This is a genomic window from Leptospira jelokensis, assembly GCF_004769635.1.
Taxonomy (GTDB): Bacteria; Spirochaetota; Leptospiria; order Leptospirales; family Leptospiraceae; genus Leptospira_A; species Leptospira_A jelokensis.
This window is the reverse complement of record NZ_RQGH01000026.1, coordinates 230686-288356: the sequence shown is the minus strand read 5'-3', so window position 1 is coordinate 288356 and position 57671 is coordinate 230686. Positions and strand designations below refer to the sequence as shown.

The 57671-nt window shown below is 37.0% G+C and carries 57 protein-coding genes (2 of these 57 only partly in view); 30 read left to right on the top strand and 27 right to left on the bottom strand.

Translation table 11 applies throughout. From position 1 onward, the window contains the following. Together EHQ62_RS11285 and EHQ62_RS11280 are read left to right on the top strand one after the other, a co-directional pair. On the top strand, positions 1-675 hold the 3' portion of the coding sequence (locus EHQ62_RS11285; RefSeq protein ID WP_135642869.1) for an alpha/beta fold hydrolase. It extends 123 nt beyond the left edge of the window; the window shows 675 of its 798 coding nt (coding positions 124-798); its start codon lies off the left edge, out of view; its stop codon occupies positions 673-675. 123 nt (positions 676-798) lie between these two features. After that, positions 799-1203, top strand: a complete 405-nt coding sequence (locus EHQ62_RS11280) for an MAPEG family protein (protein WP_135642867.1) — start codon at positions 799-801, stop codon at positions 1201-1203. On the opposite strand, the gene EHQ62_RS11275 is transcribed toward EHQ62_RS11280, so the two are convergent. Further along, a complete protein-coding gene (locus tag EHQ62_RS11275; protein ID WP_135642865.1) occupies positions 1200-2201 on the bottom strand; it encodes an NAD(P)H-dependent glycerol-3-phosphate dehydrogenase in 1002 nt (333 codons plus the stop codon). The genes EHQ62_RS11280 and EHQ62_RS11275 overlap by 4 nt on opposite strands. A 56-nt stretch (positions 2202-2257) precedes the next feature. On the opposite strand from EHQ62_RS11275, the gene EHQ62_RS11270 reads away from it, so the two are divergent. From EHQ62_RS11270 to EHQ62_RS11250, 5 genes are read left to right on the top strand one after another with little or no spacing between them, the layout of a single operon-like run. Further along, positions 2258-2938, top strand: coding sequence for a hypothetical protein (locus EHQ62_RS11270; protein WP_135642863.1), 681 nt, complete (start codon positions 2258-2260; stop codon positions 2936-2938). Further along, positions 2939-3943, top strand: coding sequence for a metallophosphoesterase family protein (locus EHQ62_RS11265; protein WP_135642861.1), 1005 nt, complete (start codon positions 2939-2941; stop codon positions 3941-3943). It begins immediately after the preceding gene. Then, positions 3944-4345, top strand: a complete 402-nt coding sequence (locus EHQ62_RS11260; RefSeq protein WP_135642859.1) for a hypothetical protein — start codon at positions 3944-3946, stop codon at positions 4343-4345. Between the two features lie 5 nt (positions 4346-4350). Next, complete coding sequence (gene recG / locus EHQ62_RS11255; RefSeq protein WP_167482871.1) at positions 4351-6411, top strand: ATP-dependent DNA helicase RecG; 2061 nt, start codon at positions 4351-4353, stop codon at positions 6409-6411. A 26-nt stretch (positions 6412-6437) separates the two neighbouring features. Beyond that, the gene (locus EHQ62_RS11250) at positions 6438-7226 is read left to right on the top strand and encodes a M15 family metallopeptidase (RefSeq protein ID WP_244934834.1); all 789 of its coding nucleotides are present in this window, start codon (positions 6438-6440) and stop codon (positions 7224-7226) included. On the opposite strand, the gene galE is transcribed toward EHQ62_RS11250, so the two are convergent. Continuing rightward, complete coding sequence (gene galE, locus EHQ62_RS11245) at positions 7221-8189, bottom strand: UDP-glucose 4-epimerase GalE (protein WP_135642853.1); 969 nt, start codon at positions 8187-8189, stop codon at positions 7221-7223. The genes EHQ62_RS11250 and galE overlap by 6 nt on opposite strands. Beyond that, positions 8186-8992, bottom strand: a complete 807-nt coding sequence (gene lpxA / locus EHQ62_RS11240; protein ID WP_135642851.1) for an acyl-ACP--UDP-N-acetylglucosamine O-acyltransferase — start codon at positions 8990-8992, stop codon at positions 8186-8188. The genes galE and lpxA overlap by 4 nt, the downstream gene beginning before the upstream one ends. Positions 8993-9136: 144 nt before the next feature. On the opposite strand from lpxA, the gene EHQ62_RS11235 reads away from it, so the two are divergent. Next, positions 9137-9445, top strand: a complete 309-nt coding sequence (locus EHQ62_RS11235) for an Hpt domain-containing protein (protein ID WP_135643736.1) — start codon at positions 9137-9139, stop codon at positions 9443-9445. A gap of 4 nt (positions 9446-9449) precedes the next feature. Here EHQ62_RS11235 and EHQ62_RS11230 read toward each other — a convergent pair whose 3' ends face one another. After that, positions 9450-10847 carry a DUF6938 domain-containing protein gene (locus EHQ62_RS11230; RefSeq protein WP_135642849.1) on the bottom strand — a complete coding sequence of 466 codons (1398 nt, stop codon included), beginning with the start codon at positions 10845-10847 and terminating at the stop codon, positions 9450-9452. Positions 10848-10936: 89 nt separating this feature from the next. Between EHQ62_RS11230 and EHQ62_RS11225 the strand changes: the two genes are divergently transcribed. The 6 genes from EHQ62_RS11225 (at position 10937) to EHQ62_RS11200 (ending at position 22392) form a co-directional block, all read left to right on the top strand. After that, positions 10937-12118, top strand: coding sequence for an acetyl-CoA C-acetyltransferase (locus EHQ62_RS11225; RefSeq protein ID WP_135642847.1), 1182 nt, complete (start codon positions 10937-10939; stop codon positions 12116-12118). 6 nt (positions 12119-12124) lie between these two features. Beyond that, positions 12125-13795 (top strand): nucleotidyl transferase family protein, encoded by a 1671-nt coding sequence (locus tag EHQ62_RS11220; protein ID WP_135642845.1) that lies wholly within the window; start codon positions 12125-12127, stop codon positions 13793-13795. After that, positions 13796-16861 carry a peptidase domain-containing ABC transporter gene (locus EHQ62_RS11215; protein ID WP_135642843.1) on the top strand — a complete coding sequence of 1022 codons (3066 nt, stop codon included), beginning with the start codon at positions 13796-13798 and terminating at the stop codon, positions 16859-16861. Further along, positions 16854-17957, top strand: coding sequence for a beta-barrel domain-containing protein (locus tag EHQ62_RS11210; protein ID WP_135642842.1), 1104 nt, complete (start codon positions 16854-16856; stop codon positions 17955-17957). Before EHQ62_RS11215 ends, EHQ62_RS11210 begins: the two co-directional genes overlap by 8 nt. Positions 17958-17959: 2 nt before the next feature. Then, a complete protein-coding gene (locus tag EHQ62_RS11205) occupies positions 17960-21025 on the top strand; it encodes an ATP-binding cassette domain-containing protein (RefSeq protein ID WP_135642840.1) in 3066 nt (1021 codons plus the stop codon). 62 nt (positions 21026-21087) lie between these two features. Continuing rightward, a complete protein-coding gene (locus EHQ62_RS11200) occupies positions 21088-22392 on the top strand; it encodes a TolC family protein (RefSeq protein ID WP_425269537.1) in 1305 nt (434 codons plus the stop codon). Here the strand turns inward: EHQ62_RS11200 and EHQ62_RS11195 are convergent. The 11 genes from EHQ62_RS11195 to EHQ62_RS11145 form a co-directional block, all read right to left on the bottom strand. After that, positions 22389-22751 (bottom strand): hypothetical protein, encoded by a 363-nt coding sequence (locus EHQ62_RS11195; protein ID WP_135642836.1) that lies wholly within the window; start codon positions 22749-22751, stop codon positions 22389-22391. The genes EHQ62_RS11200 and EHQ62_RS11195 overlap by 4 nt on opposite strands. Further along, the gene (locus tag EHQ62_RS11190) at positions 22721-23296 is read right to left on the bottom strand and encodes an LBF_2127 family putative lipoprotein (RefSeq protein WP_135642834.1); all 576 of its coding nucleotides are present in this window, start codon (positions 23294-23296) and stop codon (positions 22721-22723) included. The genes EHQ62_RS11195 and EHQ62_RS11190 overlap by 31 nt, the downstream gene beginning before the upstream one ends. 36 nt (positions 23297-23332) lie before the next feature. Continuing rightward, complete coding sequence (locus EHQ62_RS11185; RefSeq protein WP_135642832.1) at positions 23333-24631, bottom strand: DUF2079 domain-containing protein; 1299 nt, start codon at positions 24629-24631, stop codon at positions 23333-23335. 1 nt (position 24632) lies between these two features. Next, the gene (locus EHQ62_RS11180) at positions 24633-26195 is read right to left on the bottom strand and encodes an NAD(P)/FAD-dependent oxidoreductase (protein WP_135642830.1); all 1563 of its coding nucleotides are present in this window, start codon (positions 26193-26195) and stop codon (positions 24633-24635) included. Between the two features lie 55 nt (positions 26196-26250). Then, the gene (locus EHQ62_RS11175) at positions 26251-26862 is read right to left on the bottom strand and encodes an FMN-binding negative transcriptional regulator (RefSeq protein WP_135642828.1); all 612 of its coding nucleotides are present in this window, start codon (positions 26860-26862) and stop codon (positions 26251-26253) included. 24 nt (positions 26863-26886) lie between these two features. After that, on the bottom strand, positions 26887-27336 hold the full coding sequence (locus EHQ62_RS11170) for a GNAT family N-acetyltransferase (protein ID WP_135642826.1): 450 nt from the start codon (positions 27334-27336) through the stop codon (positions 26887-26889). Then, the gene (locus EHQ62_RS11165) at positions 27311-27733 is read right to left on the bottom strand and encodes a hypothetical protein (protein ID WP_135642824.1); all 423 of its coding nucleotides are present in this window, start codon (positions 27731-27733) and stop codon (positions 27311-27313) included. The genes EHQ62_RS11170 and EHQ62_RS11165 overlap by 26 nt, the downstream gene beginning before the upstream one ends. 1 nt (position 27734) lies before the next feature. Then, positions 27735-28232: a DinB family protein gene (locus tag EHQ62_RS11160; protein ID WP_135642823.1), complete on the bottom strand. Its 498-nt coding sequence runs from the start codon at positions 28230-28232 to the stop codon at positions 27735-27737. A gap of 84 nt (positions 28233-28316) precedes the next feature. Continuing rightward, positions 28317-29489: a chromate efflux transporter gene (gene chrA / locus EHQ62_RS11155; RefSeq protein WP_135642821.1), complete on the bottom strand. Its 1173-nt coding sequence runs from the start codon at positions 29487-29489 to the stop codon at positions 28317-28319. A gap of 69 nt (positions 29490-29558) precedes the next feature. Continuing rightward, positions 29559-29858 carry a PadR family transcriptional regulator gene (locus tag EHQ62_RS11150; RefSeq protein WP_135642819.1) on the bottom strand — a complete coding sequence of 100 codons (300 nt, stop codon included), beginning with the start codon at positions 29856-29858 and terminating at the stop codon, positions 29559-29561. A 314-nt stretch (positions 29859-30172) separates the two neighbouring features. Beyond that, positions 30173-30796: a GNAT family N-acetyltransferase gene (locus EHQ62_RS11145; protein ID WP_135643734.1), complete on the bottom strand. Its 624-nt coding sequence runs from the start codon at positions 30794-30796 to the stop codon at positions 30173-30175. 348 nt (positions 30797-31144) lie between these two features. On the opposite strand from EHQ62_RS11145, the gene EHQ62_RS11140 reads away from it, so the two are divergent. Further along, positions 31145-31582, top strand: a complete 438-nt coding sequence (locus tag EHQ62_RS11140; protein ID WP_135642817.1) for a bacteriohemerythrin — start codon at positions 31145-31147, stop codon at positions 31580-31582. A 46-nt stretch (positions 31583-31628) separates the two neighbouring features. On the opposite strand, the gene EHQ62_RS11135 is transcribed toward EHQ62_RS11140, so the two are convergent. After that, a complete protein-coding gene (locus EHQ62_RS11135; RefSeq protein ID WP_135642815.1) occupies positions 31629-32129 on the bottom strand; it encodes a hypothetical protein in 501 nt (166 codons plus the stop codon). A 110-nt stretch (positions 32130-32239) separates the two neighbouring features. On the opposite strand from EHQ62_RS11135, the gene EHQ62_RS11130 reads away from it, so the two are divergent. Then, positions 32240-33115 (top strand): DUF4349 domain-containing protein, encoded by an 876-nt coding sequence (locus EHQ62_RS11130; protein ID WP_135642813.1) that lies wholly within the window; start codon positions 32240-32242, stop codon positions 33113-33115. Between the two features lie 22 nt (positions 33116-33137). Here EHQ62_RS11130 and EHQ62_RS11125 read toward each other — a convergent pair whose 3' ends face one another. After that, positions 33138-33566, bottom strand: a complete 429-nt coding sequence (locus EHQ62_RS11125; protein ID WP_135642811.1) for a hypothetical protein — start codon at positions 33564-33566, stop codon at positions 33138-33140. A 262-nt stretch (positions 33567-33828) separates the two neighbouring features. Between EHQ62_RS11125 and EHQ62_RS11120 the strand changes: the two genes are divergently transcribed. From EHQ62_RS11120 to EHQ62_RS11105, 4 genes are all read left to right on the top strand, one after another. After that, positions 33829-34506, top strand: coding sequence for a response regulator (locus tag EHQ62_RS11120; RefSeq protein ID WP_135642809.1), 678 nt, complete (start codon positions 33829-33831; stop codon positions 34504-34506). A gap of 4 nt (positions 34507-34510) precedes the next feature. After that, positions 34511-35950 (top strand): two-component system sensor histidine kinase CreC, encoded by a 1440-nt coding sequence (gene creC / locus EHQ62_RS11115; protein ID WP_135642807.1) that lies wholly within the window; start codon positions 34511-34513, stop codon positions 35948-35950. A 75-nt stretch (positions 35951-36025) separates the two neighbouring features. Beyond that, positions 36026-37357: a cell envelope integrity protein CreD gene (creD, locus tag EHQ62_RS11110; RefSeq protein WP_135642805.1), complete on the top strand. Its 1332-nt coding sequence runs from the start codon at positions 36026-36028 to the stop codon at positions 37355-37357. Positions 37358-37555: 198 nt separating this feature from the next. Further along, positions 37556-40294, top strand: a complete 2739-nt coding sequence (locus tag EHQ62_RS11105; protein WP_135642803.1) for a CHASE domain-containing protein — start codon at positions 37556-37558, stop codon at positions 40292-40294. On the opposite strand, the gene EHQ62_RS11100 is transcribed toward EHQ62_RS11105, so the two are convergent. Continuing rightward, positions 40281-40820 (bottom strand): DUF4256 domain-containing protein, encoded by a 540-nt coding sequence (locus EHQ62_RS11100; protein WP_135642801.1) that lies wholly within the window; start codon positions 40818-40820, stop codon positions 40281-40283. The genes EHQ62_RS11105 and EHQ62_RS11100 overlap by 14 nt on opposite strands. Before the next feature lie 364 nt (positions 40821-41184). On the opposite strand from EHQ62_RS11100, the gene EHQ62_RS11095 reads away from it, so the two are divergent. After that, positions 41185-42417 carry a beta-propeller fold lactonase family protein gene (locus tag EHQ62_RS11095; protein ID WP_244241745.1) on the top strand — a complete coding sequence of 411 codons (1233 nt, stop codon included), beginning with the start codon at positions 41185-41187 and terminating at the stop codon, positions 42415-42417. 75 nt (positions 42418-42492) lie between these two features. Here EHQ62_RS11095 and EHQ62_RS11090 read toward each other — a convergent pair whose 3' ends face one another. Genes EHQ62_RS11090 through EHQ62_RS11080 form a run of 3 tightly spaced genes read right to left on the bottom strand, consistent with a single transcriptional unit; the run spans position 42493 to position 44415 of the window. After that, entirely contained in the window at positions 42493-43467 is a 975-nt protein-coding gene (locus EHQ62_RS11090) for a hypothetical protein (protein ID WP_135642800.1), read from the bottom strand. Between the two features lie 13 nt (positions 43468-43480). Continuing rightward, on the bottom strand, positions 43481-43852 hold the full coding sequence (locus EHQ62_RS11085; protein ID WP_135642798.1) for a DUF2200 domain-containing protein: 372 nt from the start codon (positions 43850-43852) through the stop codon (positions 43481-43483). A gap of 5 nt (positions 43853-43857) precedes the next feature. Beyond that, positions 43858-44415, bottom strand: a complete 558-nt coding sequence (locus EHQ62_RS11080) for a dihydrofolate reductase family protein (RefSeq protein WP_135642796.1) — start codon at positions 44413-44415, stop codon at positions 43858-43860. Positions 44416-44901: 486 nt separating this feature from the next. Between EHQ62_RS11080 and EHQ62_RS11075 the strand changes: the two genes are divergently transcribed. Continuing rightward, positions 44902-46383, top strand: a complete 1482-nt coding sequence (locus EHQ62_RS11075; protein WP_135642794.1) for a hypothetical protein — start codon at positions 44902-44904, stop codon at positions 46381-46383. A 34-nt stretch (positions 46384-46417) separates the two neighbouring features. After that, positions 46418-46969, top strand: coding sequence for a phage tail protein (locus tag EHQ62_RS11070; RefSeq protein WP_135642792.1), 552 nt, complete (start codon positions 46418-46420; stop codon positions 46967-46969). Positions 46970-46992: 23 nt separating this feature from the next. On the opposite strand, the gene EHQ62_RS11065 is transcribed toward EHQ62_RS11070, so the two are convergent. From EHQ62_RS11065 to EHQ62_RS11055, 3 genes are read right to left on the bottom strand one after another with little or no spacing between them, the layout of a single operon-like run. Further along, positions 46993-47253: a DUF3995 domain-containing protein gene (locus EHQ62_RS11065; protein WP_244241744.1), complete on the bottom strand. Its 261-nt coding sequence runs from the start codon at positions 47251-47253 to the stop codon at positions 46993-46995. 14 nt (positions 47254-47267) lie between these two features. Further along, positions 47268-47879: a hypothetical protein gene (locus EHQ62_RS11060; protein ID WP_135642790.1), complete on the bottom strand. Its 612-nt coding sequence runs from the start codon at positions 47877-47879 to the stop codon at positions 47268-47270. After that, positions 47876-48994 (bottom strand): WG repeat-containing protein, encoded by a 1119-nt coding sequence (locus EHQ62_RS11055; RefSeq protein WP_135642788.1) that lies wholly within the window; start codon positions 48992-48994, stop codon positions 47876-47878. The genes EHQ62_RS11060 and EHQ62_RS11055 overlap by 4 nt, the downstream gene beginning before the upstream one ends. A gap of 367 nt (positions 48995-49361) precedes the next feature. On the opposite strand from EHQ62_RS11055, the gene lsa14 reads away from it, so the two are divergent. From lsa14 to EHQ62_RS11025, 6 genes are all read left to right on the top strand, one after another. Beyond that, positions 49362-49754 (top strand): adhesin Lsa14, encoded by a 393-nt coding sequence (gene lsa14 / locus EHQ62_RS11050; RefSeq protein ID WP_135642787.1) that lies wholly within the window; start codon positions 49362-49364, stop codon positions 49752-49754. A gap of 12 nt (positions 49755-49766) precedes the next feature. Further along, the gene (locus EHQ62_RS11045) at positions 49767-50084 is read left to right on the top strand and encodes a TRL-like family protein (protein ID WP_135642785.1); all 318 of its coding nucleotides are present in this window, start codon (positions 49767-49769) and stop codon (positions 50082-50084) included. Positions 50085-50086: 2 nt separating this feature from the next. Then, positions 50087-50419, top strand: a complete 333-nt coding sequence (locus EHQ62_RS11040) for a TRL domain-containing protein (protein ID WP_135642782.1) — start codon at positions 50087-50089, stop codon at positions 50417-50419. 3 nt (positions 50420-50422) lie between these two features. Continuing rightward, a complete protein-coding gene (locus EHQ62_RS11035; protein ID WP_135642780.1) occupies positions 50423-51430 on the top strand; it encodes a hypothetical protein in 1008 nt (335 codons plus the stop codon). Between the two features lie 328 nt (positions 51431-51758). Further along, positions 51759-52010: a hypothetical protein gene (locus EHQ62_RS11030; protein ID WP_135642778.1), complete on the top strand. Its 252-nt coding sequence runs from the start codon at positions 51759-51761 to the stop codon at positions 52008-52010. 52 nt (positions 52011-52062) lie between these two features. Further along, positions 52063-53070, top strand: a complete 1008-nt coding sequence (locus EHQ62_RS11025) for a hypothetical protein (protein ID WP_341866976.1) — start codon at positions 52063-52065, stop codon at positions 53068-53070. A 13-nt stretch (positions 53071-53083) separates the two neighbouring features. Here EHQ62_RS11025 and EHQ62_RS11020 read toward each other — a convergent pair whose 3' ends face one another. Beyond that, a complete protein-coding gene (locus EHQ62_RS11020; protein ID WP_135642774.1) occupies positions 53084-54022 on the bottom strand; it encodes a DUF1554 domain-containing protein in 939 nt (312 codons plus the stop codon). Positions 54023-54366: 344 nt separating this feature from the next. On the opposite strand from EHQ62_RS11020, the gene EHQ62_RS11015 reads away from it, so the two are divergent. After that, positions 54367-55833: a protein adenylyltransferase SelO gene (locus EHQ62_RS11015; protein ID WP_135642772.1), complete on the top strand. Its 1467-nt coding sequence runs from the start codon at positions 54367-54369 to the stop codon at positions 55831-55833. 52 nt (positions 55834-55885) lie between these two features. On the opposite strand, the gene EHQ62_RS11010 is transcribed toward EHQ62_RS11015, so the two are convergent. Continuing rightward, positions 55886-56884 (bottom strand): alpha/beta fold hydrolase, encoded by a 999-nt coding sequence (locus tag EHQ62_RS11010; protein WP_135642770.1) that lies wholly within the window; start codon positions 56882-56884, stop codon positions 55886-55888. A 25-nt stretch (positions 56885-56909) separates the two neighbouring features. Next, on the bottom strand, positions 56910-57671 hold the 3' portion of the coding sequence (locus tag EHQ62_RS11005) for a hypothetical protein (protein WP_135642768.1). Its footprint extends 321 nt past the window's final position; 762 of the gene's 1083 nt are visible here — the last part of the coding sequence; its start codon lies off the right edge, out of view — the gene reads right to left on this strand; its stop codon occupies positions 56910-56912.

The following is a 57671-nucleotide window of genomic DNA, read 5'->3' as shown; positions in this document are numbered from 1 at the left end:
TCTTATGGCTTACGATTGGTTCGTTTCAACCCACCTTCTCATGGGAATTCGGGTGGGACCTATGATCCGAAAACCGCCATATATTTGTTAGATGAGTATCTAACAGAAAAAAACTATTTAGGGAAACCATTGTACGGGATTGGCCATAGCGGAGGAGGGGCAGCCCTACTCATGTATGCCAAACAGACTTCGTTTCAAAAACTGTTTTTACTTTCTCCCATCCTTGATAGTGTTTTAAGTTTAAAGTATTTGTATGAATCAGATTCCATTGAGGAATTCAGTCGTTTGCTTCTCCTACCAAATCTTTCTGATGGGGAACCTCCCAACAAACAGATATTAGAAACGTTAACGACTCCCGATTGGTTGGAATCGGGTGGAGTGGATCACCTTTCATTTCCTGTGAAAAATGTCAGGATCCAAGTGGATTCACTTGCTTCCTTTTTACGAAATCTATTTTTACCAGGATTCCAAGTAGAAAGTGGAATGTATGAAAAACGAACGAATGTTACCATATTTCTGCCTGCCGAGGACAAATGGTTCCCGAAAACACATACTGTTGATTTTGCAAAGCGGAACCAATTTCGAATCTTAGAAATCCCAGAGGCCCCGGACCATTTTTTCTCCCAAAGTTGGCTTAGTGTTTGGAAAGAGATCAAATCCATTGGTTGGGACTAAAGCACACCACCATGCCACTTAAAAAAATCCTTTTAAATGGTTTACAAATGAACGGGAGTCAGTTAGAATTTCCCCCTGTACCAATTTGTGATCCTAAAGAAGAGTTGGTACAAAGGAGAAATTGTGGAACCCATCTATTTGGCTTTGATTCTTTTCACTCTTTGGACACTGGGGCTTGGTGTCACACTTACAAGTTACAGAAGCGTACAGGTGTTACTTGGGAAAAAGAAATCCAATGAATTCCCAGCAGGCATCCAACATGGAAGTGATTTCAATTGGAGGCTCAACCGTGCCCACCTCAATAGTTTAGAAAACTTACCTTTATTTGTTGCAGTTGTTTTTTTGACTGCGAGTTTGGGAAAGGTAGATGCATTTGTGAACCAAGTGGGGTTTGTGATTTTTGGAGCAAGGGTTTTACAATCCCTCACCCATTTGATTGCAACTAATGTATTGGCAGTAAACATCCGTTTCACATTTTATATGATCCAAATTGTGAGTTATATCATACTGCTTGTTCGATTGGTTTAGACACCTTCCCGTTTGAGGTCACGGCTCATCAGAGCTTTGACCACTTCTTTTGGATCCTTATCTTCGTATAACATACGATACACTTCTTGGGTGATGGCCATTTCCACTCCCAATTTATCAGCCAGGTTTTTAGTGGATAAAGTGGTTTTTACACCTTCCGCCACTTCGTTCATGGATGCCAAAATTTCCTTTAATGTTTCCCCCTTACCCAAACGAAACCCAACCGTTCGGTTTCTCGAGGCTTCCCCACAGCAAGTGAGAACCAAGTCTCCCATCCCTGATGGACCGAGAAAGGTCATGGGATCGGCACCCATTTTGATCCCCATCCTTGTGATTTCGTTTAACCCACGTGTGATGAGAGCAGCCCTTGTATTTTGTCCAAACCCAAGTCCATCGGCAACACCTGCTGCGATCGCAATCACATTTTTTAAGGCACCACCAACTTCCACACCAACGACATCGGGTGTCCAATATGTACGGAAATAGGTAAAACTAAAGATTTCTTGCACTCGTTTGGCGGTGGCTTCGTTTTTGGAAGCGATGGAAACAATTGTGGGAACTCGTTTTACCATTTCTTTGGCAAAACTAGGACCTGAAAGGTACGAAAGTTGGGAATGGTATTGGCCAGGGAGTTCCGATTCAAAAATTTCAGAAACAAGGCGAAGGCTCTCATTTTCGATGCCCTTGGAAGCAGAAACGATGGGAACTTTGGGTGGGATATGGTCTTTGATTTCCTTTAGGATGCCGGAAAGGGCATGGCTCGGAGGTGCTGAGACAATCATTTCTTTGTCTTTTACGACTTGGATGAGGTCTGTGTTTGCCCTCAGTTTTTCGGGAAGGACCAAGTCAGGCATATGTTTGGAATTCATATGGTTTTCATTGATCGAACGAGCTTGCCCTTCACTTCTAGTCCAAAGGGTGACATCATAACCCTTGTCTGCCAAAATACTACCTAGTGCAGTGCCAAAACTTCCAGCACCAATGATTCCAATCTTCATGAGTTCAGTATTCTAAATCTGCTTTCCAAAAAGGCAATAGAAAATAAAATTAAAATATGCTTTTGACGGATCTCTTCCGTTTCAACCCATTGAATCTCTTTTTACCACCAAAAGTGGTCCCAAAGAGTAATTACAAAGTTACCTTACTGCTTGGTAGCTTAAAAAAAGTCATACAAACCGAAATCATAGCAGAAGACCCTGATTTAGAAAGTTTAGAAGTGGGTTCCTCCAAGGGGGAAGTGATACTAACGGGGACCTATCGCATGGAATGGCTTTGGATTGCACGTTTTTTAAAAGTGAATTCCATCCGTTTTCGAGTTCGACTCAAACCCGTGTTAGTCAAGGATAACAAAGCCAGATTAAAAATTGTTGGATATAGGGCTTGGGATACCAAACCTAGGCGATTTGATATTGTTAGGTGGTTTGTGAAAATTGATCCATTCCACAAAAAAAAAGTATTCGAATCCATTATGCATGAGGCACCTCATATTTTATCGATCACTGGTTTGCAGTGGGAATTATTGTTTGATTTGAATTATTTTTTAAATTTGGTTCCGGCCATTGCAGGTAAAATTGATATCCAATACTTAGTAGCAGATCACAATGAATTGTACATCTTTGTAAGATCTTCTACGATTTTAAAACCACTTGTGGATTTTTTTGGGCCAGAGTATTTAAAAATTGATTACATTGAAGAAGACAGAGATGTCCAAATGTTGCTGTGGGAAAATGAATAAATGAAGATCATCTATCTTACAGACATCCATGATGGACTCCATGGTCTCAAAAGAATCCTTCAAACTACAGAAGCAGACTTATATCTTTTCTCTGGTGATATCATTTACAAAGCATTTTTTTCCTTTGATCGGATCATCGACTTCTGTGGTGTCCAAGAGGAGTTGTATTATTTATTAACGGAAAGAAAAGATGACTCAACTCCGTTTGACTTTACAACTCATGCCATTCGTTTTCCTGAAAAATACTCTACAGCGATTGTTGAAAAATCTCAAAAATACAGAGACTTGTACAAGTTAGCTGCCAAAACGATGAAAGAAAAATATGAAATCATCGAAAAACTGATTCTTAAGTATGCAAAATCACCTGTGTATTGTTTGCCAGGAAATTATGATTTAGATTTGCAATACACCGAATTGTACCAACGCGAAGTGCATAGAAAAAGTTTTGAATTTCAAAATCTGAAAGTATCTGGGTATGGTGGTGCGCCCATTTGGACGTCTGGCATTCCAGAAAAACTGACCGTTGTGTTTCACGAGTACACCAAAAATGGAAAAAACTACAGTGAACCAGAAGATTTTTTCCGTGAAGAATTGCCGGATATCTGTTGGATTCACAATCCTGCTTATGGTTATTTTGATACCATCCCTGGTGTTGGGAAATGTGGAAGCCAAGGGATCAGAAGGTATTTAGATGATGAATCACCTTCTCTTGTTGTTTCGGGCCATGTGCACGAAGACCAAGGCATTAAAAAAACAAAAAATACTGTTTTTATCAATCCATCTAACTTTGGTGCGGTGGATTCTTTACATGGTTTCCAGGAAGGTGGTTACTACGCTGAGATTCTGATGGAAGGGAAAAACGTAGTCCAGTCCAATCTTTGCCAACTCCGTGGAGAGGATTGGCACACATTGATAGAAGTGGATTGTTCTGAAAAACAATTAAAACTCATCTCACAAAATCCAATTTCAACGGTGAGTTCCGAAGATTACATCCGAGGGAATTAAATGGTCACCTTTCTTACGATTTGTGGTGTACTGTTTACAGTCGCCTTTTTCCTTTATGCACTCTCAGCCGTAGACAACCAAAGTTTAAACCAAAAAGAGAAAGAAAGGTTAAAAAAAGAAGAGAATCTTCGTGTGGGTGATCCAAGGAAAGTGTACGGAAAAGAAAAAGACCCGACTCTTCCAAGGCTTCGCCTATGCCCTGTTTGTGGCACTGTCCTAAGAAAAGATGAATACTTGTATGCTGCTATTTCCACATACACCAATAGTGAAGGGAAAAAACAGGCACAAATTTATGGTTGTAAGTATTGTTATTTAATTTTGGATTCTGAAAAAAACATTTCCGATCCAAGCCAAACGAATGTTAATCCTTTTGGCCCACCGAAACCAACCGATGAGATATAAAACCAATGTTTGATTTAACACAAAGTTTATCGAATCTAAAAGGAATTGGACCGAAACGAAAAAACGTTTTATTTGAACATGGAATCACTAGTTTTTACGAATTATTAACTTACTTTCCAAGAAGGTATTTAGATCGAAATTTTACGAAAGATATTATTTTAAAACAAGGGGATGTGGTCACATTACTCGGAAGTATTGTTGATAGTTACATTGTTCATGGAAAAAAAAGTCGATTACTTGTTGGATTTCGAACCCTAAACAATGAAAGGATCAATTTAGTTTTTTTTCGAGGAGTGAATTTTTTTCACAAACTATTTGCTATCGACAGAAAGGTGGTAGTGTCAGGAAAATTAGAATACTTCCGAGGATACCAAATCCTCCACCCTGAGTATGAATTTTTATCCGATAAGGATGACCCAGAAGATTCCATCCATGCAGGCAGGATCATTCCCTTATACCCGTCAACGGAAGCGCTAAAAGAAGAAGGACTTGATTCGAAAGGATTACGAAAACTCATCCACCAAGTTTTGGAAGGTGGAGAGATTAGTGAAAACTTACCTTCCAAATTCATCAAAAAACGTAAACTACTCGGTCGTGATGAAGCGTTTCGAAACATCCACTTTCCTGATACAATGGAAACCGTACAAATTGCACGAAAACGATTTGCCTATGAAGAGTTTTTTTATTTTCAAAGGTTACTATTGTACAAACAAAGAGAGAGGCAAAAAGTCAAACGTTTGTTATGGCCACTTCCTTTATCTCCTTCACGCACCAATTTGGAAAAAAATCTCCCGTTTGAACTGACGGATGACCAAAAATCGGCTGTAACAACCATCTTATCCAAAACCAATACCGACTCTCCCTCTGCATTTTTATTACAAGGGGATGTAGGATCCGGAAAAACCATCACAGCACTTCTTGTAGGATTACATTATATCGACAACCACATCCAAGTGGTTTTCCTTGCACCAACAGAAATTTTGGCGAGGCAACACTACCAAACCATTTATAAGTTTATGGGAAATATGCCTTTTCTTGGGATTGAACTATTATTAGGTGGTGAAAATAAAAAGATTCGAGCTGAAAAGTTGAGTCGAATCAAAACAGGTGAATCCAATATCATCATAGGAACCCATTCCTTATTACAAGAAGATGTGATTTTTTCGGATTTGGGACTCGTTGTGATTGATGAACAACATAAATTTGGTGTGGACCAAAGGGAAACTATTCGAGCCAAAGGGAAAAATCCCGATATCCTAGCAATGACGGCCACACCTATCCCAAGAACACTTTGCCTTACCTTATATGGTGATTTAACTCTTGTGAATATTAAAACCAAACCAAAGGGTCGTAAACCGATCGACACTCGCTCTTACAAAGAGGACCGAAGGGCAGGTGTTTACAATTCAATTCGAAAGTATGTGAGTTCGGGACGGCAATGTTACATTGTGTACCCTCTTGTAGAAGAATCTGAAAAGGTAGATTTAGAATCCTGTACGGTTGCCTATGAGAATTTAAGAACAACAGTGTTTCCTGATTTGAAAATTGGATTGTTACATGGGAAAATGAAAAGTGCCGAAAAAGATTCTGTGATGGAAAAATTTAAATCAGGTGAGATCCAAATCCTAGTCACAACAACCGTGGTGGAAGTAGGAGTGGATGTTCCCAATGCAACGATTTTGGTTGTGGAACATGCGGAACGATTCGGAATTTCCCAATTACACCAGTTACGTGGTCGTGTTGGGCGTAGTGACTTAGAAAGTTTTTGTATTCTCATGACTGGTGATACGGTTAGCGACGAGGGACGTGACCGAATCGAAGCACTGGTTGCATCAAATGATGGATATTTTTTAGCAGAAAAAGATCTCGCCATCCGTGGACCAGGTGAACTTTTAGGGGTCAAACAAAGTGGTTTGCCTGAGTTTAAAATAGCTGATTTGGTCGTCGATCGTGATCTTTTAGAAGAGGCCAAAGAAGACGCAGCCTCCATCCCTTTAGATGATCCACAGGAAGTTTCCGAACTAAGGACTCGTTTTAGCGAAGGCAAATTTTTATTTGCGAATTAATCCAAGAAATTTAAATGAACTTAATTATGTTCCGAACGAAATTTTTATTTTTGTTTTTGTTATCATTATCATCTGTCTGTGGTGAAAAACCCATCAAACAAACATCTTCTGACTTATACTTAGGAATTGATAAAATCTCATACTTAACAGGAAAATTCAATTCACCTGGACCTTTAGCGCCTGTTATTTTAGAAGAAAACGCGAAGGAACATTATTTACGTCCTGATGTTAAAAAAGCCCTTTATAAGATGATCAATGACTTTGAAGATTCGAAACCAAGTTCTTACAAACAACACATCTTTTTGGTTTCCAGTTTTCGTAATTTCACCCACCAAAAAGGAATTTGGGAATCCAAATTCACGGGGAAAAAAGCGATGCGAGTTCCGATCAAAGGAAAATCATCCGAAGAAATCATAGGTTTGATTTTAGAATTTTCGAGTGCACCTGGAACCTCTCGCCACCACTGGGGGACTGATTTTGACTTAAATGCTCTCGACAATGCTTATTTTGAATCGAATGGGAAGGGCAAATACCTATATGATTGGCTTAAGGAAAACGCATCCAAATATGGATTTTGCCAACCATACAACCCACTTGTTTCCAGAAAAAATAAAGGATACCAAGAAGAAAAATGGCACTGGTCTTATGCACCTATTTCCAACCAACTCACAAAAGAATGGGTGAAATCATTCCAATCAGGAGAAATCCAATTGGAAGGTAGTTTTTTGGGAGCAGAGGTGTTAGGTGACCGGGCTTTGGATTATGTTAGGTCCATCAACCCGGAATGCGAAAAAATTACAGCAACTAGTTTATAGGTTTTTGTACAAATTCCACATACTGGCAAGTAAGGTTTCTGCATCACTGTACATCGGAGTCCAGTTTAGAAGTTCCCTTGCTTTTTTGGAAGAAGCAAGTAGTTTTGCTGGGTCACCGAGTCGCCTAGGTCCTGTTTTGTGAGGGATTTGTTTCCCCACAACTTTTTCTGACAAATCTGCCATTTCTTTCACTGAATACCCAGATTCAGATCCTAAATTAACAGTCAAACTTTCCTTTTTTGCCATTATATAGTTTAGCGCTAACACATGTGCTTTGGCTAAATCTGAAACGTGGATATAATCTCGCACACAAGTGCCATCTTCGGTTTCATAATCGTTTCCATATATTTCGAAACCGTTCCGAATGCCTGAAGCTGCTTCCATAATGATGGGCAGTAAATTGGCTGGCGTTTTTTCAATCCCTTTGATTCGCCCTTTAGGATCATAACCTGCGGCATTGAAATAACGAAGTCTTGCTGACTTTAATCCTTTTAGTTTATCAAACCATTCCAAATTTTCTTCGATGCATAGTTTGGTATAACCATAATAGTTTTCTGGTTGTAAAGGATGGTTTTCGTCAATGGGTAAGTACTTAGGTGCTCCATAAACAGCTGCAGATGATGAAAAAACAAAATACTGGCATCCGTATTGGACCATTGCATCTAATAACGTAAAGGTGCCGTTTAGATTGTTCATTGTGTACTTTAATGGATCTGTCATGGATTCACCAGCAGCTTTCCATGCAGCAAAATGAAAGACGGCATCCACTTTTTTAGAGAAGGCTTTTTTTAAGATCTCTGGATTTTGGATTTCGCCTTTGATGAATTCATTTCCAGGAAACAAATTGGCTTCGTTTCCTTTTTCCATATCATCTACAATGATGATTTCATGTCCAAGCTCCATCAGTTCTAAGACGATATGACTTCCAATATAACCGGCTCCCCCGGTGACGAGAACTCTCATTCTTCGTCGGATCCACCAGAAACAAATCTGTGATCCACTACGCCACGTTTACTGGATTCGAAAAATTCGATTACTTTCTGTACTTCGGGAGCAGGGTTTGCATCTTTTTTAAGTTCGGCTAATGCTTGCTTTGTGTTGAGTCCACTATGATAAATCACTTTGTAAACTCTTTTGATGGCAAGTCGGACATCGGCTGAGATTCCAGCTCGTTTCATTCCAACCACATTCAAACTGACGATAAGACCTGGATGTCCATCTACGGTGGCATAAGGGGGAACATCTTTCACTACTTTCGTGAGACCCGCTAACATGGCATAATCGGCTACTCTCACAAATTGGTGGACTCCAACTGATCCAGAAATGAATACTTTGTTTCCTATCACTACGTGACCGGCAAGCATCGTATTTTGAACCATAATGTTATGGTCACCCACAACTACATCATGGGCAAGGTGAACATTTCCCATAAGATAATTATGATTTCCGACGACTGTAGCTTTCCCTTCCACAGTACCTCTATGGAAGACTACGTTTTCCCTTAGGATGTTATGATCCCCAATTTCCAAATAAGTTTTGGTTTCTGGTTTAAAACCCAAATCTTGAGGCAAACCACCATAACTTCCGCCTGAGGAAAGTTTGTTAAATTTACCGATTCGTGTCCCAGATAGAATTTTGACGTGGGATTCGATAACAGTTCCTTCTCCAATTTTGACATCTTTTTCGATGATACAAAATGGTCCAACTTCTACGGACTCATGCAATTCCGCTTTGGGATCGATGATGGCGGTGGGGTGAATTTTCATATTGTTTTACAAAAAAAACCAATTGGAAAGCCCTGCAAATGATTTTTTAAAATGTAATTTACACGCTTTTCAGCGTCTGTTATCTTTTGGATGGGTGGTGTGAACTTGTTAATAGATTGGTCACGAATAGAATCTCTTGTGGACATGAATGATCCAGAGGACCAGGCATGGCTTAAGGAAATGATTACTTCTCTTTTGGAAAACATGGCAACGCGGGTAGAAAATTTGGACCGGCTCATGCAAACAAAAGACCCAAAAGACCTACAATCGGAACTTCACCAAATTAAGGGTGTTGCCGCCAATTTTGGTTTGGCAGCCCTCTCAGAAGTTGTGGTCAAAGCGGAGTCTCTTGTCAAAGAGGGAGATGTGGAATCTTCTGTCATTGAAGGGAAAAAAATCCCATCAATTTGGGAATCCACCAAACAAGAGTTAGAGAAAAAGTTTTCTTCCTAAAACATTAGTTGGCAGTGGCCATGGCAACTGCCGTTTTACTTCCGTTATAGATCCCTTCAATTGTGTTTTTGATGATACATTCGTTCATCCGAAGCAAAAGATCATCTGACTCTGTGAAAATTTGTACGAGTTCCTTTGCATGCATCACCTCACGACATTCCACAGTACCTTCCCCTAACTCCAAGGAACGAACGACAGAAGCGGCTTCATGGTCACCCACCCTCCTGATGAAAAGTTTTGGAATCGGGAAAAAAGCCAATTCCGATGGTTTTGTCACCAAGACATCTGCAATGCGGATGAGTCGGTCAGTCGCAGAAAATGCTTCTGTGTGTGATGGAAAATGAAACAAAACAACCGGTGGATTGTTTTCATTGTCGTCAGACCTAAGAGGGTGTCGTGAAATGAAAGTTAATAGGTCCTCCCAGGAATCAATGGAAAGATAAGGGATTTTTTGAAAAATTAAATACTCTTCAATTGCTTTTAAAACTTTGAGATGATCGCCAGTGTTGATCCAATACACTGCTTTTCGATTGGTTAGATAAGACTTGGTCAAACGAATGAGATCCAAGATATACCCTTTTTGCGCACCCGCACCTCCAATCGGAATCAAAAACCTTCTGATTCTTTTGGAATCAATCCTACGCACTCTATTTTCAGAATCGGTCACCGCATTGGAAACAATGTCTTCTGATACCCAATGTCCAGCCACAGCTAAGTTTTCTTTTGGAACTCCCATCTCAATGTACTTCGTGTAAGAAGAAGGAGACTGTACTAAATTGAGTGCTCCTGGAACCAGTAAGTAGTACTGAGGGTAATTATCACAAATGAGGTGGAAGGTTTTTTGAAATTTTGATGCCACTGCTATCTGGCCATTTAACGGGTATGTGGTGATGACTGGTGATTCTTTTGGAATTCCATTCATAAGGCCTTTGTATAAGGAAGCAAGTTGGCAAGAAAGTTCGAGGGAAGTAAGATTCCCTTGGGACATAAGTTGTCCCCATATCCATTCGACAGGCCCACCAATCTCAGAACTCATTCTCGAAAAAAAACTATACCCAGAATCGATGTCACCAATGGCTTTTGCCTCCGGGGATTCGATCGCAAGCAAATCATGTAGGTAAGTTGGGATGTTTTGTTTCAAAGAATGCGAATACACTGATAACGCCATTCTGTGGTGACCATAACCCATCCGGATACTTCCCACCACAAGTCGTGTTTCGATCGGATTTTGCCCTTTGTCGGAAATGAGTTCCAAACCAGGATACAGTGGGGAGGGGGAAGAAAATAAGGGTATGGAACTTTCTCCAATGGAATACCGTTTTTGGAGGATCCCTCGAATGAGGCCTGCGGTTTGTTTGGAAACAAAACCGGTGTCTAGGCCGAACATTGGTTCTCGATTCATGCAGGAAGTCTACTTAAGTGGCATTCTCTTTCAAGTGAAATTTCAATTCTTAGCTGACAGGTGACCAAATTTGCCCATACCTGGTATCTATGGAACAAGTTTATATTTTAGGTGGACTCAGGTCCGCATTCGGTAGTTTTGGCGGAACTCTTAAAGACATGAGCGCCGTAGACCTTGGGGTCGAAGTGACAAAAGCAGCGCTCCAAAAAACTGGAGTTGATCCTTCCTTAATTGAAGAAAGTATTTTTGGAAATGTTATCCCTACTGGAAAAGATGGAATTTATTTGGCTCGTCACATCGGCCTAAAAGCAGGGGTTCCCATCGCAAGTCCTGCTTTAACACTCAATAGGCTATGTGGTTCAGGAATGGAAGCTGTGATCCAAGCGGCCAAAAAAATCATGTTAGGTGAAGCTCACACCGTCCTTGCAGGTGGTGTGGAGTCGATGAGTAATGCTCCATATGTGGTAAGGAATGCAAGATTTGGTGTACGTTACGGAAATGCTGAATTTGAAGATTCACTCGCACAAGGTTTAACAGACATTTATGTAGAACTTCCAATGGGAATGACGGCAGAAAACCTTTCTGACCAATACAAAATTTCCAGAGAAGAACAAGACAATTGGGCTGCGACTTCACAAGAAAGAGCAGAAGAAGCAACGAACAAAGGAATTCTCAAAGAAGAAATCCATCCGATTACGATCAGTGGAAAAAACCCAATTGTATTTGATAAAGATGAATTCATCAAAGGAAAAGCTGGTGCTACAAAACTTGCCTCTCTAAAACCCGCATTCAAAAAAGATGGAACTGTGACTGCCGGCAATGCTTCTGGAATCAACGATGGAGCCTCTGCACTCATCGTAGCATCTGCATCCCAAGCAAAAAAACTAGGCAAAGAACCTCTCGCGATTGTGAAATCATGGGGTCATGCGGGTTGTGAGCCTGCGAAGATGGGAATTGGTCCTGCCATTGCCATCCCTGCCGCCTTACAAAAAGCAGGTCTTAGTTTAAAAGACATTGGTCTTGTGGAAGTGAATGAAGCTTTTGCAGCACAATACTTAGCAGTTCAAAAAGAATTGGGTCTTGATCCAAAGATCACCAACGTCAATGGTGGAGCTGTTGCGATTGGACACCCACTCGGAGCTTCTGGGAACCGTGTGACATTGACTTTGGCTCTCGAGATGCAAAGGAGAGGTGTGAAGTATGGTGTAGCTTCTCTTTGTATCGGAGGAGGACAGGGGATCGCAATTGTTTTAGAAAACCCTAAAGCATAGTACAGAATGTACCTTCTGTTTCCGGGGCGTCACCATCTCCTCACCAAGTACCAAAAAGAGTACTTACTCAAATTGGTTAGGCATGGACTCTCGGAAACATTGGATTTATTTGGAAATCCGTTGGGGATTTCCAATCCACCAATTGCCATTATTTTTGCCATAACATCGGCCAATCACAATAACACAAGGCGTAACCCACTTTCGCTCTACCAAAGGGCAATGATGATCCAAGATTTTTCAAAAGAGTTGGAGTTACCAAGTTATGTGATACCGATTGATGATATTGGCCAGTCACCTAACTTTGCTTCGTATACACTTAAAAAAATTGAAGTCGAAACTGAGTTAAAATTATCACTTTCTCCAGAGAATACGGTCGTTCTTTGTTCCACACCTGTTGCAAATTTATACCTAAAACTTGGATTTAAAATCCTTCCTGTCGAAAAAGTCCCTGGACCTAAACTTGAATTTTTTGCAAAACTCCCTTGGGAAGAATTGGAGGATATCGTCTTAAAACGAAAACAATCCAATCGGAATGGAGTTGGTTTTGGAGAGATTCATAACTCCGAAAATACGAAACCTAGTAGTTTTGGAAGTGGACAATCCGAGACTTACGACCAATTAGATCCAGCTAGCATCCGTTTGTGGAAAGACTACGGTCTTTTTGAAAAAGTGGATATGTTGTTTTCAGACACATTAATTGGTGATGATGGAGACCTAACGGAATCTAGGGATTATAATACGTATGTGCGAGAGATGGATGAAATTGCTGAACTCAAATACCATGAGACCAAACCATTTGTAAAACCTGGTAGAATTGGTGACATTGGTTGTGCCGTAGGTTCTTGGATCAAACTGATAGGATCAGAACCAAACTTTTTGGAATCTGATTTTTATGGTGTGGAGATTGCAAGGCATCTCTACCAAATCTGTGAACAACGAAAAGAAAATGGTGAATTCATAAACCCAAATGTTTTTTTTCTTAGAAAAAATGCAGTGAGTGGCTTGGTGTTTCCACCATTAAGTATGAATACCATCCATACCTCTTCCCTCACACATGAAATTGAATCTTATGGTGGCCGTGACCAATTGCTTTCTTTCCTTAAAAATCGGTATGAAGAACTCGTTTTAGGTGGGGTTTGGATCAACAGGGATGTCGTTGGTCCGGAAGGGAAAGAAAAAGAGGTTTTTGTTTGGATGGAAGAGGACTCAGGCACAAACCATGGCCGGCGCCCCGAAGAATTTCCCAATTTCAAAGAATTCCTAGATTCTTTGTCCACCAAGGAACGATTTTTCCAATTCCAACGTGACTTTCGAAAAGAAGAAGGTTATGTGCTCAGGGCGAGTCGAGTTTTCGTCGATGGTATAGAATACCAACGTATGAAACTAGGAGACATTTGTGAATACATCTCTAAAAAAGATTACACTGACAATTGGGAAAGTGAAATGCACGAATCCTTTTGTTTTTGGAGCTTTAGCGAATGGAAAAAAAATTTAGAATCCATAGGATTTCGTATTTCACCTAAATCTTGTGAGTATCGTAACGAATGGTTAGTTCAAAATCGTTATGAAGGAAAAGTGAAACTATTTACTTCAAACAAGGACAATCCAGTAAAAGCAGAGGAATTGATGCCCTTCGATTTTCCTGTGACTCATATGTTAATGTTAGCGGAAAAATAAATGCAAGCAGACGTTAGGCGTAACCTTGATAAAATTCGCGCAATATTCCGTTCCAATTATTTATTGGCAGAATTAGAAGAATCAGAAAGGGAAACTCTAATACCGTACATTGAAGTAAAATTTTTAAGGATAGGGCAAACTTTAATCAAAGCCAACCAAATGCCTGAATACATTCATTTTGTACTCACTGGCAAGTTTGGAATGAAACAAAACAAACAAGATTTGAATTTGGGGAGGTATGCATTTGTAGAAGTTGGTGAATCCATTGGTGAAAGGATTACCTTAACAAAAAGCCCATCCAAACATGATTATTTTGCTCTAGAGCCCTCCATCGTTTTATTATTACCTACTTCTCGTTTTCTAAAGTTAGTTGATGCTCATCCTGAAATCGCTGAAAAAGCGAAACACCGTGAAGAGGAACAGGAAAAATTTCATTACGTTAGGAAATTGAGTTTTTTTGAGGAACTTTCACCTGAAGAAATCAAATCCATTTTAAAATCAATCCAACTCATCAAAGTCCCACAAGGTGAATTTATATTTGTGGAAGGTGAAGAAGGAGAATCTGCATACATTGTTAGGTCAGGGAAAGTTCAAATTCGAACTGAGAATCCGAGAAAAATCATTTCGATCATGAAGTCCGGGGATATCCTCGGCGAAATTGCAATCTTCAAACAACAAAAACGATTAGCAAGTGCAGTTACTGCAGAAGACTCAGAACTTTATCAAATTCCAGGAACCATTTTTAGAAAAGTCATTGGTGCTGAAAAAGGGAATAAACTAGAAGAAATCGTTCAATCAAGATTACTGAGATATTCAACGTACAAAACAAAAGAAAAAGAAGAAAATTCAATTCGTCCTTTTGTATCCAAACGATTTGAAATCAAAAAACCGACGGAAACAATTTTAATTGAACAAGTAACAACGGATCAATTGAGTCTTGTTGGCTTGGTTTGTTCCGAACTCGCACTTCGAGTTTTTGATAAACCACTTCCATCCAATTGGAAAATTAGAATCAAAAATGAATTAAGTCGAAATATTATCCCTGGTATTTTTGAACTCGCAATAGAATTGGAAAAACATGGTTTTTTAACCAAACAATTACAGATTCCTTTTTTGGAATTAACATCCTTAGAAAATCCAGTTTTTATCACAGACGATGAAAACATACCTTGTTTATTGTATTTGGTGGATCTGGAATTGGATGCAGTTTTAATTTCCCATCCAATCAAAGGAGTTTTTGAACTTAGCAAAGATCAGTTTCTAAAAGTTTGGGATGGCATCATCTTACAATTTTCAGTGGCACCGGCCAGTTTGTCTGCTGAAGTAAGTTTACTAAGTTTTTTTAAAGAACTTAGGATGTTGTTTAGTCCAAAAAAAAAGGAAATCCGTTGGGTGATGGTAGCAACATTTTTCTCAGCGATTTTATCATTATCAATTCCGTATTTAGTTCGCCAAATCGTAGACCAAGTATTAGTATTTTCTGATCGTAATTTTTTATTTACGATTGTCGTTGGTGTTTCCTTGGCAGTCTTTTTTCAAACCATGTTTTCCCTATTTCGAAACTTGATTTCAATAGGACTGATGCAAAATTTAGAATATAATTATTTTGTAAGATTTTTCCAACATATATTGAATTTGACTTTGCCTGAGTTTAGAAGGTTTGAAATAGGGGATTTTACACAAAGATTAAAAGAAAATCAAAGGATATTAGAAATCACACAAAGATCGGGATTGTTTTTAATTTTAGATTTGATCACTTTGCCGATTTATCTTTTGGTATTGTTTCGTTTGGATGTTGGATTATCCTTTTTAGGATTATTTTTTCTGATTATTTATGCTTTGGTTGTTGTACGTTCAAGTTCAAGGATTAAAAAATTACAAAAACATAGTTTTGAATCCAAAAAGAAAACAACTACTTTCTTTTTATCACTTTTTTCTGGTATCCAACTAATCAAATCTTCTTCTATCGAAAGTCGATATCTTTCTAAAGGCCTGAATGAAATTGCTCGAACTATATTGACAAATCTGCGTGTGGGCAAACGTGTCCAAATTTTGGAACTTATCAGTAAGTTTTTTGAACAAATTGGACTAGTGGCAGTCATTACATTTGGAGTGAATAAAGTTTTAAATGAACAACTTTCCTTGGGGAGTTTTTTAGGTTTTTTGATTTTATACTCATTGTTAATGGAACCAATTGTTCGGTTGTGCCATCTTTATGAAGACTTAAGCGAATTAAGAGAATCTCGTATGAGGTTGTCTGAAATTTATTCCTTACCAGGTGAAATTGTCAGCTTACGCCCATTTGGTGAGTTACCTAGACTTACAGGAAAAATAAAACTAGATCATATCAGCTTTCGTTATCGAGAAGGAACTCCAGAAATATTAAAGGATATTGATTTGGAGATTGAAGCTGGAGAAAAAGTTGCGATTGTTGGTCGCAGTGGTTGTGGTAAAACGACATTGATGAGAATCATGATGGGAACTTTATCTCCTACAAAAGGGAAGGTATTTGTTGATTCCTTTGACTTATCAACTTTAGATCCAGAAGAAGTAAGAATCCAGTTTGGAGCAGTAGAACAATACCCTATTTTATTTTCTGGAAGTATATTGGAGAATTTATCGAAAAAAAATCCTTCTTTACGGAAAGAATCTTTGTTAGCTGGCGCTAAACTTGCATCTGTAGACCAATTTGTGGAAAGATTCCCAATGCAATATGATACAAAAATTGGTGAATCAGGTGTAGGTTTGTCTGGAGGCCAAAAACAAAGATTAGCAATTGCAAGGGCTTTGGTCACAAACCCGAGTATTTTATTTTTAGATGAACCAACCTCAGCTTTGGATTCGGAAACAGAATCGCATATCCAATCGCAATGGGAAACTGTTTTTAAAGATAGAACGGTGATTCAAATTTCCCATCGTTTGCATAGTACGGTAAGTGCTGATAAAATTATTGTTTTGGATGAAGGTAGAATTGTTGAAGTTGGCACTCACGCAGAACTGATCCAAACGAAAGGGTATTATTACCATTTATTCCCTACGTTCACTGAGGAGGAAAGTTTTGTTTAAAAAATTTAAAAATCTAAAAGAAACAGATTCCAATTGGGAATCAAGACATTCTGCCTCATATTATGATGAACTATTGAAACACCCGGCACCGAACTGGGAAAAAAAGGGAATTTATTTAATATCAGTTTTTTTTCTATGTTTTGTTTTGTTTTTAATTTTTGGACGAGTGGATGTTGTTGTACAAGCAAATGGAAACATTAGACCAAAAGGGAATTATCACGTTGTAGAGGCATTGGAAACAGGTACCTTAACTAATTTGTACGTTAAGTCAGGGGATTTTCTTAAAAAAGGAGATCCCATCATGGAGTTAGAATTTTCAGAACAACAAATTGAATTATCAAAAGATACAAACAATTTGGAATATGAAGAAAAAAAATTACAACGACTCATCCGAAATAAAAGAGAAGCTGAAAAAATTCTGAAAAACCTTGCTTATAATTTAGAGAATAACCCTGGTTCTGCTTTGTCTGGTGGAGTATTGAATAAATTTGTAAACTTAAAGAAAGCCTACATGGATTTTCAAAATGGAGTAGGTGCCAAGTTTATTTATGATCAAAGTTTATTGGAATTTAATGAGGAGTTCGGAAATCTAAAAGACGAAATCCAAAGAGAAGAAAATATAATCTCAAGTTTACGTGGTGATACAAAATTAAAAAAAGAAAGAGTGGCAAATGCAGTGATCCGTATGCCATTTTCTGGTATTATCGGTGAACTTGCTGTCAACAACGTTGGGCAAAATATCATTCGAGGACAAACTGTTGCTTCTCTTATGGAAGAAGGCCAACCTTTAGAAGCAATTGTCGAAGTGAATAGTAAAGACATCGGTGCCATACGAATTGGATTAAGTTCTGTTATCAAAGTGAAAGCATTCCATCAAAATGATTTTGGTGTGGTGGAAGGAACGGTTTCACAAATCATTCCAAATACAAAAGAAAAAGATTCGTTTTCGGTGATTTTAGTGCTTGGGAACCAAGATCTAAACCAAGATGGAAAAGAATTTCAATTATTTCCAGGCCTTAAAGTTGTCGCTGATATTGTAATCGATCGAAAGAGTATCTATCAAATTTTATTTCGATATGCGGATCCAAGGAATTGAGTTTGAAACGAAACTTAAAAACAATTCCTGATTTTGTACATGATGATAGCTTTTTATCATTATTACCTTCAGCAGATGTCAAAAAGTTTTTATCGTTATTCGAATTTCGCTCTCTCGTTGCAGGTGATAAAATCACCGCAAACGAAACAGATTCCATTCCCATTTTGATATTGGAAACGGGAAGGATTCAGGTAAAAATTAAAATCAACCAAAGTGAACTTCTAATTAAAACCATTACAGAAGAAACAATTTATGGGATTGCAGAGTATTCTTCTGATTCTTTACAGAAACAACTATACTATGCAGAAGAAAACTCAAAAGTATTGGTTTTACCAACATCCACTTTTGCAAAATTTATTTTATCAGATAAACAAAGGAAAAAACTTTGGGATGAATATAAGGAGAACGTCCAACTAAGAGATGAATTGAGAATCCATCCTTATTTCCGAAAACTTTCGAATTCGGAAATACAAGAATTATCAAAACTTCTTGTTAAACACAAAATCAATTCAGGACAAGTATTAATCAAAGAAGGCAGTGTAAGTTCTTCCCTTTATTTTATCAAAACTGGAAAGTTTAAAGTTACTAAATCAACTTGGCAAAAAGATTATCATTCCTTTGTCGAAGCTGGTTCAGTGCTTGGAGAGATGGGAGTATTAGAAAAAAAAGTTCGAAATGCAACGGTAACGGCGATTGAAGACAGTTATGTGTATGAATTGTCTTTAAAACATGCAGAATCTTTTTTTAAAAAATCAGAAAGTTTACTCATAACCATTCGTTCCATTATGAACGAACGCAAATTAAATCTAGGGGAAAGAGTAGATGATGGTGATCTCGAATTTTCTAATATTTATGAAGAAGATCAGTTTCACTTTTTACCAAAATTAAAATTTTCACCTCCATTAAGAAATCAAATTCGGTTTCCATTTTTATTCCAAGAAGGAAAGTCGCAATCCGGTGATGTATGTCGGAAAATGATTTTTCGGTATTGGGGGTATTCATTTGCGGAATATGATTCCGATCCCTTGTTTCCTGATTTTGATCACGATATCCTTCCATACCATTGGAAACAATGTTTCGGAGAAGAAAAGGGAACTTGTTATTTTGTAAATTGGAGGGATCACGAATCAGAAATTGCTTCAATACCTACCATTAACTTTTTTGAAAATACCCGGTTCATCATTGTCAAACAAATTGGTAAAAAGTATGTAACAATACTCGATCCTGAAAATGGTGAAACTATTTTACTACGTGAAGAATGGGAAAAAGAATCATCTAAGATATTAATTTATTTTGTTCCTAAAGTTTTACCAAAGGCTTCCTTTGAATGGAAAAATCGTTTTTTTGCTGGCATAGGAGAATATTTTTTACCAGCGATCCAATACTTGAAAGCAGGAATCCTTGCGAGTTTTTTATTAAAGGGATTAGAAGTATTCATTCCATTAGTGAATTTGTATCTCATTGATGCAGTTTTGTTACAGGAGAATCGAGAATTTTTTCTACCAGTGATTTTTGCAATTGTTTTACTCAGTGTATCACAGTCCTTTTTAGGATACTTCCGATCGAATGTAATTTTTTTTACAAGTAATCGTGTGAACCAAACGATAGCGATTCGTTTTTTAGTGAAATTGATATCTTTACCAATATCATTTTTTGAGAGAAATAAAAAAGGAGAGATCTTAAATCGATGGGAAGAGATTGAATCAGTAATTTTATTTTTTTCAGATCAAGGTGCGATGAAGATTTTTGATTTGATTTTTAGTTCTTTTGTATTCATCATCTTTTTGTTTTTATCACCCATATTACTTTTCATCATTATACTTCTGATCATACCTGAGTTTTTGGTACTTAGATTTTTATCTCCAAAAATTATTGAGGAAACCAAAAAGGAATCTTTAAAACGATCGGAAACCTTAAGTTACTTTATAGAATCTGTAAATGGATTTGAAACCATCAAAAACTTGGGAGCCACCTATTCTCATAGATGGGATTTTGAAAAACGACTGACTTCTCAATTGAATTCAGAAAGTAAAAAATTATTTTATTCAAATCTATTATCAACCAATACAGATTTCTTTAGACAAATCACAATTGTAGCCGTTTTGCTTGTGGGGAGCTTATTGATATTAAATGATTTACTTACTTTGGGAACTTTGTATGCAATCGTAGGATTGATCACTTATATCAGGACACCTTTGATTTCTTTATATGATGATTTTTTGAAATTTCAAAAAGCAAATTTAGCATGGAATCGATTGAGGAGTTTTGAGTCATTAGATAGCGAAATATCTGATAAAGATAATTTGTTCAAAGTTGATTTACCAGAAGTCAAAGGTGATATCGAATTTAGAAATATCAATTTTGCATATGATAACCAAAAACCAGAGTCAGGAATTCGAAATTTATCATTAAAAATTCAAGCTGGAAAAAAAGTTGCATTTGTCGGCAGAAGTGGTAGTGGCAAATCAACAATCATTAAACTTTTGTTAGGACTCTATAACCCTAAACAAGGTGAGATATTCGTTGATGAAATATCTTTAAACGAGATTTGGTTGCCCAGTTTAAGAACAAAAATTGGAGTTTGTTTCCAAGAAAATCCACTGATTGCAGGAACGGTGAGGGAAAATATATCCATCACAAAACCGGAGGCCACATTGAGTGAAGTTGTTGAGGCGGCAAAACTCGCTTGTATTCATGACGATATTGTAAAATTACCATTGGGTTATGATACGGAATTAGCAGACAGAGGGTTTAGTTTCTCAGGTGGTCAAAAACAGAGAATTTCCATTGCCCGATTGTTTTTACAACGGCCTAATGTTTTACTTTTGGATGAGCCAACTGCCTCACTTGATAAGGAGACAGAATTAAGAATTCTGTCACATTTAAACACTGTTTTTGCCGAAGCGACCGTGATTACAGTTGCACACCGATTGGATACAATCCGACATTATGATCAAATTTTTGTTTTGGAAAGAGGTAAATTGGACTCAAAAGGAAGTCACAAGGAGTTACTTTCCAAGGGTGGAATTTATCAATTACTTCATTCTAAACAAGAAGCAATCCGATAATTGATTTAGTGACTCACTTTAGGAAATTTTTCTCTGTTCTTGTATTACTTTTTTTGTCAAACATTCTATTGGCAGGGGAAGTTGTTTATTTTACAGATTTACCAAAGTTAGTTGGTGAAAAATCATACGAACTAAAATTAAAAGAACTAGAAATCCAACGTAAAAAAGTTGATATAGACTCTAAAAATTTACGTTATTTGCCCTCTGTCAATTTAGACCATACTCCATTTTTTGAATCACTTCGTGGAGATGGTTACAATCGTAAAGGTTGGAATACTACTCTCAATCTGAATTGGAATTTTGGGGAACAAGGTAATACGATCTTCACCAATCTGATTTTAGAATTAGAGTATGAACGTTTACTTTTGGAATACAGAGCTTTGTACCAAAAGGAACTTTTTGACCAAGCCTTTCAATATGCTGAAACATTAAAACTGTTGGCATTTTACGATTATGATTTTTCCAATGAATCAGATGCAGACAAACAGTTCCAGACAGTTCAAAAGCTTTACAAACAAGGTATTGAATCCTACTTAGTGACTCAAAACTCAAAAGTGGATTACTTCTTTTATAAATACAATGCAATTAAATCAAGATTAGACCAACAAAAAAGCCAATCGATCTTTCGAAGAAAGTTTTTATTAAAAGATGTGACTTTAAAACAAATTCCAGAACGTGAATATAAAATTTTGCCTCTAGAAGAAACTTTAAAAGAATACGAAAAAAACTTATCGGAGTTAAATTTTGATATCGTTTTAACATTGAATAAAGTAAAAATTTTAGAAGTTCAAAAACAAGTTAGATTTAACGATTTATGGGTTCCCAATTTTTTTGTAAATGTTTATAATCAAAATGCAAGGGAATCTTATTCGGGACTTAGTGGGACATGGACAAACTCTCAGCAATTGTATGACTATAGTCGAAATGATTATAGTCTTTATGCTAGGTCATCTGATTCTGATTTTAATGTTGGAGGAAATTTTGGTTTTCGATTTCCATTATTCAATCGTTGGTTGGACAAAAACGAATTTGAAAAATCAAAAATTGAAGTTAAGTTAGCAAAATCAGAATCTCAATTTTTACGTGAAAATACAGGTTTGTTTTTGTATGAACTCATCCAACAACACAATAACCTTGTGGAATTGTATGAAATTTCCAGAGAAAGCAAAAGGATTGCTGAAGAAAACTATCAAATCATGGAAAAGGCATACAAAACAGGTTCGGCATCTATTATCGAATTGCAGACGGTAGATAGACGTTTAAGAGATGTAATGCGAAACGAAATCCAAAATCGATATGATTTGATTCAATTGAGACTACAAATTGGTTTACTTCTTGGTGACACCATGAAGTTTTTAAACAATTAAAGTCCTAAATTTCCAGGTTCCGTTTCGATTTGATTTCCTTTTTTCATTCCACATTTTTCTGTTTTCCATTGATTTAGAACGTCATCCGCTCGCATTTTGTTTCTAAATTGAATGAAAGGTGTTGTGAGAAGTGGATAAACAAAAATTGGCGAAATCGCTGTATTGAGTATTGATAAACTTACCACCAATCCCAATGTTAAAACGTTTTCATCAAAAATTTCTGTTACTTGGCGTTTCGTTTGGAAATAATATGCCAAACACTCATCAGTATTGTTAGCAGGTTGGAAAGGAATGCTTACACAACTTACCACTTGCGAAAAAATAATGATTACAATGATTCTTCTATACTTTTGATACATGAATTTACTGCTTCTAAGTTTGTTTCTTCAACCATTCGTTGGAATTTCCGCACTTGGTAAAAACCATATAGGTATTCGAGGGCATTTCCCTTTTTGACAATAGTCTCCTCTTTTACCAAATTCTGATTTAAAAAGAGTTTGTATTGAAACTCCACACTGTATTCACCTATTCGGTATTGGATGGGCCAAATTGCTGTGAATGGCCAAAGGGCAGGCCATGAAATCCACCAATTGTATTTATCGTCATAATTGGTTTTCATTTCAATATCGATGGTATAAAATTCTTTTAAGGAATTTGGTTCTAGCTCAGTCAGAACATTGGAAAATAAAGCGGCTGATTGTAAGTGACCTTTAAATGATTTCCTCCAAGCATCTGTATATACTCCACGATCTGCGGATAAAATTTCAAACTTCCCAATGACAAGGTTTAACTTGGATTTGATTCGATCGGTATTTCCATTGATTGTTGGAGGAGGGACTTGCCGAAGATCAGTTGCACATTGTAACAGGAACAAAATGCCGAAAAGGGGTAAAAATTGTTTCATTCTCACGGTTTGATCGTTCAGAATTTAATGAATCAATCAATCAATTTTCTTTCGTTGGAAGATGAGAATGTGGTTTTCTCTTTTTGAAAAGAGCGAATACCCAGAAGGAACATCATCTGGGATACCAAAGTTTTTTCCTTGGTAGAAAACAAAAAATTTGGCCGTATAGTTTTTGTTAGGTAGAAACAACTGGATTTCGTTTCGATTGGAAAGGTATTGCGGCACATTGGAAACTATAGACTCCCCTGGAAGGAGTTGGCGTAACTCAGAAACATCTTCAGGTGTTACTTGCCGGTTCATAAAGTCTTTCCGATAGGAATATGTTTTTGTTAAAGGGCCAAATAATCCAAACATAATCGCGGAAACCAAAAGAGAAGAAAAAATTAGAATTTGTTTTCGTTTGGAAAAAATGGTTTCTATCGTTTCAGTCATACAGATGAAAAGAATGGGAATGGGCAAAAAACTATGATGGGTAAAAGGACTTTTGTTTACTTCGAATTTGGAAAATAGTGAATACAAGGCATAAGGTAGTAAACACCAAGCCATACGATGGAAGAAGGGTAGAAACAAAAATGGTAAGGTCAAAAATAAAAATAAATAGGGAAACAAATGTAGGCTTTTAATCGCTGTAAGTGGGTCTTCATAACGTTCTAAATGTGCCAGTTGATAAGGAGTAGGTTTGTGGTAAAAATGATTGAGTAAATAAAGAGAAAGTATAAAATAAAGAAAAGAAATGATTCCTATGAGTTTACTCTCTTTCGGATGCGAGTTCCAAATCAATATTGAAAAAAAAAGCCAAACCAAACTTGTTTCCTCTTTGGTCAGAAGGCTAAGGCAAAAAAACAATAACCAAAATTTGGATTGGTTCCTCCAGAATAAAAAAAACAAAAAAAATAAGGGAATCCAAATTACCTCGGGATGGAAATCAAAGACTTGAATCCAATAGATTGGTAAATACAAGGCATATAACAATGGATAGGCATATAGATATGATTTTTTATATTCAAAAAATGGTATAATTAAGATCGGGATACTTAATAGTAATGCTTGTAAAATGAGTAAAAACTCAACCCCAGGAAAAAAATGATAGAGTAGAGCAATTGGATAAATATACCAATTGATATGGTCAGCGAAATAATGGTGGGCATTGCCATCTAAACCAAGTGATGTGATGGCATTTCCTGTATGGTTTAGCTGATAAAAAAGATTTTCAAAGAGTCCAATATCAACGCCCGCACCCATATGATGGTAACGAAAGATGGCACGTTCAGATAAAAAATAAAAAACGATGCTCCATAAGAAAAAGGTTGGGATAAACTTCCCAAATGATCTCATCTTACTTGGTGAAGCTACCTGTAAGTGCTGCCTCTGCACATTTCATCCCATCGATGGCAGCAGATACAATTCCGCCTGCATAACCTGCGCCTTCGCCACAAGGGTATAATCCTTTGATTGAGATATGTTCTAAGGTCTCAGGATTTCTTGGAATTTGAATGGGAGAAGATGTTCTGGTTTCAGGAGCATGTAAAATGGCTTCATTGGTGAAGTATCCTTTCATTGAAGAATCAAATTCTTTAAATCCTTTTTGTAATGCTTCTACAATGAGTGGAGGTAAAACTTCGGATAAGGATACTGATACCAGGCCGGGTGTATAGGAAGTTTTCGGAAGGTCTGATGATACTATATTTTTTGTGAAGTCTACCATTCTTTGGGCAGGAGCTTTTTGTGTGCCACCATTAACTAAAAATGCTTTTTGTTCGATTGAAGATTGGTATTGTAAGGCTGAGAATACTCCTGAAGATTCAAATGTTTTAAAATCATCTAATCTCAGTTCTACGACAATTCCGGAATTCGCAGTTGGTCTGGAACGTTCTGCGCTTGACCAACCATTGGTAACAACTTCTCCCGGTTTTGTAGCGCAAGGTGCAATGACACCTCCTGGACACATACAAAAGCTATACACACCTCTACCATTGATTTGTTTCACCAGTGAATATTCCGATGCAGGTAATAATGGATTTTTTGTTTCACAATGGTATTGAATGGAATCAATTAAACTTTGTGGGTGTTCCACTCGAACACCAATGGCAAGAGGTTTTGTATGGATTTCAATCCCCTTTTCATGTAGTAAATGAAAGATCTCTCTACCAGAATGACCCGTTGCAATGATAACATGATTTGCCATCCATTTTTGTCCGTTAGAGGTTTGGACACCTTTAATGGATTTTCCATTTAGGATTAGATCAGTGACTCGTGTATTGAAATGAACCTCTCCACCTGCAGATAAGATACATTCTCTGATATTTTGAATGATTCTAGGTAATTTGTTCGTACCAATGTGGGGGTGTGCATCGACTAATATTTGTTTGGTTGCTCCGAAGGCTACAAGGTATTCTAATACCTTTCTAATATTTCCCCTTTTTTTTGATCTTGTATAAAGTTTTCCATCGGAATAGGTTCCTGCACCACCTTCTCCAAAACAGTAATTTGAATCTTCGTTTACGATATGGTGGACATTGATACCTCTTAAATCTGCCACTCTATCTTTAACATTTTTTCCCCTTTCGATGATGATGGGTTTTTTTCCAAGTTCTAAGACTCGTAAGGCGGCAAATAAACCAGCTGGCCCGGCACCGATGATGAGGATTGGTTCTTCTAAACTAACATTTGCGAAATTTGGAAGAGAGAAATTTGTTGGAACAAATTCTTCATTAACATACACATCCAAACGTAATTGGAATACTATATTTTTTTGCCTGGCATCAATGGATCTCGCCGTACATTCAATATGTTTGATATCTTGTTTTGGAATTTTGTTTTGTTTGGAGACAAACTGCAATAGATGATCAGGACTTGAGGCAATTTCAGGTGTGACTCTGACATTTAATTCTAATTTCAATGTAATTCACTGTAATCAAACTTTCGATTTCGTTGAAAGTGAGATGTTCCAATCCTTATGAATTCTGATCTAAGGATTTTTTCATTAAATTGGCAATCGCTTTTTCGTTTTCGCCTGGCATTCTTTCTAGATTCTGAATCACAAGTTTCCTTCTTTCAATAGAATTGTTTTGGCTCAGTTTCTCTTTTCCTTCCCAGTGTGTGATTTCAATTTTGAAAGGAACGATTCCGTTTAGCAATCCTTTCAAATAATTTGGATCTACTTCGTTCCATTGGTAACTTGAAGTATCTGTTTCAAATGTTTTCACGAGTAGTTCCAAACTTTTTTGGATTTCAATAGGATCTTCCATGTATGTTAAGATACCTCTGATATGAACGGCAGTATAATTCCAGGTAGGTACAGAATGATTGGTTTCGTACCAGGATGGTGAGATATAACAATGTGGTCCAGAAAAGATACAAAGCACTTCTTTGTTTTTTGAATTTTTTTGTGGATTTGGTTTTGCAAAATGCCCAATCAGGTACTTCTGATCGGAGGAAACTAACAATGGTAAATGAGTTGCCGATAGAGTTCCCTTTATTTCGGAAACTAATACTCCAAATGAATTTTCTTTTACAAATTGGAAAAAGGAATCGTTTTCCATTAGAAATTGTTTTGGGATGTACACGATAATTTGCCTTCGTAGCTTCTGTTAATTTGATTTCCAAAAATAAGTCAAAAATTCAGTTTCTTCTGCAAAACCTTCCTTTCCGTACAAAGAACGCGCCTCTTTGTTGTGCATTGAAGTAGAAAGTTCTAATCCTTTTCCACCAAACGTTTTGGTAAAGGATTTTGCTTCATTGATCAGTTGTTTGGCGATCCCTTGTTTGCGGTAATTTTGTTTAACATACAAATCATTGAGTAAGTAGGAGCGTTGCATTGAAATTGATGAAAATACCGGATACAATTGTGTAAAGCCAGCAAAAGCTTGTGTTTCGGGATCCTCAGCGATAAAAATTATCGATTGACCATGTTCCATTCGTTCTAACAAAAATTGGTTAGCCCCTTCTAGATCGCTATTTTGACCGTAAAATTGTCGGTATAAATCGAAAAGTTCTACCAGTTTAGAAAGGTCTTTAAAGTTCGCTTGTCTGATTTTCATATTTTGGTACCAAAGTGAAACTAACCACTGATAGAAATGCAGTGACAGGTGTTGCCAGTAAAGTTTCTAAATCTGTAACTGCAATTAAATTCCCTAATGTATTCAGAAAAAATATCGCAGCGATAAATCCGAAAACCAATCGGATCCAAATGGGCACCAAACCCTTGTTCAAATATTGTAAATAAATGTAACTGCAGTAAACAAAAAAGAGATTTGCAAGCAGGGAAATGGATTCCATGACATACATTTCCTCGAGTGACTGCAACCTTCCTCCCCAAAGGTATTTGTATGGTACAATTTGTAACAAAGCTAAGACATGGAAGATCGAAGTTAAAGTAAAAATGACCAATAAAATTTTATTGGATATTGTTCTTATTTTTTTGGAAGGGTTCCACATGTTATTTTCCTATAGATTGTAAATAATATACATAGTCTATTTCTGGTGAAGTTCCACCTAAGGCGGTGATAGCGGCTGTGATTTGACCTCGATGGTGAGTCCTATGATTCATATTGTGTTGGACCACATCACAATATAATAGTTCTGCTTCAAATCCTCTCATGGTTTTGTAACGAAATGTATCTTGCCAACGTGAGGAATCAAAATTCTTTATCCATTCGTTCCAAATCACAATGCTTTGGATCAATTTTTCTTGTAACAATTCTTTGTTGGATTCTAATTCTTCCCCCAATGAATTTGGGATGTAAGTTTCTCCAATAAGTCTTGAATACCAAACTTTCTCCACAACTAACAAATGATTGAGAGTGCCATGAATGGATTTAAAGAATAAACCCATATCTTTTTTATAATCATCATTCGGTAAGGAATTGATCGATTGGAATAAAAGATTAGTGGCCCAAAGGTGATACTCATTGTTCCTTAAGAAAAAATCTTTCATACGGAAAGATTTTTCCATGTCATCTAAGGAGACAATGAGAAATTCAAATTGTAAATATTTTCCTTTTCTTCCTATTCTAAAAAATCATAAGTAAATCACAAAACTAATGGCAACTGTAGCGATGACCACTAACCAGGAAGGCACTTTCCAAAATTCCAATAGTAAAAATCCAACGATTACGATTGCAAAGTCTTTCGGAGAAAATACTGCACTCGTCCAAACTGGATTATAAAATGCCGCTAGTAAAATTCCCACAACCGATGCATTGATTCCTAACATTGCTTTTCTGATGGTTTGGTTTTTTCTTAGACTCTCCCAAAAAGGTAGGGCACCCACTATAAGTAAAAACGAAGGTAAAAAAGCAGCCACCAAACATAGGATAGCTCCTGCCCAGCCATTTGGCGAAACAATCGAAACAGCACCTAAAAAACTACTAAATGCAAAGAGAGGACCAGGAATTGCGTTGGACAATCCGTAACCAGCCATAAATAGATCGTTACTTACCCAACCCGTTGGAACAACTTCTGCTTGTAATAAAGGCAAAACAACATGGCCTCCACCAAAAACAAGCGCTCCCGCCCGATAAAAGCTATCAAAATATTGCACTTCTGTTACTTTAACAATCGTTCGTAGCAAAGGTAAAACAAACAAAAAAATAAGAAAAAGTGCTAAAAAAATAAAACCAATTGATTTTTTACCTTTATGAATGGAATCGTGAGGGAAGTCTTCTTTGGATTTTAAGAAATATACACCAATAAAACCAGAAATAACTAATAATGAGATTTGTAAGATTGCTGAGCTAAAAAATAAGAGTATTACGCTTGTTATAATCGCAATTGTTAACCTCTCCTTATCGGGACAAAGTTTTTTGCCCATTCCTAATATTGCTTGTGCCACTACTGCCACTGCGACAACCTTTAATCCATGTAACCAGTGTTTATGGTTTGCTACCTCAATTTGGGAAAGTCCAAGTCCAAATAATATTAATATCAAAGCGGAAGGTAGGGTGAACCCAATCCAAGAAACAATTGCTCCTAAAATTCCTGCTCTTGATAGTCCGATAGCCATTCCAACCTGGCTACTTGCAGGACCTGGTAAAAATTGGCAAAGGGCTACTAAATCAGCGTAGGCATGTGCGCTAATCCATCTTTTTTTTGTAACATACTCATCGTGAAAATAACTTAAGTGTGCAATGGGTCCACCAAACGAGGTACAGCCGAGTTTCATTGCGGTTATAAAAACTTGGAAAATTTTCATCTTTTACTCCTTTTATCTTTTAAATATTGATCAATTGATAATGCTCCACTTCTTTCAACTAACAATAGTTTATTTAAGTATTTCACCAATTAACTCCTTAAGTTTGATTTTAGCGGAAATAAGTTCTTTTTTTCCTTTGGGTGTGATGCGATAGAATTTTCGTTTTACTTTTCCCGTTTGTTCTATGCGGGATCGAATGAGTCCTTTTTCTTCTAGATTTCTGAGCAGTGGATACAATGATCCAGGGCTAATGTTATAACCATGTTCTTTTAACTCTTCGATCATCCAAACACCATAAATATCTTCCTTTAGACAATGGTGTAAAATATGAATTTTTATAAAACTTGAGAAAAATTCATTTATTCTCATTCAAAATCAAAATACGATATCGAAAATCGATTGTCAAATGGAAAAATTGATTCTAATATGCTAATTGTGTAGATTCTAGATAAATCTCTGTATAATTTTGGAAATCATAAGGGCGCCTCGCATCCCATGGAATAGGATCCTTCATTTCAGAATCGACCGCGCCATACGTTCCAATCTTTCCCTTCGGGAAAGGATTTCCACTTCTGTCGCTGGCGCATGATTTGGTTTGTTAATGGGCCATCGTTTTGATGATTGCCAACCTTGATTCAAACGTCCCTATCTTCTTTGTTAAAGTTTGCTATTTAATATTATGATCAGATGGATTTTTCCATATAATGGTGTGATGGAATGGTTCCTTCCCAACCAATCGGATGCCTTGTTTCCTTTATGACAAAACCAAGTTTTTGGTAGAGGGCAATCGCCGCTGGATTTTCTGCAGATACATCTAAAGCAATTGTTTTGTATTCCTGATGCAACTGGATCATATGTTCTATAAGTTGTTTGGCGATCCCTTGTTTTCTGTGAGATTCGGAAACAGCAATATGCCCTAAGTACAATCGTTTGGGTTTTGGAGGTTGGATGATGGTCTCAGTTTTTAATCCACGCGCCATCACTTTTGGTGCCTTCCACTTATATACACTTAAGATTTGTAAGGCTGTCCCGGCTGTCAGTGCTAAAAAACTCGGTTGCGTGTAAGCCAATATGGATCCAACAACAGTTCCATTTTTTTCGGCGACAAAATGATTTGTATAGGAAATTGTATTCCCTCTATGAGCATACGTTTGGTTTAAAAAATCAAAGGGTGTTTTGTTTCCTTCTTGGAAAACAAAATTCCATGCAAGTGGTCCAGACGAATAGATGAGAGGAATGATTTGGTTTGCGTCTTTGAGTTGTGCATTGCGAATGATTAAAGATGGATGAGTTTGAGAAGAGATCATATATTCCGTTGTAAAATATTTTCTATGATCCATTCAATGAATTTTTACAAAATCCGAATGTTGTCCTTTAAAAAAAGAAAAGTAAAGTAAAGATGAAAGCAAAAGTTTGAAGTGGATCGTTTGGTGACATTGGGAATCCATTCCTGTTGGTAATCGATTACGCTAACATTTTTTGGATTTGAATTCTGAATTCAGGGATTTGGTTTTATTTTAATTGTCTCAATCAAGCACGATTATCGATTTTTCATTGATATTTATCAAGTGCTGATCCATAGCCAGTATGAGTCTTTTCTTGAGAAGGCCTTGTGTTTGTTCGGCTTCATAAAAAATGGAAAGTAAGAGGTAGTTATGATCGCAAATTGGGATGTAAAATATGAAACCAATATTTCAGAGATTGACTCACAACACAAAAAATTGTTTCGATTGATCAACCAGATTGAAACCATTTATGTAGAAAACAAAGGCCATCTTACTACGAAAACCAAATCTTTGGTAGAAGCTGTTTCTGAATTAGAAGATTATACCCTAAGTCACTTTTTGATCGAGGAACGTGTAATGGAGTTAAACCAATACCCGGATTTAGAAGCACATAAAAAACAACACGATCGATTTACCGATAAAATTTTGGAACTGAAAAACCGTTTAACATCCAAATCACTCCTAACAAATGATGATGAATTGAACGTATTTTTTAGTGATTTGATCGCATTTTTGAGATTATGGTTAACAAATCACATCTTACAAGAAGATATGAATTACAAACCATATATCAAATTGGTTCTTTGATGCAGGTAGAGTGGGTGCTATGTGATCGAAAACCCAAGTTTACTTTCTAAAAAATCGATATACCCCTTGAGACCAATATTCCAAAGATAGTGATGCCTAATGAGAGCAATAAATTGAACCTACCAAAAAAACCAGATCGTTTTCGATACCGTTCATATTGAACGGTGTCTCTTTCTGCGTATACAAATGTTTTTGGACCTGAAACAAAATCGTGGTAAAGTGAAGATAAGAATAATATTAAAAAGAATCCTATCTTCAATATAAACATATATCCAATATTAGATGAAAAGAATAATCTGAGCTGTCCATCTAACAAATATCCTTTTGTGAATAACATTCCAAATCCTGAAGTGATCAAAAGAAAAAAAAGGATATAGGAAATACTTCTGAATTGTAAGGCAGTTAACTGTAGTAAGGTTAGTTTTTGATCTTTCAAACTAGGATTACGAATGACTGGCATTACGACAATCACATAAAAAATCATTCCTCCCACCCAAATCATAGCCGATAGAATGTGAAACACTAAACAAATCAAATATACCCACATAGAATCAATTGTGCAAAGAAGAACATTCTTTTGTCGTTCTATTTTTTATTGAGAAAGAAACTCCCTCCGGTTGTTAGTAATGATTAGAAAGATTTCCTTAAGGTTTTGTGATGAAAAAAATTAGATTATTATTAGTTCTTACGTCCATCTTATTGTTTGCGAATTGTGGTAAAGGTTCATCTGAAGGATCCGATTTCTACACGTCTGAGGAACGAAAGATGAGTCCTTCTTCTTATGAAAAAAAGGATATGCCAAGCGCACCTGCAATAGAAGAAGCAGCAGAACCAATCCTCCAATCAAAGGAGAATTCCATTGGCCCAGTGTTTTTACCCATCCAAAACAACCAAGACCGACTTCTCGAATTCCAAATTGATTTGGGTTACCAGACTTTAGACTTGGTCAAAACAAGAAAGGATCTGTTATCTTTCATCACCAAATATGGATTTATCGAAACTAGTTCCGCCGTAAATTCTGATTCCCCATATATGAATGTTAAAATTCGGATTAAATCAGAAAAATTATACGAAGCTTTGTTAGAATTAGATACCTATGGAACATTATTGAGCGAAAACATTACCACGATTGACCACACGGAAGGCATGGTTTGGGAAAGGATCAAAACAACACGTGAAAAAATACGAGTCAAACGAAGGTTATCTGCAAATAATCAAATCACAAGTAATTCCAAAAATTGGGAAGCGATTGAGGAATCTATCTCGACAAGCGAAGATGGATTGGACCAATCAGAACTTCAGATTTGGAAAATCAATGATCGTGTGAAATGGGCAACTGTTAATGTGAGTTTTAGTGTTCCAACGCCAAGTGACAAAATCATAGTGCCAGAATACCGAAATGCTCTTGTTGGGATCACCAATCTATTTTTAGAGTTTACCTACTTTCTAGTTTGGTTGATCCCAATTTTTCTGCTCATTGGACTTTTATACGTTCCAAGTAAAAAATTGATTTTGTGGATTAGACAAAAATAAATCTAATCCAATTTTATAAAATTCATTCTCCGCAGGTTTGAGAATTGAGGTTAAATGCCTTTTTCTCTTCCGAGTCGGAGATTGTTTTGGCATAATCACTTTGTAATTTAAAGCAACCCATACGGTTTTGTTTGGTTGCATTCTTCATACAATCACAAACAACTTTCGTTTTTTCTTCTGTTGTTAAATTTGGGTCTACTTGTGGGACACCAGCTAACTCTTGTTCACATTGGTTAAGAGACTTTAAATAACCTTCATGTTGTTTTGAGCCTTTTTTTAAGGCTTTCACATGTTTTTCTCGTAAATTCAAACATTCTTTTTTGTCTGTTTCCGATTGGGATGACTTGGCTTTTTTGAGACATTCACACATCTCCTTCGATTTTTTATCTGCGTTTGCAAAAACCAAGTAGGGTAAAAAGAAGAGTATCCAAATGATTGTAAATTTTTTCATGGCGATGGTGATACCATGGAATAGAAAAGAGTCAACTTGTAATTCTTGGATTCATTAAAAGAACAGAATTCAATTAATCCGTCTGGTTATCCGTAGGTTTTTGTTTCGGGAGGTGATAGACAAATCATGATCATTGTCATCAAATTTCTGACTCAGTCAATTTCCTGACATTTTTTGTTTTTATCTGATTGCTTTTCTTTTCAACTTTTATTCACTGAATTTTGTTCGGATTCTATTTTATGAGATCAAACTCTCCATCTGTATGATCAAAATTTTACTCATTGAAGATGAACCAGGGATCCAAGAAACAATCCAAATTGCATTAGAAGCAGAAGGATTTTCGTTATCCATTGCCCAAACTGGAATTCAGGGCTTGCAAATGTTAGCTGAGGATTTCTCACTCATTCTTCTAGACATAGGCCTTCCCGATCAAAGTGGATTTGATGTTTTAAAGTTGATACGGAAAAGGTTTGCGACACCAGTGATTTTTTTGACAGCGCGAAATTCCGAAATCGACAAAGTGTTAGGCCTGGAGATCGGAGCAGACGATTATATTGTCAAACCCTTTAGCCCAAGGGAACTTTTGGCAAGGATACGCGCCATTTTACGAAGGACACAAAACCCTTTGGAGATCGAACAAAATTCAAATTCAAAAATCAGAATTTCCTTAGAAAAAAAACTGATTTATTTTAATGGAAAAACTTTGAATTTATCACCTTACGAATACAAAACGATGGAATTGTTTTTTAAATGGCCTGGTCGTATTTTCACTCGTGAAGAAATTATGGACAATGTTTGGACAGAACCCGAAGATAGTTTTGATCGAGCCGTTGATACTGTAATCAAGAATATTCGAGCAAGGTTTAAAGAATTTGATTCGAATTTTGATCCCATCGAAACAAGACGAGGGCAAGGATACGGTTTAAAGGAAACAATATGAACCTTTGGTTACGAATCATTATCAGTTTTTTTTTATCCTTTGTATTGGTTTTTATTATTTAATTGATAAAACAGAAGAATCCATACGACCAAGATACATGGAAACGATTGAAGAATCGTTGAATGATACGACACATGTGTTATCAGCCATCGTTGAAGAAGAAATCAAAAAAAATCCAAACGAACGGTTTCAATTACCATCACTTGTAAAACGTTTGTTCCAAAAGCCATTTCAGAATGTTCGAAAACGTTCATTTGAAGCCAAAATTTATTCTTTATTAAAAACCAATGCTGACATTCAGATCTATGTTACCGATTCAAAAGGAATTGTAATTTTTGACTCTGAAGATTTTCGAGAAGGACTTGACTATTCTAAATACAATGATGTGTATCTTACACTCAAAGGTAAATACGGAGTTCGTTCAAGTAAAATGTTTGATTCTGAAAAGGAAGGTGCTTTATTCATTGCCTCTCCTATTCATTATCAAAATGAGATCATTGGTGTTCTCACAGTGATCAAACCAAAAATTGGAGTGATTCCTTTTATTGAAGAGGCCAAAAATAAATTTTGGCGCATTTCCTTGTTAGTTGCTTCTTCAATCGCAATTGTCTTTACCATCCTTGCTTATATTAGTTTTCGTCCCATCATAAGATTATCACAATATGTTATCTCCTTACGAAATCAGGAAAAAAAACCATTCCCGAAATTGGGAATTAAAGAACTTAACGATTTAGGAAAAGAAGTGGACCAACTTGTTTCGGAACTGGAAGGAAAAAAGTATGTAGAGTCCTATGTGCAGACACTCACTCATGAAATCAAAAGTCCATTGTCATCCATCTTAGCCTCTGTTGAATTAATTGAGTCGCACCCAAATGAAATTCATAGACTTTCTAAAACGATGGAAGCGGAAGCAAAACGTATTCAAAGTTTAATTGACCAATTACTCGAATTATCTTCGTTAGAAGGGAAAAAATCCATTGAGTTAGATGATCAAATCAATTTGGTTCCATTTTTAGAGGGAGTGATCCACCGATTTGAGATTGAGTTGGAGAGGAAAAATTTACGGGTTAAAAAAAATTTTCCAAATGATGTTTTTCAGATCAAAGGAAATGAATCCTATCTGAAAATGGCAATTGAAAATATCTTACGAAATGCAATTGAATTTGCAAATCCCAAAGACCAAATCACAATTCAATTGGAATTGATCGGCCAATCCCATACAAAATTGATTGTTTCGGATGAAGGACAGTCGATTCCAAACTTTGCTTTGGCAAAAGTGACAGAAAAGTTTTTTTCTCTTCCTCGGCCCAGTGATAAAAGAAAGAGTTCGGGGCTCGGTTTGAGTATCGTAAAAGAAATTTTGGACCTTCACCAAGCCGAATTTACGATTCGTAATTTAGATCCGAAGGGGGTGGAAGTCAGCATTCAATTCCAAAATTTTTAACCCTCACACAATCCTCACATTGCGATCATAATTCTCTCACCAAAATCTTCTACAGTAGATTGGTAGGAGTTTTGTATGAACAAATTAATATCTTCCGTAAACATTCGCCTTTTGATTTTAGGTGTGATGATTATTTTATTTTTGATTCCCCTTTCCATGGTTGGGTCACTCATTGAGGAACGAAGTTTGTCCCGAATGGAAGCAGTTTCTGAAGTGGGAGCAAAATGGAGCCAAAGCCAAACATTACTCGGTCCCATAGTTGTGATTCCGTATAACATAAGAATTCCCAAATCCGGAACTTCCCAAACAAAAGAGAAATGGGACTACATCACGGATTATGCTTATTTCTTACCAGAAGAACTCAATTATGAAGCAAAAATGTTAACAGAAGAAAGGAAACGTGGTATCTATCATATTCCCCTTTACACAAATAAAATTCATCTAAATGGAAAATTCTCAAACATTTTGGTCTCAGATTTTCCTATGGATACAACTTACATTTATTGGGAAGATGCGAGGGTAATGGTTTCCGTATCCGACTTAAAAGGATTAGGTGGTGATTTGAAACTCAACTGGAATGGGAAGGAAAAGAATTTTTCACCTGGAACCAAATCTAATTTTTTTACCACGGGTATGAGCCTTCCCATCAAACTTGAAGAAAACCAAGGAACAATGAATTTTGTTATGGATATTACACTCAAAGGTTCTGAATCATTTTCCATTATTCCCATCGGTAAAAAAACAAAAGTTACGATGGATTCAAATTGGAAAGATCCATCCTTTAATGGAAATCTTTTGCCAGTCGATCGAGAAATCCATGAGACTGGGTTTCGTTCCGTTTGGGAAACATCCTATTTTTCAAGATCCTACCCTCAAGTGGTCCACTCGTTAGATGATTCGATCGTAAACTCAATTTATAATTCTGCTTTTGGTGTGAGTTTACTCATTCCAGTGGATCACTATCTAAAATTAGAACGTTCTGTGAAGTACGGACTATTGTTTCTTGTCACAAGTTTTACCTTATTCTTTCTGATGGAAGTATTCGGTGGAATCATATTGCATCCGATTCAATACATTTTAATTGGTTGTGCGATGGTTATTTTTTATGTTTTGAATTTATCACTTTCAGAACACATTGGTTATCTATCTGCGTACATAATTTCCTCATTGGCAGTCACTTCTCTGATTGGATATTATGCAATGCATGTACTCAATCACAAACGAAAAGGAATCATTACGGCGTTGTATTATCTCACTTTATATTCCTTTTTGTATGTCATTTTGGCATCAGAAGACCAGGCATTATTACTCGGATCTGTAACCTTATTTGCCATTTTGGCATTGGTGATGCATTTTACACGAAAAATCAATTGGTACCAATTTGGACTAACCACAACGAATCAGTAGTGGATATAACCTCTGTAGTGAATTCTGTATTCATTGCAGAGGTTTTTCTAAAAATTTAAGATCATTGTAAAACCTCTGCCTTTCAAATATGTCCCCAATTGGCAAATGGAACAAAAATTCAATTCACGAAACCGATTTGTTTTAGATTCTTTATTTTTTACTCGTCTTTAATAGAGTATGCACTCTATAGAGGAAAAGATGAATTATTTTTTTCGGAATATAGGTGTCTTTCTATTAGTTTTTGTAGTATATTTCACCTCTGGAAAATTCAGTTTGTATCTTTCTTCGATCGATGGATACAGTACTCCTGTATGGCCTCCGGCTGGGTTTGCCCTCGGTTTTATTTTAATCTTTGGAAACAGAATTTGGTTCGCTTTATTTTTAGCAGCTTACCTAACAAATACATCCTTTTCTGATCCGGAGTTCGGTTGGTTTAAAACATTTACTCATAATCCACAAAATCTTCTGATCTCATTCGGAAATTCCTTTTCTGCACTGTTTGGTGGGTACATACTAAAAAGATTTTCTGATTCAAAATTAAATATTTTTTCAGTTAGAGATTTATTGTCCTTTTTTCTTTTGGCAGGTCCTACTTCCGCAATATTTTCATCCATGATTGGAAGTTTGTCACTTTATCTTTTTGGAATCATTTACCAGGATTTTTTATTCCAAACTTGGTTTACATGGTGGTTAGGTGATTCCATTGGGATTATCATCTTTACTCCAATTGTGATTTTAACTTATAAATGGTTTTTGAAAGAAGAAACAGGTATGCGGCTTTTACTTTTCACTTCCGCTACCATGGGAACATTTCTTCTGACTCTCACTATTTTTTTTGTGACTCGTGATTGGGAAAAAGAATTCATTCGTTATCGAATCAAATCTGACGGACAAATCATCGCATCGGAAATTGAAAATCGAATCTTCGAAAATTTGAGAGTTGTAAAATCATTAGGCTCGTTTCTTTCCTTACAAAGGAATTTAACAAAAAAAGATTTTGATTCCTATGCCAAATCCATTTTGGAAGAAACCGAAAGTGTTTCCGCTTTATCATGGAATGTTTCCATTCCTCATTCGAAACGAAGTTACTACGAATCCCAATTAAAAACTGATTATCCAAGTTCAATCGGGATCAACACAAGAGAAGAAAACCTTTCTAAAAAATCGCCAATTGAATCTCAATATGTATTCATTCGTTATATTTACCCTTTGATTGGCAACGAGTCTGTAGTAGGTTATGATGTATTTTCCAATCCAGTTCGCAAACTTGCTCTTGTCAATTCAATGCAGACCAAAGATTTAGAAATTACTGGCAAAGTCAATTTAGTGCAAGATAGTTCTGATAATGTTGGTTTTTTGGTTTTTTATCCGATTAAAAGGATTGATGGAGAGTTTGGGTTCGCAACAGCAGTCATCAAAATAACTTCTATTATCAATAAGTCTTTAATTGGGAATGATCAAAACAATTTATGTGTACAAATCATGGATGGTGAGAATACAGAATCGAAAGATGTATATATTCGCAATTGTAATACTTCGCATGAAAAACTGTTTTCTGAATTTTCGCATATTCACAAAACTCAAATTGGAAGCCACATCATAACATTCAAAATTGTAGCTACCAAAGAATATTTTGAAAAAAATTTAACCAATGCATCTCGTTTTATATTAATTATCTCTTCTTTTTTGACTGGTTTACTTGGAATCTTAATGCTCATCATTCTTGGAAAAGAAAAAAGCATTCAAGACATAGTAGAAAAAAGAACCTTTGAATTGGAAAAAGCAAACCGAGTTAAATCAGAATTTTTAGCAAATATGAGCCATGAAATCCGAACCCCGATGAATGGAGTCCTGGGTATGTTGACATTACTCGAAGAAACAAATGTCGACAGTGAACAAAAAGATTACTTAGACAATGCGAAAAAATCTGTACTATCTCTACTTACGATCATCAATGATATTTTAGATGTTTCGAAGTTGGAAAATCATAAATTGGAAATTGTACCCACTGAGACAAATGTTTATAAACTATGCCGTGATATCCAGTTATTGTTTCAATCAGATGTAATCGACAAAAACCTCAAACTCAATTTAGATTTTACCATCGAAGATAAAAACTTACACATACTGGTAGATGAGAATCGATTGCGGCAAGTATTAAATAATTTGATCAGTAACTCATTAAAGTTTACACCTAGTGGAATCATCACTTTGGCAGTCAAATTAGACCCTTCCCGAAATTTTATCGAGTTTTGTGTTCATGACACAGGGATTGGAATTTCAGAAGAAAATATCAAACGATTATTTGATCGGTTTGTCCAACTTGAGGATGCTCGCACCAAACGATTTGAAGGTGCTGGCCTGGGATTGTATATTTCCAAACAACTCGTCAACTTGATGGGAGGTGATATTAAAGTGGAAAGTATCTTAAATATTGGATCCACTTTTAAATTTACCATTCCTTTTCACCAGGTCGAAATTCCAGAACAAATCGCAAATCGCATTGAATCTCTTGAAACTTTTAATTTGAAAAATATAAATGTGTTAGTTGCTGAAGATAACCTTCTCAATCAAAAGTTTGTTCGAAAGGTTCTCGAAAAAGAAAAAGTAAATGTTACGATTGCTTCCAATGGTAAGGAGACAATCCAACTTTTAGATCGTTCGCTTTCCAATGAAAGTGTTAAGTATGATTTGATTTTAATGGACATCCAGATGCCTGAATTGGATGGTTTAGAAACAACCAAAAGGATCCGCCAAAGGAAAGACGATTACCAAAACATCCCCATCATTGCACTCACTGCAAACAATATGGATTCTCAAATCCAAGAATATTTAGCAAATGGAATGGATGATTGTGTAAAAAAACCAATCATACTTTCGGAATTACTAAATTCTATTTATAAAATTTTTTCAAAAGGTAACCTTACTCAATCGTAACTGAAGTTCGAAATCCTCGTACTGCATAATACGATTCTGCTCCATTGTGATACACAAAAACGGTTCCATAGCGATAGTCACAGAAAAGTGCACCACCTAATTTTCGTATGGAAGGCGGTGTTTCAATCCAACTTGAAGTTTTTTTGTCAAATTCTCCTAAGGTTTGTAAATAACGATATTCCTCTTCGTTTAAAATTTTACTTCCCATTGACTTTGCAAAATCAATCGCACTGTTTTTTGGTTTGTGTTCCTTTCTGGAATTAAGTGCTTCCTTGTCATAACAGAAACTCCTTCTGCCACTTGGAGTTTCTATAGAACAATCATAGAAGGTGAACGCATTCTTCTTTTTATCGTATTGGACGAGGTCTGGTTCACCTCCAGATTCTTCCATCTTGAGAAGTGTTTTTAGTTTCTCTGGATGTTTCCTAAGTTTGTCTGCAACTTTTTCCCACTGAATGCCTTCGTGTCGGTTGGGATGTTTATCAAATCTTTCTTTTAATAGGGTGAGGAATGATTCTTGGTTCATATAACTAAGTGGTATCTATGGATTGATTCCTGACTCAGTTTTGACAGAATCAGGGAAACTGAGTTTGATTCTGACATCGGGATGCGAATTTTGCAACTCCAAAACACCAATTGAATGTTAGGGTAATGGTATTTTTTTACCAAGACTATGAATTAGGAATGACATTTCAAGATCGTAATATGTATGTTTGCTGGTAACGACTTTTTTAAATATGCATACTAAGTATTTTATAAAAAATTATTTTTTATTCATTTTGTTTGGTTTCAATCTAAACGCTTGTCTTCTCAATCCAATCGTCCAACAAATTTTATGTTTCGAAAAAGGTAAAGATTCACGAGAATCGTTTTTCTTAATGGCATACCTTTTGAACCAGATTCCGTACATTGAACTCAATCGGACTTGGGCGGGAATTCGGAAAGGAGAATCCCTCCAATTGGAAGGAAATTACTTTGCCTTCGGTCAGAACCTTGGTTCTAGTTTCCAATGGTCAAGCAGTGATCCATCGGTTGCGAGTGTAGACTCAAACGGTCTTGTTTCAGGCATTGGAAATGGTAAAGTGACTATCCGAGCGACTGCAAGCGATGGGCGAGCCACCGCCGACAGTAACATCACTGTGTATTCAGGATACGTCTATACCACATTCAATCTAGATAATTTGGTCGGTCAATTGACACAAAATGCGAGCACAGGGATTTTATCTCCTACGGGCACGATTGGAGCAGGAGCTGGCAGTGATCCAAATGGGATTGTGACGGACCCAGCAGGTAAATTTTTATTCACTGGAAATTTTGGTAATGCTACAATATCGCAATTCACCATCAACCAAACAACGGGAGCATTAACCCCGAATGCCACATTTACTTCTCCTGCCGGTACAAACCCAAGAAATTTAGTTGTGACTCCCGATGGAAAGTATGTGTACCTTGCTTCGGAAGGGACTCAGTCCATTCGTGCTTTCGCCATCAATGCAGATGGAACTCTCAGTTTTATCAATTCATATTCTACTGGCATTGGTCATTCTCAAATTCAAATCTCACGTGATGGAAATTTTATTTTTTTTCTGAGTTCTAGTTTTACAGAACTTGTTTCTTATCGGATCAATCCTTCTGATGGAACCCTCACGCAAGCGGCAACAAGTCCTACGTTTGCAAATGATTTTTCAGGGAATGTTGCCACTCATCCAAATGGAAACTATTTGTATGTGGGTTCATTTCCTGCCATTACCGTTTTGAGTTTTGATTCTGTCACCGGAAATATGAATTTTGTGGAATCGGAAACACATTCTATGGGTATCAATGGATCTGCCATTCATCCAAATGGTCGATTTTATTACACAATCAATATCAATGAAGGATCTATTTCTTGTTATATGATTGATCCGAACACAGGGAGGCTCTCATTCAACTTTACATTGAGTGTTTTATTTCCTAGTAGTTTACGATTTATGGTAATCGATCCGACGGGTAGGTATGCCTACGTAGCAGAAAATAATGGGACAAATATGTTTCAATTCAGCATCAACCAAACAACGGGCGAACTTACTTCTATGGGAACAGTGAACCTTACCTATCGTCAATGGAATTTGACTTTTTTATAAAGATATGACAATAATTAACCTAAATCTTTTCTGACTTAAAAATCATCCTTTTTTTAATACCAAAAAAACAAAGCATTAGATTTCAGTTCGTATCCTTTTGTTTTCTTTTATGATATAGTCTTCAAATTCTTTTTGGTATTGATTCACTTTCTCGGAAATTTGTTTCCGAGTTTGGGAAACGTTAGGGTATTTGGAGAGGGAAAAGGTTTCGGGATCAATGGTCTCTTCCTTTTCTTTTTGTTCAATATCATATACCAATTGATCTAATAAAATTGAATAGGTAAAATAAATGGAGATGATTTCCATTTTGTTTTCGAAATCTTTGAGTGTCTGAATGGTGTCGAATTTGGATAATAAGTTTTCACCAATTACATTTAATGATTCTACTTTTGCTTCAATTGTTTCTTTAGAGTCTCTGATTTCCAAAAATGTATGTAGGAGGGGTAAACTCAATGTTTGATTGATCAAAATAATCTTGGACAAACTGCTTTTCTCTAAATCATCCAATAAAAAAGTTTCAAATTTTGTTAATTTGATTTTTTGAGGAACCAAATAATTCTGAATGAATAATGATTCAACGGCATACGCATCTGCTTCAAATAATGCTTTTACGATTCGATTGTTTTTATAATAGAGAAAATATCTTTGGCTATTAAAAAAGTCATAAGCGTGGGTGAACTCATGGACCAATGCAGAGTAAAAGATGGTAGGATTTTTATCAAATTGGTCTAAAAAAAAAGTTCCGACGACGATTGCTGGTTTTTTGTTTTCGTTATAGAAATCAACAAAACCCATTGCTGATAAATCTTGGTTTGCATTTAAGTCGATTAAAAATGTAACCTCACCTTTCAGTGCTTGGTTCATCATAAAAACTACTTTCTGTTCGACCAATTCGTGTTTTTTCGGTGATGATTTAAAAACCGTTTCAAACTTGGTGAGTGCATTTCGTAAAATTGGTTCGTAGTCGTTTAATGTTTTTGGTGTAGCAAACACCGTGGATGGCAAGATGAAAAACAAAAGGATGGAGAGAAGGTGGGTGAATCGTTTCAATGGAAATTTCCTTTTATGGTTTTGGTTTTCTAAATATTTTGTCTAGCGGCTTACCTTTTGCAAGTTCATCAACAAGTTTGTCCAGATAACGCACTTTTTGTGTGATAGGGTTTTCGATTTCTTCTACCCGATACCCACAAATCAATCCTTTGATTAAATTTGAATTTTCGTTTAATTTTGCTTTGGCGAAAAAATTCTCAAATGATACATTATTTTTGATCATTTCTGCAATTTTTTTCTGATCAAAAGAAGTGAGCCAAGTGATCACTTGGTCTAATTCCTGCTTCGTCCTTCCTTTTCGTTCCACTTTCGTGACATACAATGGATAAACCGAAGCAAAAGTCATCTTTGCTAATTTTTGATTGTGTTCTTCAGTTGGTTGCATTGTGGTTACCTCCTTGTTCGGTAATGGAGTGCGATTTGGCCAGCGGGTAATGTTTGTGTATCGATTAGGTCTAAAAAAAGAGATTGTTTGAGGGGTAGGTTATCAAATAATTTAGGACCATTCCCAACAATGACTGGATGGACCACAAAATGGTATTCATCGATCAAACCAACTTCAGATAATTGTGCTGCGACACTCAAACTTCCAATACAAATATCTTTCCCAACTTGTTTTTTTAACTTAGAAACAGTTTCGAATAAAGGAAGTTTGGCGATTGTGGTATTGGGATCCTCAACTTTTGTAATGCTATGAGAAAATAGAATTTTTTCTAATCCAGTGAATACTTCCGCAAACTCGTTGCTAACCTTTGACATGGATTTGTTTTTTGCAACATCAGGCCAAAAAGGAACCATTAATTCGTACGTGATCCGTCCATATAAAATCTGATCCGTCGTTCTTAATAGATCTGTGAAGTATTGGTGTAAAACATCATCCACAACCATTCCCGTGTGGCCATAAAAACCATCGGCGCTTGCGTTGATGCCAAAAACTACCTTTCGCATTCGCAATTTTTACCATTTGATGGGAAACTTGGAAGTACATTTTGAAACGTTTGGTTTTATTTCCCAGAAAAAGAGAAGGTTCTATCGAGATTTAATTTCCAGAATTCAAATCATGGAAGCTCTATTTTTTACAATGAACATCACATTTCATTTTGGAAATGTTTTATCTGACAACCTTCTTTGGTTCGGAATCAGTTGGAACAATTTCCTTTGGAACAAACATATGATAGGAATTGATTTTTCGATTCAACTAATATTGATTAGTTGTGTTAGGGAATTTCATAAATCATTCGATGCCATTGCAGTTCTGTTGCATTAACGGACAATCGTTGTTTAATGAATCAGGTTCAAAAATAATAAAATTTATGTTAGATGGAAAAAAAACTTGACCAAGTAAATTCGGTTTCTCACATTTGGCGACATTATTATGCCATCGGTGCGAACCTATGAGTATGGTAATCGATTTGAAAACAAAAGGTAAAAAATATGCGCAAAGTAATATTTGTTATCTTTGCTTTTTCGTTTTGTCACATGTTAACGTGCAAAAGTGAAAGTGGGATAACTAATTTAGACAAGATGTTTGTGTTTGGTTCATTTTTTGCTTCCAACTCAGTTTCAGTCAAACCTGAAACAGGGGCAGTGATCCAAGCACCAAATATGAGTTTAACGATACCTTTAGGTGCGTTAGACGAAGAAACGGTGATCACGTATTCGGAAACTTCCTTACCCGAGCCAAGTGGGTCAGTTGTTCCTATCCAAGCTGCTTATAAATTTGGTCCGGAACATTTACAATTCAATAAACCAGTACAAATGAAAATTTGTTATGATGGTAGACCTGAATTTCTGAAAGGGAAACGGGAAGATTCTTTACAGATACAACACTATGATCCCAAAACAAACAAATACATCAGTTATGGTGGAGATGTTGATTTGGTGAACCATTGTGTGACAACATCGATCTACCATTTCTCTAATTACATTTTAACAGCTCAAAATTTAGTTTTGGGAAACAATCCACCAACAATTGGTGGTGCAACGTTTTTCCCAGGTAGATTGATCGAAGGACTTCCGGCAACTGTTAGAACCACAATTACGGATTGGGATGCATCGGCCATTGTCACAGCAAGGTTTTATTACCGGACACAAGGCAGTGGTTCGATTTTCAAAAGCATCGTGATGTTACCCGATGAAAATGATGGAACCAATCAATTCTACCAGGCAAAAATTCCAGCAACAGATATCGTTGCACAAGGATTGGAATACTACATCGAAGTGTATGATTCGTTAAATGCGCGGGTGACCCGTCCGGCAACAGCACCGACGGCATTCGATACGATTAACGGTGATGTACGAGATGCGGTGACACCAATTCGATTTCAAACAACGATCACAAGGATGACAGCAGGTTTTTCCAGAGACTTGACGGTGCAAGTAAAAGGGAATTCATCTGCAACATACTATCCCGTACCTGCCGAAACAATGACATTTGCCGGTGGCAAAGGGGTTACTTCTAGACCAAATTGGTTGAGCGCTCGTTATACGGCCCAAGTGATCGGTGGTTCCTATATCCAAGCAAGTTATGGTAACCTAAATCTATCAATGCCGATCAATGTCTATCCTGGTATAATGGTACGCATGTTGATTTTATACAATTCGGCAGAACTGCCAAATCCATTTGAGGTCACGGCAAGTTCCACAACAGCATTTGATGCAGTCGGGTATGATTCGTTTAACAACTTCATTTTCGTTCATCCCACATTTGCTTCCGACGGCGTGATTGGAACCTTTGGTGATCCATTTTCGGACTACGGAAAATTTACTGCATTGTATTACCCAACAGACCGAACGGGAACGATCTCAGTGAGTTTGGGTGGCTTCACTTCAACCTACAACATTTTGGTGAAGGGATATGGAGTGTCGTGTCTGTATGATGTAGGGACTTTTGATTCTACATGCATATTCAATTGAAAAAATTTAAGAAAATTTAAGAGGAAAAAATGATATGAAAGGTAATATTAAAGAATATTTGAAAAGTGGATTTTTTAAAGGTGTTGGGATCACTTTAGGTTTTTTTACAACAAGTTTGGTTGCCGCAGCGGCAGCATTGAACCTGTTTGCTCCAGGGGAAGTCATCAGTTCTGCTCGCATCAATCAAAACTTTTTGATCGCAGCTCCAGAAGGAGCCGTAATGGCTTTTTATTTGAATGATTGCCCTGAAGGTTGGGCTCCTGCTGATGGAACCAATGGAACACCTGACTTACGAGGTGTATTTGTAAGAGGGAGAGATGACATTGGTACGGGACCAGCTAATCAAGACCCTAGCGGTCCTCGAGCTATCGGAAATTTTCAGATCGATACTTTCCAGGGACATCTTCACACAATCTCATATCTTGATAATTTAGCAGGAGGTGTTGGAGGAGCAAATGCAGCCGGAACTGGTGTTACAAGAACTACCGGAAATTCAGTATCTGATGGGATCAACGGAACTCCAAGAACTGGAAACGAAACTCGTCCTAAAAACGTAGCGTTAACCTACTGTATGAGAAAAAACTAAACAATTTCTTGTCTTAGAACCGATTAGAAGTTACCATTCAGAATCTTTGGATGGTTAACTTCTAATCTTTTAAGAAGATAGACCGCGGATCCGGTAGCTACAAAAAAACAACTAAAAGGAGAAGGAAATTGATTCCCTTTGCCAAACACTTTATCGATTAAATCTTGTTTGGTGGTACCGGGCCACAATCCTCCAAATCCCCAATAGATATGGATGAGGGAGAGAAAAAAGAGGACTGTTGTTGTAACGACTGCGATGATGGTTTGGGGAGAAAAAACTGTCATTGGATCCACCTAAATTATTTAGTATTTGTGATTTTAAATGTGTTCACAATTTGTTTTACTTCCTCAAACACTGGTTCAAAATTTTCTTCAATCATACCCGATCCAATCATGTAAAAATACCCTTTTCTTGGAAATACCCAAATTGCTGATACGACTTTGGTTTCGTTTTGTGCTTCGTCCATAATGGTATGAGAAAAAAGAGCAAACCCTGCTAAATTTCCATTAATCCTAACTGCTTTTGGTTCTATAAGGTAATCAAATTTTTTCAATGCACTGGAAATTCGAGACAAATAGGTCATAAGATCGTAAGGTATATTATTAAACTCTAAATCAGTTGTGAGTGCTTTGATGTTGATGATGGTTAAATACTCATCCACTTCTGGATCACCCTTTCGGATAGAAAATAAAGGAAGTACTTTACTTTCGTGTAACAATTTTGTAAACGTTTTTGATTCAAAGTGGATTTGGTTTTTACTTTCACGAAACTCTTCGTCAGTGACTTCTTCCCAAGTATTTGGAGTTTCAATAGAAAGACCTAATGCCTTAAGTTCTACTTTTTTAGTAGGGCTTGCGAATAAGAAAGAAGTGTAGAGGAGAAGAAGGAATACCCAATACCGTTGTCTCATTTGTTTTTGCATCCTCTGAGGTTGGCAAACCCCCATTTTTCTTTGATAGCGAAGGTAAATACTCCGTCTTTTAATGGGCCAAGTTGGTCAAAAATAGGAGGGACTACCCACTCTGCGTTGGTATTGACGAAACCTCGTTTTCCTCCATCTTCCACAACTGCCAGTCCTTCATTAAAGTAAGAAACATGAGAAAATTTAGGTTCGATCAAATACTCACCGTTAGGTTTGATGATTCCGTCTTTACCACCAATGGTTACACTTGCATACCCTTCTTGAAAGTCATATTCAGAATCAAACTTTGCATCGATGGCTATGTTTCCTTTTTGGTCTAAATAACCCCATTTGTTTCCTAGTTTGAATCGAGCCAATCCTTCTTTAAAATTAGCAAGATAATCATAGATGGCTGGTATGATGATATTGAAGTTAGAATCCATGATACCCATTTTTTTAAAGTGTTTGAAGACAATGGTGCCTTCATAAAAATACCCGCGAAGGTCATATTTGTCATGGATAAACTTTTTTTCTTGGCCTTTCGCGTTGATAAGTCCTTGGTGTTCTTCTCGTTTGAAGATGGCCCAACCATTATGAATTCCGGAAATAAAATCATATTGAATGGGAATCACAATTTTGCCACTACGATCCATAATGCCGTATTTTTTTTTATTTTCAACTACGGCAAAACCGTTCTCAAAATTATAAACCATGTTGAAATACTGTCCACCTAACAGGTCTCCTGATTTATTCACAAAACCTCTTGGGTCCCGAAAGTTACTTCCCGATCGAAATACGGCATAACCATCATGGAAATCACCAACAAAGTAAAAATCGAAATCCGAAACTTCATTTTCCTCCAAATCAATGAATCCAAACCTACCATTTTTTTTTGCACGCATCCAATCTTCGGATATCGTTGATAAATCATGATAAACGATTTTACTGACCTTAATTCGTTTGTCTTCAAATGTTAGCTGGGGGATCGTCTCGCCACCTGTTTGTGAGGTGGTGAGTTGGAAGCGGAGGTCACATCCATTGCGACTTAAGTTTGGATTTTTTGGCAGGCTTGAACAAAAAAGAAAGAGAATGCTAAGAAAACTGAGCCAAATCGGAAATTTCATAAGATGTCTAACTTTTTTCTTTTGAGTGAGAGTGAAAACTCATTTTCACCGCGCCCCGGATTGCAGCGGAAATCCTTTGCGTAAGCAAAGATTGGAGCGGAAAGCCGGAAATGTGCGCCCCAAAAGAAAATGAAAAATTTCGAATTATTTTAAAAAAATGCATAATTTTGCAATAAAGAGAGAATTAGCAGACATCTGTTAGGCTCCGACAAACTGGGGAAAAGTGGTCTAGGGTCCACTTAACAGGCTTTCCACTACAAAATTGGCATTCCATTGTATGATTTTCTTCTTATGTACGGGAGTGGATTGACACAATTAGAATCAAAAAATACAACTGTCAAAAATCAAAGATCACTAGGAGAATCATGTGAAAAAGAGCATTTTCTTTGCCATCTCACTCACATTACTATTACTTACATTGAATTGTTCAGGGAACAATTTATATGTATACTTATATGCACCGGGAGCGAATACAAACCCTACTCGAGAGTATGCTTCGCCTTATGTGGCATCAAAAGGTGGATTTTTCTTCCACAAAAATTATGTTCCAGGTCCTCTTGGACTCAATGCTGAAGGCACTTCCGAAGGGAAAGGTTGTAGCCATTCCATTCTTTACCTTTTTGCGTTTGGCGATTCTTCCATCGAATCTGCAAAGAAAGCTGGAAACATTACAAAAGTAGCTTATGTAGACTACGAACAACTCGGAATCCTAGCGGGTCATGTTTACCACCGAGTTTGTACCATTGTGAAAGGATCGTAATCGGAGCCCATTATGAAAATGAAATTAGCTTTTATCTCAATTTTATCTGTGTTTTTATTCGCAAATTGTGCGATTGGACCAACCCATGGTGGTATCTTTACTTCCACTAAATTTGCTGGAACGTTCAACGCTGAAAACAATGTGAAGGTTTCAAAAGAAGGAAAAGGATGTATGTGGACAATCTTTTATCTCTTTAGTGTTGGGGATGCGGGTGCAGGTTCGGTTGCAAACAAAAATGGAATTAGTAAAATTGCAACAATCGACCATTCTACCCTTTCTGTCTTAACTGGTGTATTCCGTAACTACTGTACCATTGTATCTGGAGAATGATCATGAAATACCTTTTACTATCCATTTTTAGTTTAACACTCTTTACAAATTGTGTGACCACACCGATTCCTGGTTACTTTTTCACAAAAACAACCCAACACTTAAATGGGGATGCCACAGGGAATATGGTGACATCTGCAAAAGTAGAAAAGTCTGGTAAGTCTTGCAGTTTATCCGGATACATTGTAAACCTTTTCTATTTTGGTGCTGGAAACTCAATTGAAGAAGGAGCACAACACGCAGGCATCAAAAAAATCGCTGTTGTGGATCGTGAGTCTTTAACGATTTTACCATTCCTTTTTTATCGCGAATGTGTGATTGTTTGGGGGGAATGATTCGTGTCCCATAACAAAATTATCCTCAGTTTGGTAATGTTGTTTCTTTCCTTTGGTAGTCTTTTTGCCAAAGATTTTGACTCAACACATGAATTACCAGAAGTAAGACAACCTGACAAACACCGAGTTTATTTAAGACTCAATTCTGGTTTCGGAACTCTTTACATTCCAGAAAAAGATTATGCAAGAAACGAAGACGTTTCGGCCTATGCAATTCGAAATACGCCGATATCTGGGTTTGACTTGTATGCTTATTCTCAACAAATTCCAAAATTTGATGCAACTTCTTCTGGAAGAGAACTTGAGTATCGTTACCAAGACAAATTTCGTTTTCTCTACGAAGATAGAACACTTGTGAACGATAAAAAGAAACCTGGTGATGATGTATACAGAACGGAATTTCAAGAAAAACAAAGGAGTTTGGGATTTGCATACTTTCATCCCTTAACACCTAACTTCAACGTAGGTGCTAGTTTGCGTCATACAACTGTTGACCAGTTGACAAAAACAAGTATCTTCACTCAAAGTTTAGCTTCAGCAGGTGGTTTCACTAGTTTCATTTATTCATATTCGCCAAGAGACACAGAAATGGCAGCAAAAGGATTTGTCCCTGGACTTCACTTGGAAATTAAACCACTTCGTTGGTTTGAAATCCATTTAGGGCAACAGTTCTATATGTTAAAAGGAACTGAATCTCGACCTACTGTTTTTGCTGTCTTTGGAAATGGAGGTAGTGCGGCTGGTGGACTCTTTGAAAGTGCCGATGTGACTTACACAGGAACCAAACAAACTCTTGATTTTGTTTTCCGATTTTCTTCATGGTTTGCCACAAAATGGGGTTATTCCAAAGAGAAAATGTTAGTAAGGTCGAGTAATCCACTTTCGATTGGATCCGCTACAAGTGCAGAAAATTCATTGAAATATGCGCTTTGGAATGGTGCTCAAACACAAAAGTTTGATTTCACTGCACTAAACCTTTCTTTCGAATTTTCAAAAAGTTTTGGTGAGTAAATCACTCTAAAACAAGCCTGACAGGTTATCGCCTGTTAGGCTATTTTCTTCTTCCTCTTCTTTTTTTTCCTCATCATTTTGAATGATTGGATCATCTTCTACTATCGTTTTTGTCTTTTCCAATCGCATTTGTCACAAATGGATTCTCTCATTTCCGTATCCCAAGTAACGTATAGCTTTTAACAGGAAGGAAGAGGAAGGGTTACCTCTTGAAATGGATTGCCAAACTTTCACTTTTAGATTAAACTCGAAAAGCAGATCGGCATGGCTCAACTGTATGGGGTCAAAACCCACAGGAATGGACAAGGATCGATCGAGGGGAATTTTGATGAACCAACACAAGATCAAATTCATATTACTCATTTGTTTGGCTTTGGTGACCAGTGTGGCTTACGCGGGACCAGAAGCAAAAATGAAAAGTGAAGCCTACCTTCCCAATGATCCGAATAAAAAGAAGGCCGGTGAAGAGTGTAAATCCTCCGATGAATGCCAAAAACACCAAGAGTGTAAATCTGATGGGGAAAAAAATGTTTGTACAGAACCTCCTAGATCAAAACTTCCTCCAGGTGTTGTGACCTAAATCCATTAGAGGATTGTTGTTCAGATTCCTAATGGATTTGGTTTCTCCTAAATTGACCCGGTTCGATTTTGCCTTTATCTTTGGGATCTCTTTGCTTGCCAGTGTGATGGCAGGGGTCACTGTGTTTTGGCCATTGCTCTTTATCCCAATGTTAACCCTACATAGTTGGCTTTTTGGGTACGAACATCTTTGGTCAACATACACTCGGTTGTTCTTTCATTCGGATGATCGAAAAAGGTTTTGGGTTTTGGTTTGGACTCTGCCACCAATCGTGTTTTTGATTCTTTTGGGAGTAGGAGCCAACTGGGGACTGACAGGACTTTTGTTTCTTTATTTCGTTGGTCAATTTTACCACACAGTGCGGCAAAGTTGGGGGATCACGCAAACTTACAGGCGTAAAGCGGGAGGTCTTAGTTGGGATTCGGAATTATTATCTGAAGTCACTCTTTGGTCTATACCAATTTGGGGTTTTCTCCACCGGTGTTCCCAAAGACCCGATGAATTTCTTTTCCAAGAATTCTGGCTTCCACAGGTTCCTAAATTGGTAGTTGGTATCGCAGGTGTGATCACAGTTATGCTTTGGCTGTATTGGGCATTGACTCGACTTGCTTCAATTAGGCGGGGAGACTTTGCAAAAGGGCATAGTTTCTTTATGGCATCCCATTTTTTTATTTTTTTTGTCGGTTATATTTTGATCGATGAGTTGTGTTCTGGCTGGTTACTCGTCAACGTTTGGCATAATGTCCAATACATCGTCTATGTTTGGGTTTATAACCGCAGTCGATTTCGAGCTGGTCTAGATCCAAAGGCCAAAGTTTTAACTTGGATTTCGCAGTGGGGAAGTGGGTATACAATTCTCTATTTTGGATTTACGATTCTCCTCGCAATGCCTTTTTATTACCTCCTTCCTGAACTGGGTATGACAATCTCTGAGTTCTTTAAAACACAACTGATACCGATGTCTGTGATATTCACAATGTCACTTACCTTCCATCACTACATCGTTGATGGGGTGATTTGGAAACAAAAACATAACTCAATTTCAATTTTTCAAATTTGAAAAGAGAGCAATGTTATTGTTCAACGCAGATTAATTGTTGGTTACTTAAGTTACACGGATCTGGAGTCCAACCAGCAGTGATATCAGCAATTGAAGTTGAATTTCCTTGGCCCATAATTCCCGAAAAAGAACCAGAATTATCTCTCCATAAATCGCAAGTATTGCCAGAATTAGTTGTCCAGTTCGAATTCAAACCTGTCCAATATTTTGAATTTGGTGAGAACCTACGCAACAGAGTCGTTGTAAATAAACCCGTCGAATTCGTAGTACCAATTTCTCCTTCTGTTTGACTATATGTTCGATTCGGTGCAAAGATCCAGTCAATTTGTCCATCACCTACGTTTGGGCTAATTGATGCGATTCTACTCACTCCATCCACAACCATTGCTTTATAAATTCCTGTTCCTGGATAATTTCCATCAGTATTACAAAATGAATCAAAGTTTTTTGCACTTCCTGGGTTAGGCGGATATCCAGAATTCGTTAAAAAAAGAAAACAAGGATTACAAGTTGGTTCACAATTGATAGATATAGAATTAACATCTGATTTTTTGACAATTCCCTCACTATTTGATGCATTGCAAATTAATCCTACAGGCTGATTGGAGACACTTACCGAATATGCTGATTCTGTATTTAATATGTTTGAAAATGAAAAATATGAACTTCCGATATCGACTGACAAAGTGATGGCTCCATTCAAAGAAAGTTTTAGACCTGTACTTGTTAATCCTGAAATAGAACCTGAGATAGAATAAGGGATAATCGTCGAAATGTAATCTTTACCACATGTAGGAGTACTATCTTTGGTTATAAATTTTGAAATTTGAATTTCTTTAAATGATTCTGAATTTGGGTCGCATACATTATTCCTTTCTAATTGTTCACAATTAGAAAAAAAAAGGATCATTAAAAAGTGTGAAGTAAAAGTAAATAATTTCCGAAAGCGCATAAGACGAATAAAAAACCCAAATAGAATTCTCTCCACTTATCAATAAATTGTAAACTTAAATTATCCAAAATCAAATACGTAAAATCGCCTTTTACAGGATTACCCAAACACTAAATGATAACCAAAACCAATAATCTGGAGCATTGAGTAGGCCGAAGGCCGTATCGAAATGCTAGGTCCTCCAGCGCCCCGGATTGTAGCGGAAATCCTTTGCGTATGCAAAGATTGGAGCGGAAAGCCGGAAATGTGCGCCCCACAAAAAAAGAATTTCATTGGCGTTTCTGGCATTCGAGAGGGTTGACAAATTTGATTTTACAACGAACATGAAAGGCGGTCTAAAATGTATGCCTTCACTTTCTTTTCCAAGAACTCCTATCTCTGAGATTACTTATACTTCGTTACCAGAGTCATTTTATCAATTTACAAATCCCACTCCTGTAGCAGATCCCAAGGTCATTTTTTGGAACGAAGGGTTAGCGGACGAGTTTCAGTTTTCCGATTGGAACAAACAAGAGGAAACGACTGCAAAGTTTTTTTCTGGTTCGAGTTTACCCGATGGGATTAGGCCTTTTGCACAAGCCTATGCAGGCCATCAGTTCGGACACTTTACAATGTTAGGTGATGGTAGAACGATTGTAATGGGAGAGTTTCAAAATCGAAAAGGAGAATGGTTCGATTTCCAATGGAAAGGATCTGGAAGGACAAAGTATTCAAGGAATGGTGATGGCCGTGCGACCATCAGTGCCATGGTACGAGAATACATCATGAGTGAGGCGATGGCTGGATTACAAATTCCAACGACTCGGAGTTTGGCTGTGGTGAAAACGGGTGAGCCCGTGTTACGAGAAGAAGTCCAAGAAGGTGCAGTCCTAACTCGTGTTGCCTCAAGTCACATTCGAGTGGGAACTTTTGAATATGCATACCAGGCCTTATCCTTGGACGAGTTAGAGGCTTTGTTTCGTTATACGGTAAACCGGCATGCTCCTGAACTTATGTCTGCTGAAAATCCAGCACTTTCATTTTTAGAATTTGTGATGAAAAGGCAAGTAACGCTTGTTACCCATTGGATGAGGGTGGGATTCATCCATGGTGTAATGAATACAGACAACATGAGTTTAGCAGGAGAAACCATTGATTACGGCCCCTGTGCTTTTATGAATGGTTATTTTGGAAAACGTGTATTTAGTTCGATTGATGCCAATGCTCGTTACGCATTTGCCAACCAGATGGGAATTGCACAATGGAATCTTGCATGTTTAACCAATTCACTTCTTCCGCTCATTGATCCAAATGAGGAGAAGGCGATTGAACTTGCAAAAGCGAAGTTAAACGAATTGGAAATGTGGTTCCAAGAAAGTTATATACGGATGTTAGGTGAAAAAATAGGGTTTCCTAATTTAACAGAAAAGGATTTGCCATTACTAAGAAATCTTTACCAGTGGATGCAAGACAGGGAGGCTGATTTCACAAATACATTCCTTGTATTAGAAGGAGTTTATACGCCAAAGGAGACGATCTATCAGGATAGTCGCTGGAAGGACTGGGTGAAGGATTGGCAGGAAGAGAAAAAAAAACAAGGGATCCGAGAAGAGGATGCGATTTCTCTCATGCAAAAATCTAATCCAAGTTTCATTCCAAGGAATCACATGGTTGAAATCGCACTCGCAAATGTTCGCCAAGGACAAATGAGTGTTGCGGAAACGCTCATCAAAAGAAGTCAGAATCCATACATACGTGAGTTAGGTTATGATTATGGTGAAGAGGTCCCACAAGGTGGTGATGGCAATTACCAAACCTTTTGTGGGACTTGAGTCGGAAATTTCTGCTCTCATCATTTCTGTTTTTTTATTTCAGGTTCATTCCTTAGTTCTGATTCCCATCTACAGATTTCAAATTGTCTATGAGTACTTTATGAAAATCTTTTGGTGATTCCAATTGGGGGATGTGGCCCACTCCAGCTATCAAATGCAAACGAGAATTTTTGAGTTTTGATTGGATCTTGTTTGCATCGGAAATCGGTGTGACCGTATCTAATTCCCCCCAGACGATGACAATGGGCATTTGGAGTTGATTTTCTGATGTCTGAAAATCTCTGGCAAGTTCATCATTGGAGTGAAAGATAAATTCACCGAGCCAATCACCTAAAAAAGCAGTGGTTCCTTTCAGTCGCATTGGCATCTGGATGACCTTCACTTTTTCTTCTGTGATACAATCGGGAGAATGGACAAATTGACTAAACAAAAATTTTGTAAGATGAGGGTTTGTTGCCGTCACTTCCAAGAGGCGATTTCGTAGGTAGGAAAGATTCCAAAGTTTTTCCATAAACGATGGTTCGGATACTGTTGGTTCTTTTTTTACATCTAAGTTAACTGCAATGTCAACGAGTTGTAAAGAAAGGATTCGGTTTGGAATTGTGAGAGCCGTATGAAGTGTAGCACCTCCACCAAAAGAATGCCCAACTAAATGGAAATTTTGAATTCCGATAGCATCCAGGATTGTCACGATTCGTTTCGCTTGTTGTTTGGAATTTAATTCTTTTGGCGCTGGTCTTTCCGAAAAGCCAAAGGGAGGCAAATCAATGGCGATCGCATAATATCCGTTTTCTGATAATTCAACCATCGTTTCTTTCCACAGTTCACTCCATGAGCCCATACCATGAATGAGTACAACCGCTGGATTTTTTGGATCACCTAATTCCTGTATGTAAATTTTTACATCATTACTTTGAACAAACCTACCAGTTTTTGGAGCTATCTCTTCTGGAGAATCCGTTTCTCGGAAGAAACGTAAACTTGCATAAAATACAAAGATAGACAAGATCACAAAAAAACTGAAGAGTGTGAGATTTTTTATCTGTTTCATAATATCCTAAGTAAGAAAAATCAATTTAAAAATCGTAAATGTGTTCTATTTCAATGTTTGATTCTTTTAAAATTTCCAACATTGATTTTAAGTTTTCTACTTTTGTAACAAGAGCATATCTGTTTTCACCAGGTCTAGTCAGGATGTCTTGTCGGAACAAAGTATTGGAATCTGGAATTTTGGGTAAAGATTCTCCGTTTTTAACCAAAACAGTCACTAAGGTGGCTGATGTATTCCCTGCAATTTCCTTTAGGCCAACCGTCTTTCCGATTAAGATCGATTCCAACGTAGGGTGAAAGTCTGCGTAACGAGGGATCAAATACACCAAGTGATGAGTGTCATTGTCTTCCAAGATTTGGATTTTGTCATTGGTCTCAATGGCTTCATTCAAAACAATCGCTGTTCCTAAAATGGGATCTTCAAAGGTTGCTTTGGTTGCTTTTTTGATCAAAAATCCATAAACAGCTTTTACGAATATATCTGTAGTTAGATAATACCGCCTTTCCCATTTGCGAAGCATATGATCTCCGAATAGGGGAACATCTAACCATAGAGTTTTTAATTCTTGAAAAAAGTTGTATTCATACCATGGAGTTTGAAAGATAAAATCTACGTATGATTGCGTATACTTAGCGTTGAATTGATCTTCTTCCGTTATTGCTTTGTCTTCACTGAGTGATGTGACCCTTCCAATCATAGTCTCGTAAATTTGTTTTGCACCGTATTCCACTGTTGTACTCACTGTTAATACAACGATCATCAGATGGTAACCATAATTGAATTCATA

Excerpts from the sequence above, each read along its gene's own strand:
- EHQ62_RS11150 (WP_135642819.1), bottom strand. The coding sequence starts at position 29,858 with ATGAGAATAAATGAATTTTTCTCAAGTTTTATAAAAATTCATATTTTA.
- EHQ62_RS11135 (WP_135642815.1), bottom strand. The coding sequence starts at position 32,129 with ATGTGGGTATATTTGATTTGTTTAGTGTTTCACATTCTATCGGCTATG.
- EHQ62_RS11020 (WP_135642774.1), bottom strand. The coding sequence starts at position 54,022 with ATGCGCTTTCGGAAATTATTTACTTTTACTTCACACTTTTTAATGATC.
- EHQ62_RS11265 (WP_135642861.1), top strand. The coding sequence starts at position 2,939 with ATGAAGATCATCTATCTTACAGACATCCATGATGGACTCCATGGTCTC.
- EHQ62_RS11170 (WP_135642826.1), bottom strand. The coding sequence starts at position 27,336 with ATGAAAATCAGACAAGCGAACTTTAAAGACCTTTCTAAACTGGTAGAA.
- EHQ62_RS11040 (WP_135642782.1), top strand. The coding sequence starts at position 50,087 with ATGAAATACCTTTTACTATCCATTTTTAGTTTAACACTCTTTACAAAT.
- EHQ62_RS11160 (WP_135642823.1), bottom strand. The coding sequence starts at position 28,232 with ATGAAAGATTTTTTCTTAAGGAACAATGAGTATCACCTTTGGGCCACT.
- chrA (WP_135642821.1), bottom strand. The coding sequence starts at position 29,489 with ATGAAAATTTTCCAAGTTTTTATAACCGCAATGAAACTCGGCTGTACC.
- EHQ62_RS11105 (WP_135642803.1), top strand. The coding sequence starts at position 37,556 with ATGAATTATTTTTTTCGGAATATAGGTGTCTTTCTATTAGTTTTTGTA.
- EHQ62_RS11010 (WP_135642770.1), bottom strand. The coding sequence starts at position 56,884 with ATGAAACAGATAAAAAATCTCACACTCTTCAGTTTTTTTGTGATCTTG.
- EHQ62_RS11140 (WP_135642817.1), top strand. The coding sequence starts at position 31,145 with ATGATCGCAAATTGGGATGTAAAATATGAAACCAATATTTCAGAGATT.
- EHQ62_RS11065 (WP_244241744.1), bottom strand. The coding sequence starts at position 47,253 with ATGACAGTTTTTTCTCCCCAAACCATCATCGCAGTCGTTACAACAACA.
- creD (WP_135642805.1), top strand. The coding sequence starts at position 36,026 with ATGAACAAATTAATATCTTCCGTAAACATTCGCCTTTTGATTTTAGGT.
- EHQ62_RS11275 (WP_135642865.1), bottom strand. The coding sequence starts at position 2,201 with ATGAAGATTGGAATCATTGGTGCTGGAAGTTTTGGCACTGCACTAGGT.
- EHQ62_RS11015 (WP_135642772.1), top strand. The coding sequence starts at position 54,367 with ATGCCTTCACTTTCTTTTCCAAGAACTCCTATCTCTGAGATTACTTAT.
- EHQ62_RS11130 (WP_135642813.1), top strand. The coding sequence starts at position 32,240 with ATGAAAAAAATTAGATTATTATTAGTTCTTACGTCCATCTTATTGTTT.
- EHQ62_RS11030 (WP_135642778.1), top strand. The coding sequence starts at position 51,759 with ATGAACCAACACAAGATCAAATTCATATTACTCATTTGTTTGGCTTTG.
- EHQ62_RS11080 (WP_135642796.1), bottom strand. The coding sequence starts at position 44,415 with ATGCGAAAGGTAGTTTTTGGCATCAACGCAAGCGCCGATGGTTTTTAT.
- EHQ62_RS11045 (WP_135642785.1), top strand. The coding sequence starts at position 49,767 with ATGAAAATGAAATTAGCTTTTATCTCAATTTTATCTGTGTTTTTATTC.
- EHQ62_RS11250 (WP_244934834.1), top strand. The coding sequence starts at position 6,438 with ATGTTCCGAACGAAATTTTTATTTTTGTTTTTGTTATCATTATCATCT.
- EHQ62_RS11165 (WP_135642824.1), bottom strand. The coding sequence starts at position 27,733 with ATGTGGAACCCTTCCAAAAAAATAAGAACAATATCCAATAAAATTTTA.
- EHQ62_RS11120 (WP_135642809.1), top strand. The coding sequence starts at position 33,829 with ATGATCAAAATTTTACTCATTGAAGATGAACCAGGGATCCAAGAAACA.
- EHQ62_RS11260 (WP_135642859.1), top strand. The coding sequence starts at position 3,944 with ATGGTCACCTTTCTTACGATTTGTGGTGTACTGTTTACAGTCGCCTTT.
- EHQ62_RS11055 (WP_135642788.1), bottom strand. The coding sequence starts at position 48,994 with ATGAAATTTCCGATTTGGCTCAGTTTTCTTAGCATTCTCTTTCTTTTT.
- EHQ62_RS11125 (WP_135642811.1), bottom strand. The coding sequence starts at position 33,566 with ATGAAAAAATTTACAATCATTTGGATACTCTTCTTTTTACCCTACTTG.
- EHQ62_RS11145 (WP_135643734.1), bottom strand. The coding sequence starts at position 30,796 with ATGATCTCTTCTCAAACTCATCCATCTTTAATCATTCGCAATGCACAA.
- EHQ62_RS11230 (WP_135642849.1), bottom strand. The coding sequence starts at position 10,847 with ATGAATCGAGAACCAATGTTCGGCCTAGACACCGGTTTTGTTTCCAAA.
- EHQ62_RS11060 (WP_135642790.1), bottom strand. The coding sequence starts at position 47,879 with ATGAGACAACGGTATTGGGTATTCCTTCTTCTCCTCTACACTTCTTTC.
- EHQ62_RS11100 (WP_135642801.1), bottom strand. The coding sequence starts at position 40,820 with ATGAACCAAGAATCATTCCTCACCCTATTAAAAGAAAGATTTGATAAA.
- lpxA (WP_135642851.1), bottom strand. The coding sequence starts at position 8,992 with ATGAAAATTCACCCCACCGCCATCATCGATCCCAAAGCGGAATTGCAT.
- galE (WP_135642853.1), bottom strand. The coding sequence starts at position 8,189 with ATGAGAGTTCTCGTCACCGGGGGAGCCGGTTATATTGGAAGTCATATC.
- EHQ62_RS11270 (WP_135642863.1), top strand. The coding sequence starts at position 2,258 with ATGCTTTTGACGGATCTCTTCCGTTTCAACCCATTGAATCTCTTTTTA.
- EHQ62_RS11085 (WP_135642798.1), bottom strand. The coding sequence starts at position 43,852 with ATGCAACCAACTGAAGAACACAATCAAAAATTAGCAAAGATGACTTTT.
- recG (WP_167482871.1), top strand. The coding sequence starts at position 4,351 with ATGTTTGATTTAACACAAAGTTTATCGAATCTAAAAGGAATTGGACCG.
- EHQ62_RS11225 (WP_135642847.1), top strand. The coding sequence starts at position 10,937 with ATGGAACAAGTTTATATTTTAGGTGGACTCAGGTCCGCATTCGGTAGT.
- EHQ62_RS11195 (WP_135642836.1), bottom strand. The coding sequence starts at position 22,751 with ATGTATCAAAAGTATAGAAGAATCATTGTAATCATTATTTTTTCGCAA.
- EHQ62_RS11235 (WP_135643736.1), top strand. The coding sequence starts at position 9,137 with ATGAATGATCCAGAGGACCAGGCATGGCTTAAGGAAATGATTACTTCT.
- EHQ62_RS11070 (WP_135642792.1), top strand. The coding sequence starts at position 46,418 with ATGAAAGGTAATATTAAAGAATATTTGAAAAGTGGATTTTTTAAAGGT.
- EHQ62_RS11190 (WP_135642834.1), bottom strand. The coding sequence starts at position 23,296 with ATGAAACAATTTTTACCCCTTTTCGGCATTTTGTTCCTGTTACAATGT.
- EHQ62_RS11220 (WP_135642845.1), top strand. The coding sequence starts at position 12,125 with ATGTACCTTCTGTTTCCGGGGCGTCACCATCTCCTCACCAAGTACCAA.
- EHQ62_RS11185 (WP_135642832.1), bottom strand. The coding sequence starts at position 24,631 with ATGAGATCATTTGGGAAGTTTATCCCAACCTTTTTCTTATGGAGCATC.
- EHQ62_RS11215 (WP_135642843.1), top strand. The coding sequence starts at position 13,796 with ATGCAAGCAGACGTTAGGCGTAACCTTGATAAAATTCGCGCAATATTC.
- EHQ62_RS11075 (WP_135642794.1), top strand. The coding sequence starts at position 44,902 with ATGCGCAAAGTAATATTTGTTATCTTTGCTTTTTCGTTTTGTCACATG.